This is a genomic window from Clostridioides sp. ES-S-0049-02, assembly GCF_020658465.1.
In the GTDB taxonomy this organism is placed as follows: Bacteria; Bacillota; Clostridia; order Peptostreptococcales; family Peptostreptococcaceae; genus Clostridioides.
The window spans coordinates 403,699-461,369 of the sequence record NZ_JACVWG010000002.1 but is presented as its reverse complement, the minus strand read 5'-3'; the positions used below and the strand labels follow the sequence as shown (position 1 = coordinate 461,369).

Here is a 57,671-nt window from a genome sequence, read left to right as displayed (position 1 = left end):
AATTCTTTTGATTCTATATCGCTGTAACGCTTTTCATATCCTTCAAAAGTACCTTCTTCTGATATTACTGGTTTTGCAAAGTCTAAATGTTGGTCTCCTACATTTACTGTTATTGTATTTTTTGAATCTTTCGCTCTTTTTACTTCAACTGTGCTAGTAGACTTTATAGTTGCTGTTAACTTGCTATCAGAATCTTCTGCTAAAGTTGCATTGAAAGCATTAACTGCATCTACTATTTCTTGAGCTGTTTTGTAGTTTTCAATTTTATAGTCAACTACTTTTCCACCTATAGTTTGATGGCCTTTATCTTGTATAGTAACTTTTAAACTTTGTCCTTCTACTAATGAGTTTATCTTGTTTTGTAATTGAGTTGCATTAGTTAAGTTTACATTATCTACTTTTATATCATAAACTCTATCATTTACATTTGCTCCTGCTTTTGTCTCTTCAAACTTAATCTCTAATGCTTTTCTAACCTCTTCGATTAGTTTAGTAGAATCTTTTGCACTTACTGTGTAATTTTTATCAACATTTTTTGACACAGTGTTGTCTGCGAATATTGGTGCTGCTGCACTCATAACTGTAGCTCCTGCCATTACTATTGCCATACTTCTCTTTTTGTTACTTAACATATTTATGTCCTCCGAATATTGTATTTAATTTTTTATATTCGTATTTCCCACATATAGATAATATTATATATAATATTATTTATCAATACATTTTATAAGTTTACATAATTTACTAATGCATATATTAGAAATATAAGAATAAAAAGTTAGATTTTGAATATATAAAAAATTAAACACTAACAAGTCAAACCTTATTTTTTATAAACATATTAAACATTTTATATGGAGACAAAAAATAAAAAAGGATACCTCATTAATGATAAAAGAACCATTTTGAGATACCCTCTTACAAACAACTAAATCAATAATTTTCTATCTTTCACACTCTTGATTTGCAACTGTACAAGAAGTTTTACAAGCTGATTGACAAGAAGTTTGACACTCTCCACATCCACCTTTTGCAGCACTTTGCTTTAAAGTAGCTTGAGATAAAGTTTTTACATGTTTATTTTCCATTTTCAACGCCTCCATTTCTAATTGTTTCCTATTGATTATATCACAAAACCACTTTAATATAAACTCTATTTAAAATTGACACCTAATACTCCTCCAATACCTCCTGCTGCTGATATAAGCAATAACTTATAAATCATTCCTACTTCAAATATGAAGCTCTCTTGTGCTAAAAACACAGTCAAAAAAATACACACTATGTACAAAAGTCCAACTAAAAGTCCATACATAAGTCCCTTTTCTTGCATGTGTTTTGAAGTGTAAAAACCGCCTATAGCTGCAGAAATAGTAGTTATAAATGATGCAACCATAGTTATATTATCTCCACCGATATCTGTAAATGTCAAAAATAAGTTATACACTAATAAAACAGCCAAAGTTATTATATATGCATATCCCAAACCTTTAAAAATATAATTAGATTTTCCCATAAAAAAACCTCCTCTCAAATTAATATATATTCGAGAAAAGGCTTTTAAATTACTATTTTACTGTTCTTCTATTTCTTCTTTTCTAGATTGAACTGTCCCTATAGCCCATTTTTCAAATGGAACTTTAGTTCTGTTTGGTCCTAATTCTAATATTACAACATCATCTTCAACTTTAGCTACATTAGCTACTATTCCACCTATTGTAATGACTTTGTCTCCTACACCTAGGCTACTTCTCATTTCTTTCAATTGTTTGTCTTTTTTCTTTTGAGGTCTAATCATTAGGAAATAAAAGATTGCAATTACTACTACCCATAGACCTATACTCATCATTATTTGTTGCTGTGGCATTAATTTTTCACTCCTTTGTAAATTATACTCTTTTGCAAATCGTAATAAATGTTTATACAACAATTTACTTTCTTTAGCTTTGAGTACTATTGAATATTATATATTAAAATGATTATAATTAATAGTGCAAAACCTATATTTCATATCCATATTTTGCAAAAAATTCATTTCTAAAATCAAGTAATCTATCTTCCATTATTGCTTGTCTTATTTGTTTCATTAAATTTAGTAAAAAGTGAAGATTATGAGTAGTTATCAATCTTGCACCCAGTATTTCATTTGCTTTTACAAGATGTCTTATATAGGCTCTTGAATAATTTTTACAAGCATAACAATCACATTCAGGGTCAAGTGGAGTAAAGTCTTCAGCATAAGTTGCATTTCTAACTACTACTTTACCTTGACTAGTCATTGCAGTTCCATTTCTAGCTATACGAGTAGGTAAAACACAGTCAAACATATCTACTCCTCTTATAACACCTTCCACTAAATCATCTGGACTACCAACTCCCATTAAGTATCTTGGTTTGTCCTTTGGCATAAATGGAGTTGTGTGTTCTAGTACATCGTACATAAGTGGCTTTGGTTCTCCAACACTAAGTCCACCAATCGCATATCCAGGTAAATCAATGCTTGTTATTTCTTTCGCTGATTGCTCTCTTAAATCTTTATACATTCCACCTTGTATTATACCAAATAAAGCTTGCTTGTCTGTATTATTATGGGCATCTTTACATCTTTTTAACCATCTTGTTGTTCTTTCTAATGAATTCTTTACATACTCTCTATCTGCTGGGTATGGCGCACACTCATCAAATGCCATCATTATGTCTGAACCTAACGCATTTTGTATTTCCATAGCTTTTTCTGGAGTTAAAAAATGTTTTGAACCGTCTAGGTGTGACCTAAATTCTACACCTTCTTCTTTTATCTTTCTCAAAGGCCCTAAGCTAAATACTTGAAATCCTCCACTATCTGTAAGTATTGGCTTATCCCAGTTCATAAACTCATGAAGTCCACCAGCTTTTTTTATAAGTTCATGTCCTGGTCTCATATATAGATGATAAGTGTTACTAAGTATTATTTGTGAGCCAATCTCTTTTAATTCTTCTGGTGTCATAGACTTTACTGTTGCTTGAGTCCCAACAGGCATAAATATTGGTGTTTCTATAATCCCATGTGGCGTGTGTAATCTTCCAAGCCTTGCACCACTTTGTTTACAAGTTTTTATCAGTTCGTATCTTACTGCGTACATAAATATCTCCTTAATAATTTTTATTTCTAGTTATTCATAACATATATTTTCACTAATCTAAATATCTAATATATTTTCTAAATAGATTTATCTTTATCCTCTTTACTTTGTTGTTCTTTGATTGCTTCTTCATCATGAATACTCGTTATATTAAGAGCACTCTTGTCTTTTGTTACTAAAAACTTTTTTATAGCAAATAGTCCTGCAATGGCTATAACTCCAATTAAAACATCTATCATTCCTTCATTTTTAGGAAGCAATAACATTTTTCTAGCTATAGCATATAGTAGTGCCTCAATAAATGCTCCTGGTATGTGAAGTGATAGCATTACTACAAGCTCAACACCTATCACCAAAAGTAATATTTGTGCTAAGAAATCATTAAGCTGACTGTATTGTACTGGGTTTTGAAAATCAACTATATATGCTCCCCACATAAGTCTTAATACATCTATTGTACCTAAAAATACTGCTATTAAAACTACTACTGCTAATACACGTTCAAATATAAAAGCAATCTTTAATATAGGGTTATTCTTTTTTTGTTTTTGTAAGCTATGCATCTATTCCCTCCCTACTTTATAATCATAGCATCTCCAAAACTGAAGAATCTATATCTTTCTTTTACTGCCTCATTATATGCATTTAAAACATTTTCTTTTCCACAGATAGCACTTACTAACATGATTAAGGTAGACTCTGGTAAATGGAAATTAGTTATAAGTCTATCCAAAACCTTAAATTTATAACTTGGATATATAAATATATCTGTCCATCCACTAGTTTCTTTCATCTTGCCATTTTCATCACAAGCTGATTCTATAGTCCTACAACTAGTAGTTCCAACACATACTACATTGTTCCCATCTTTTTTTGCTCTATTTATTTTGTCAGCTGCCTCTTGACTAACCATATAATATTCTGAATGCATCTTATGATTTAAAACATCATCTACTTTTACTGGCCTAAAAGTACCTAAACCAACGTGTAAAGTTATAAATGCTATATCTACACCTTTTTCTTTTATTTCATTTAATAATTCTTCTGTAAAGTGTAGACCTGCTGTAGGTGCCGCTGCTGAGCCATTATGTTTTGAGTAAACAGTTTGGTATCTTTCTTTTTCCTCTAATCTAGCAGTTATATATGGAGGAAGTGGCATATTTCCAAGCTCATCTAAAATCTCTTCGAAAATTCCATCATAATGAAACTTTATAATTCTTGAACCTTCATCTGATAAATCTACAACTTCTCCAATTAATTTCCCATTTCCAAAGGAAAACTTAGTTCCCACTTTTGCTCTTTTACCTGGCTTTACTAAAGCTTGCCAAGTATCTTCCTCTGTTCTTTTTAATAATAAAAATTCAATTTTTCCACCAGTCTCAAGTTTTTCCCCTATTAATCTAGCAGGTATAACTCTAGTATTATTTAAAACTAAACAATCTCCCGGATTTAAATATTCTATTATATCTCTAAATACTTTATGCTCAATTTCTCCTGTTTCTTTATCTAATACCATCAATCTTGAACTAGCTCTATCTTCTATAGGAACTTGAGCTATAAGTTCCTGTGGTAAATCAAATTTAAAATCACTTGTTTTCAATGTCAAACTTCCTCTCTTAAAATTTCTCTAGCTACAATAATATCAAAAAAACAACTTATTTTCTACAATATTACCATAATCTATCAATAAATCCCTATTTTTAACATACAGCATATACACAATATATAGATATTTTTCCACGTTATACACGTCTTATCCACAATATATAGATACAGTACACACATTTTCCCTTGTATTTATCCACAGTATCTACAGATATAATTACCATTTTGTGGATATGTTTGAATTTTTGCCCATTTTAGAAATATTTTAATTTAATGATTATTTTTCTAATTGATACCTCTTTCTTCTATTCTTATCTATCGCTAGGATAAGGTATTTTTAGATGTTCATAGGCTAATGGCATGGCTACTCTACCTCTAGGCCCTCTATTTATAAACCCTAGTTGAAGTAAATACGGCTCATACACATCTTCTATTGTATTCCTATCTTCACCAATTGAAGCTGCTAACGTATCAAGACCTACAGGACCACCCCTAAATTTTTCTATTATAGTTATAAGAAGCTTTTCATCCACAAAATCAAGACCTAAATTATCAACTCCTAAAAGTTCAAGAGCATCCTTTGCAACTTCATCAGTTATCCTTCCATCAGCCCTAACCTGTGCAAAATCTCTAACTCTTTTTAGCAATCTATTTGCTATTCTTGGAGTTCCTCTTGAGCGTTTTGCAAGCTCTAAAGCTCCTTGAGATTGTATTTCTGCATCTAAAATATTTGATGACCTAAGCACTATTTTTGAAAGTTCATCAACTGTATAATAATCTAATTTACAAATAACACCAAATCTATCTCTAAGTGGATTTGTAAGCATACCAGCTCTTGTAGTAGCTCCAATAAGTGTAAACTTAGGAAGGTCAAGCCTTATACTTCTCGCAGATGGTCCTTTTCCTATTATTATATCTAAACAAAAATCTTCCATTGCTGGATACAATACTTCTTCAACACTCCTATTGATTCTATGTATCTCATCTATAAATAAAACATCATTTTCATTCAAATTTGTAAGTATAGCTGCTAAGTCTCCAGCTCTTTCTATTGCAGGTCCTGATGTAATCCTCAAATTTACTCCCATCTCATTAGCTATTATACTTGCTAGTGTAGTTTTTCCAAGCCCTGGTGGTCCATATAAAAGTACATGGTCTAACTGCTCATTTCTTGATTTTGCTGCCTCTATAAATATACTAAGTTGCTCTTTGGATTTTTCTTGACCTAAATAATCTTCTAGTGTTTTTGGTCTTAAACTATTTTCTATATCTATATCTTCCACCTTCATAGTAGAAGTTATTATCCTATTTTCATCTTCAAAATCTTGCATTTATACCCCTCCTTCCGTAATTTTGCAAATCTACCTTATTTTAAATATTATTTTACATTCACAAATTAAATGCTACTTCATAGATTTACTCATTATATATGTAAGTGCTTTTTTTATAATGTCTTCTGTATTCATACCATCTTTTTTACATTTTTGAACTGCCTCTTTTGATTCTGCTAAGGTATACCCCAAAGCTACAAGTGCATCTATAGATTCATCTTGAGATATGAAAGTAGGTTTTTGTGATAATAATGTTGGTTCAAATTCTATATTATTTTTATCTACTTTATCTTTAAGTTCTAAAACGATTCTCTCTGCTGTCTTTTTACCAACGCCTGGAGCTTTAGATAGTTTCCCAACATCTTCGCTTAAAATATAAGCTCCTAGTTGCGCTGGTGATGCAAATGATAGTATTGAAAGCCCCACCTTAGGTCCTATTTTTGATACAGATGTAAGCAATTCAAACATCTTTAATTCTTCCCTGCTTGCAAAACCGCAAAGACTCATATCATCTTCTCTTACTATTAGTTTAGTATATATTTTTGCAGTATTCCCTATTTGCAAATTCATTATTGTATTGGATGACACATTTATCTTATATCCTATATCATTGTTTTCAACAACTATACTGTCTATATAAATTTCTTCTACTGTACCTTTTATATAACTATACATACTTCCCACCTATATTCTTTAAAGTTTTTTCAAGTTTATTTGAATGAGCATGGCAAATAGCCACAGCTAGAGCATCTGCAACATCATCTGGCTTTGGAACTTTTTTTAAACTTAAAAATGAGGTTACCATCTGTTGAACTTGTGCTTTGTCTGCTCTACCATATCCAACTACACCTTGTTTTACTTGAAGCGGAGTGTATTCATATATTGGTTTACCATTATGTGCACAAGCAAGCATAGTAACCCCTCTAGCCTGTGCTACTGTTATAGCAGTCTTTACATTCTTGTTAAAGAATAGTTCCTCCATTCCAACTTCATCTATATTGTAATTCTTTACTATTGTATCAATTCCTTTATATACAAGTTCTAACCTCTTAGAGATATTCATATGCGCAGGTGTTGTCACTGCTCCATAATCTATTACTTTAAATTTACTATTTTTATATTCAATTATACCATATCCAACTATGGCTATACCTGGGTCAATCCCCAATATCATCATTTTAAAAAATTCCTCCTAAAAATAAAAGAAATACCAAAATGTATTTCTCATAAAAACTTATGTTCTAAATTATTATACCCTGAACCTCCCACGACTAAAATCGCAGAGTTCGATTACGTTCAAAATAACCTAAGCTACTTTGATACGTACAGGCGTGTCCAGTTCGCCCCTACTGTATAGTCCATCTAAGAACACAACATTACTTTTTCTCAAAATATTTAATGCACCATTGACATCAGCATTTAAAATCATTCCTTTTTTAGTTTGATACAATCCTCTTTTAATTCTTTTTCCAGAGAAATCATACTCCTTTGGATTATCGTCATTATAAGCTGGTATAATATCTTTATCAAAAAAGCTAGCTTTGGAAGTATAACTTTCTTCTTGTTTTAAAAAAGTAATTCCATATAGTTTACATAGATATTCTAATTTATCACGTAATTTACCAAAAGGAATATGTACAAATGTTTGATTATTAACTTTCCCGATATTACTTCTGTATTGAAAAGTTTCATTATACCCACAAACTAAAATACCAATATCATTTTTTAAACAATAATTAATAATAATACGAGCTGTTTTAGCCATATAATCATTTACTTTATTGTTTCGATTGCGAGTATTCGATTTTTGTCGATTGGTATTTCGTTTTACATACCCCTGTAAATCTTTAATACTTTGAAGTCGTGCATTTTGTTTATTATACCATTGATTTATTGATTTTAAACGCTTTCCATCAACAATAAAACTTTCACCAGTAGAAGTAATACAAGTTGCTAAATTATTAATTCCAAAATCAATTGCTAGTACTTTGTTTTTATTTAATTTTCTTTGTTCTTCTTTCACTTCGTAAGTGTATTGAATTTCAAAGAACCTAGCTTTTGCTTTTGGTATAATACGAATTTCCTTAATTTTCTTATCTTTAAGAATTGGCGGAATCGTTATTATAACTTTTTTATGTTCTTTTCCAAATTGACGTGAATATGGAATTATTAATTGATTATTATTTAATCGAACAAAACCAATGACAAGTGTAGTAAATCCATCTTTTGGAAGATAATGTGGTAATTTTATATCTTTGAAAGAATATTTACCTTTTTTCACTAATTTAAGCAGTCCAAAAAAAGACTTAAATGAACCATCTACTTCCTTCAAAATTTGTTGAGCCATATTGGAATTTAAATTTTTGTAATTAGGACTATCTTTCAGAAGAACATAATTCTTTTCATAATTTAGATATTCGCCTTCTTGGAAGTAATATTGCCTAATATTATAGATTGCTTCATTAGCTAAATTTTTAGCTATACGAGAAAGCTCTTTAATATTCTTATAATCTTCCTTTGAAAGATGTTTTACCTGCTGTTTTACAGTTAAATACATGATATATATCACTTCGCTTTCTAAGATGATTATAACATATCTTTACTGTAAAGCCAATGTTTTGGTAAAAAACAATGACAGTAGAGAAAATTTAACCTGTAGCTAAATTCTACATTAATCGTATTAGAGGTTGTCGTTCACATAAGCTTTAGGGGTTTCCAGCAATTCAAGTGGTATATTGGATAGATTGTTTACTATCTCTACATACAAACTTCTCTATACGCTTACTATTTCCCTAATTCATCTCATGACTAAAGTCACGAGTATTCTTAGAGATTTAATAAAATCAAATAAAAAAGTTATATCAAAGCGAACTTCTCACTCCAATATAACTTTTATATTTAGTACAAATAAATTATTGTATTTTAATAGGCATTAAATATGTTTTGAATCTTAATATCAATTTGAAATATTAACTTGCAAAATCTTCTAATCTTGAATAGGCCTCTTCCTCTGTATCCATAACTACACCTTTTTTAAGTTCATCTTGAACAGTCTTAGGAAGTGAATCTACTCTTATTTTAGTTTTTTCTACTAATGTTTTATTTCCACTATCATCATATTTATACAATGCTATATTTCCATTATCATTTTCAATTGTATATTTACCTTTTATAGTAGTGTTCATTGCTTGTACATCTTTATTATCACTGTTTTTAGATTCTACTAATATGATTTCATTTTTATCCATACTCTTTATTGTTTTAGTTGGATATTCTTGCTTAAAATATGATACTATTTCTGATTTTGTCTTATCTAATAATGACTCTGGAACTACTCCAGCCATCGTAAGTACTCTCTTATAGTTAGTTTCATTCTCACCTTCGCTTTGAAGCCAAACTTCACAGTTTTTATTTAATCCAAAAGCTTCTTTTGATTCTTCATTCATATTCGCACTAGCACTTACAACTTTACCAGTTTGAACTCCATTATTTTTTAACTTTGTTCCTATATAAACTCCACTACTTAATACAAATACTCCTACTAGTACTAATGCAGATATTTTCCAAGGAAATAATTCTTTTTTCTTCTTTTCAAACATTGATTACGCCTCCTTTTTCTATTATTTTCTCCAAGCTGTAAGTTTTTATACAATTTAGGTAAATTTTAGAAGAAAATATATCTGTATTTCAAATTAATCTAAAAATAGATATCTTCTAAAAGGAAGTTTTCTCTTAAATGTTATATTCTTGCAATTATATGGACATAATTTATAATAAATAATAGTTTAGGAGGTAATAACTTTGGAAAGAATCAATTGTAATGTAACTAACTGCTCACATAATAACAGCCATATATGTTATGCAGATAAAATTTTTATAAATGGTGAACAAGCCCATAATGATAGACATACTTGCTGTAGTTCGTTTTTAGATGAATCTATTTATAGTAATCTATCTAATAATGTTAACAATAGAAATTGTGAAGAATTAGTTTGTAGTGTCAAGACTTGTAAGTATAATAAAGATGGTAGCTTATGTAATCTTGATAATATAGTAGTCGCTCCTGAAACTGATAGAGTAAATCTTTACACTGAAACATGTTGTTCTAGTTTTAAATGTAAATAAACAAAATATAAATAATATAAGGGTGTCAAAGGTAATCAAAACAATATACTGTAGAGTATCTACAGATATTGATTTGATTATACTTGACACCCTTATTTATTTTAAATAAAATCTCATTATTATAGTTTTGCATATAATATTATAATTGCAATTAAATTTGATAAATTTCTATAAATTGGTATAATCAATATGTAAATTAAATTTAAAGTAATATAGTTAATTGTGAAAGAAAACACCAGATATATAGTATTATATAATGTTATATTAACTAGAAATGAGGTGCTTATGAGTACATTTTATATCCAATTTCTTTATTTTGTAATTTATAGTTTTATAGGGTGGTGTTGTGAGACTACATATTGTTCTGTTTTACAAAAACAATTTGTAAATAGAGGTTTTTTAAATGGGCCATTTTGTCCTATATATGGATTTGGAGCACTAGCAATAGTAGCTACATTAACTCCTTTTGTTCATAATATTCCCTTATTATTTGTGTTTAGTATAATTATCACCAGCATAATGGAGTATTTTACAAGTTTTGTATTAGAAAAAATATTTAATATGAAGTGGTGGGATTATTCCAATCACAAGTTCAACATTCATGGAAGAGTGTGCCTAGAAAATTCACTTATGTTTGGTGTGTTGTCATTAATTGTAATGCTGATAATACATCCTATTGTAGTTGATTTCATAGATTATATTCCTAAAAATATACTATTTATTCTTGGTATATCCATAGAAATTTATTTTGTTTTAGATTTAATAATTACAGTACACACAATTTTACAATTAAATGGTAAATTAAAACAAATCAACCTTATAATCAAGGAATTAAAAGATAAAAAGGAATACTACAAAATTATTACACAAGAAACCATTGAGAATAAACTTGAGACTTTGGTTGAAAATAGACTTGAGACTTTAGAGGATAGATTTGAAATATTAAAAGAAAGAGAAAATTATCGTTATGCTAAAAATAGAATTGAAGAACTTAAAAACAAGCTTAATACTCTACTATCTAGTCACAAATTACTTCATAGACGTATTATTAAGGCGTTCCCTAATATAAGCTCTAATAAGCATAAAGATATTTTAAATAAAATCAAAGAAGATATTAAATCAATCAAAAAAAATAAATAATCTAAATTATATGCCATATTATAATATAAATATTTATAAATACAAATAAGGTTTAGAATATTATTGATAATATTCTAAACCTTATTTAATATATTCTAAAACTTACTATTGACTTATCCTTATTTTTAAATCAAATCTTCTAGCCCATTAATACTTCAACAGCTTCTCTAAGTGTACTAACTTCTCCAACATTGCCAGGGAAAATTATATATGGCATATTAGGAAATTTACTTTCTTCTCCTGTCATCCATACTGGTATACCAGGTTTTATTTGACCCATTACAGTAGCCTTTTTTACTTTTAGTGCCTTAGTTCCAACATCACTAGATGTAATTCCGCCTTTTGCTATAATAAAATTTGGTCTTACATTAAGCATACCAACTATACTAGTTACAGCATCCGAAATTTCTACAGAAACCATAAGTTGTTTATCTTTATCATTCGTATCTAAATCAAAACGCTCACGTCTAGTATACACAGCAACAGTCTTTCCATTAGTTATTTTCTCTTCTACAACTTGTATAACTCTTTTTACTTCATTTTTTAATCCATCTTCTCTCAAAACTAAATGTTGATTAAACTCTATAAATTCTATAGGATGTTTACAATTTTTAAGTTCTTCTAGTTGTTGAGTAGTTTTATTTACATGTGAACCAACAAGTATAATACCTCCATTAGTATTATCTTTTGATACTAATTCCTCTTTAGTAAGTAATTCCTTATCACTTACACCTCCAAGTATCTTTGTTATAGCAGCAGCGCTTCTAAATATAAATTCTTTGCCACTGTTTACTGCACGTATAAACGCAATTGTAAATACCTTTACATCTACATAATCTATTGCATTTACAATGATTTTGTTGAAATTCTTTGCCATTTTAAGCTTTTCTGTTATCCTATCAATATTTAAACTTCTAAGTTCCTCTAATGAAACGTATGTCATATCACTAGATTTATATTCTCCATTTGTTTTTTCTTCACACCATTCTCCTATATCAGAAGATTTATATCCAAAAGATTTATCTTTTGCAAATTCAGTCATTCCCGCTGGTACAAGCATTTCTCCTTCTTTTACATAATGCACATTGTCTATCGTAAATCTTCCACCTTCTTTGAAAAATGGCATTATTATTTCACCATCAAATATTTTCCCTGATAATTTTTCCACCTCATTTTTCAACAGATTAGTTTCAAGAGGATAATGCCCCCTCATTGTTGAATCACTTCGGCTTATAATAATAAAATCCTTATTAACTTTTTGAGAAATATCCACAATATTTTTTGAAATTTTCTTATGCACTTCTGTTGTTTGAGAAACTGTAAATCCCCTTGAGTTAGTAAGTATAAAAAACATACTATTTTCTTCATCAAAACCTTGTTCTATGCTATTCTTATCCCAATCAGTATATACAGAAACATCATGAACTGTTTGTACTCCAGTTGGGTCATCATCTAATACAATAATTTTTCTATTTAAATTTTTAAGTTCATTTACAAGTAATTTATTTAATTTATCTTCATCTACGTTCTTAAAAGTATCGAGTATATCTATGTTAATTGAATTGACTTCTCTCACTAAAAATCCCCCTTTATGCAATTTATTACAGTATGCATATGTTTAATATTTATATTTTTTATAAGCCTGGAAGTGGTATAATACCATTTATAACACTAAGTAATAAAACCATTGCAAATGCTGTAATACCAGCTATTGTACCTCCTATTGTCCATGAATTTAAAGTATCTTTAACTGACAATCCACTAAATCTTGAAAGTACCCAGAATCCAGAATCGTTTGGAAGAGAAAAACCAACACCACCAGCACATATAGCAAGCCCTACTAAAACTGGTGACATCCCAGTTGCTAAAATTGTCGGTCCTAAAATTGATGAGGTAGTCACTAGTGCTACAGTAGCAGAACCCTGAGAAATTCTAAGTAATGCACTTAATAAGAATCCAAGTACTACAACTGATATACTAAGTCCAGACATAGTGTCAACTAAGAAGTTTCCTATTCCACTAGCATTTATAACACTACCAAATGCTCCCCCTGAACCTGTTATTAATAGTATCAATCCTGCTGAATCGGCAGCTTCAATAACAACATCTCCCATAGGTTTACTTATGTACTTCTTTAAAAATACTATTGCTACCAATATTCCAAGTAATATTGCTATATTCTTATCGCCTATAAAAGCAAGTATTCCACTCATTTTAGAACATTTTTCTAAAAACATACTAAATACATTTGATACAAGTATAAGAAGTATTGGGAATAATAAAGAAAACATAGAAACTCCAAAACCAGGGACTTTATTAGAGTTATCATCTTCAAGTTCAATACTCTCTTTTTCTTGTTCTAAATTTTTTTCTCTATTATTTTCGTCAATTGCATAAGCTGGATATTTTTCAAAACGTTTTCCATAAATCCATCCTCCTGCAAGAGCTGCTGGAAATGCAACAATTATAGAATAAAGTATAAAACTACCTACATTTGCATTTACATTTGCTGCAACAGCTAAAGGCCCTGGTGTTGGTATTACAAGTGCATGACCTACTATTGTACCAACGCCTAATGCACATACAAAAACCATAAGAGACTTCTTAGTTACTCTCGAAACATATTTAACTATAGGCATCATTATAACAAATGCAGCATCCATAAACACTGGAATTGAAATTAAAAATCCTGCTGTAGTTATAGCTAACGCACTATTTTTTTCTCCAGTTCTAGCCAACAATCCCTTTGCAATAGATTCTGTTGCTCTTGATTCTGAAAGTATATTTCCAAATATTATTCCAAGTCCAATTACAATACCAATACTACCTAATGTATTTCCAAATCCAGTTGATATTGTAGTTGAAATTTCATTTATAGGCATTTTAACCATAAATCCTGTAATTATTGATGTTATAAGTAATGCCAAAAATGGGTTTACTTTAAACTTGATAATTGACACAAGCAAAATTCCTATAGATATAATAAATGCTATCAAAAGTCCATATCCTGTAATCATAATCTTTTCCCCTTTATAATTTACTTTATTATCTCTTGACCTTATTTTTTCTTTTATTATGATACTGTAACTCTATCATCTCTGTATAATATAATCTAAATCTAATTTTTATAATACATATCTACTATATCATCAATATCTTTGCCATTAGTTATTGTGTTTTTTTATTTCAACACCTGCTAATTTTTCAAAATATTGAGCTATTCCACCATGGTCATCTTCTAAGTGTCCATGTACTTTTAATGTTTGCATAATTTCTAATAGCTGACTTGTCATAGGTAGTGGCACATCCAAATTATGTGCTGTCTGCATTACATTTTTTATATCTTTTAGATTGATAGATATTTTCCCACCTGGTTTAAAATCACGATTCATAATCATTGGTATTTTTGCATCCAATATTGTACTGCCAGCTAAACCTCCCCTTATCGCTTTGTACACTTTTTCTGGGTCTGCTCCTGCTTTGGCTGCAAGTACAAATGCTTCAGATACTGCTGCTATTGTAAGATTAACTATTACTTGATTTGTAAGTTTTGTAACACTTCCACTACCATTATCTCCAATTAAGATAGCTGAGCTTCCCATTATATTAAAGAATGGCTCTACTTTTTTATATACCTCTTCTTTACCACCAGCCATAAAAGCAAGTGTTCCATCAATTGCTTTTGGTTCACCTCCACTTACTGGCGAATCTATAAATTCTAAGTTCATTTGCTTTAATTTTTCTGCACATAACATAGATTCTGTAGGTGTAACTGAACTCATATCTACAATTATACTTCCCTCTCTTAAAGTATTTGTTAAACCATTAGCTCCAAATAATATATCTTGAACAATAGCTCCATTTGGAAGTATTGTAAATACAATCTCACACTCTTCACCTATTTCTGAAAGACTTGCATATTTTGCACCATACGATACAAGCTCATCTACAGCACATTTATTAATGTCATATACTAAAAGATTACATCCATCTTTTAGTAAGTTTTTGGCCATTGGTTTTCCCATTATTCCTAATCCGATAAATCCTAATTTCATTATATACCCCTCCATATTTTCATATTTTTGAAAACGTTTTTTATGATTTAAAGTATACTACACACCAGTATACCGGTCAATATAAAATATAAAAGTATTTATTTTAACAATAAAACACGATTTTTAGATTTATATAATAGATTTTACCTATAAGCATCATATTTAACGCATACTATTTATGTTAAATAAACCACACTATTTTTATATTATATTTAATCATACTTTATACTAATTATTTTTCTTTATATCAACTATTTTTATCAATAATTAAGTATCATTCAACTAAACCTTTATTTATATCGCCATATCATCCAATATATAATTTAAATTTCAAAGGATTGACCTTAATTTTACTATGTTGTATTCTTAACATTATATAAGTTTTTGTATTTTTACATTGTTTAGGAGGGGTAAAATATGGCTACATTTAAAAGATTACAAGAACAAGCATATGACTATTTAAAAGAATTAATACTATCTGGTGAAATAATAGAAAATGAAATATATTCTGAAACAAAGCTTGCAAGTGAAATAGGAATCTCAAGAACTCCTATAAGAGATGCTCTTCAAAGACTCAGTCAAGATGGTTTTATAGATATCATTCCAAGTAAGGGTTTTAAAATTCATCAAATCACAGCCAATGAAATTGTAGAGATATTTCAAATACGTTCTGCAATAGAAGGATTTTGTACTTTTTTGATTACAAGCCAATACAAAGAGCCTAGAGCAATTCAAACTATAGATAAATTAAAGTATCTTTTAGATAAACAAAAAGAGATTGTATCAAGTGATAAGAATTTAAACACATTTGCAGAATATGATACTTTATTTCACACAACAATCGTCTCATATGCTCAAAATACTGAATTTGATAAGATGTTCAACAGCTATATGTACAGAATAAAAAAATTAGCTCTTGATTCATTATCACATGAGGGAAGACTAGAAACAACATTAAAAGAGCATACAGATATTTTTAATAATATATCTAATGGATGTACTGAAGATATTTACAAAACAACACTTATTCATATGGAGACTCCTAAATACATCAATTTAGAAGATTTTTGTAATAATAAATTATTTTAATAATCTATTTACATTTACTAAAATGTTATTTATCTCAAATCAATTTCTTATTTATAAAAAATACTCTATAATTATAATGTAACTACTATTATTTTAAGGAGTGATTTTTTTGAACAAAGATACTGTAACTAATGAAACTATTGACAAAGATTATGCTATTGAAGAAGTTCGTGTGGCTTGTAAACATTTTGGTGATTTATATTTTTATTTTACCAAAGTATTAGTTGAGGAATTTGGAAATGAAAAAACTGCTGAAATATTAAAAAAAGTTTTGTTTGAAAGATCAGAAGAAAGAGCTATTTCTATGAGAGAAAGAGCCAATGAAAATGGAGATGAATTGATTGCTGACAATATTGCTAGTATAACTGATGTTCCATTTTTAGGTTGGGTTCCTGAATTTGAAGAGTTACACTGTCCTTATGGAGCTTCCTGGCTTTCACGCTTTGAAGAAAATCCTTGGTTTAAGCAGTTTGCATCCCTTTATTGTGATGTTACTGATACCACTGTTGCTGAGGTATTTACAGGAGATACATCACATAAAATAACAAAAAATATTCTATGGGGTGATAAAGTTTGTGAGAGAATATATTTTCATGATGATAATATATCTCAAGGTAAATATACTTACGGAACTAGAAACTGCAAGTAAATAATTTAATTTTTCTATATTTTTATACTATATTTTGTACTTTTTCATATAAATATTATAACTAGTCTTTTATTTTACTTTTGTTTAACTTAAAGATAATTTACTTTTAACTTCTATGAATTAACATATAAGTAATAAAAAATTTATCTTTATAAAATTATAGCCTTTAGGTCTATAATTTACATAATATTTATACTCTTTATAAAATTTTTTAGAAGCTTCTATTGTTATACTATAAAACTATCTTGAGAAAGGCTGATTAAATGTTTAATAAAATATATGAAAAAAAAGAATTTATAGTTTTTCAAGTTAAAAAAGGTTATGTAGTTTATAATACTAGAAAGAATTTTGAAGAAGGTCATACACACTTAAAACATTTTGAGGCAGCAAAGACAGCTATTGACTTAGCTATAAACAAAAAAATTCCTCGAAGTAAAGACGGATATTATCTAACTAGTTTAATTCGCATAAGTGATGATTGTTATTACATTGATAAGTTAAGTGAGTTATTATATGTCAGAGAACAAAAAGGTAAAAAAGAAAAATACTGCAATTCTAGCTATCAGATATAACAAGATTAATTGTCAAATATAAATATTTTTAAGCTTAAATATAAAGAGTATCAGTAAGTTTATTAAAAAATAACTTTGCTGATACTCTTTTCAATTCTAACATTATCAATTTAAATTTTAGCTATTATTCATGCAGATATTTTACTATTCAGATTCTGTATCTGCAAATTGGCTATTATAAAGCTTCTCATAAAATCCGCCTTTTTCCATTAGTTCATCATGATTACCTTGCTCTATAATACTTCCATTATTCATAACCAAAATCAAATCAGCATTACGAATTGTAGAAAGTCTATGTGCTATAACAAAACTAGTTCTACCATTCATAAGATTTCTCATTGCCTTTTGAAGCATCAATTCTAATCTAGTATCAACAGAGCTAGTAGCCTCATCTAATATCAATATTGAAGGGTCTGATATAAAAGCTCTAGCTATAGTTAAAAGTTGTTTTTCTCCCAACGATATATTAGATGCTTCTTCATTTAAAAACATATTGTAGCCATCTGGAAGTGTAGTTATAAAGTGATGTACATTTGCTACTTTCGCTGCTTGTATAATTTCTTCCTTAGTAGCTCCAAATCTACCATATTCTATATTTTCAAAAATAGTACCATTAAATAGCCATGTATCTTGAAGTACCATTCCAAACATTGAACGTAAATCTTCACGTCTCATATTTCTGATATCTACTCCATCTACTTTAATAGCTCCTCCCTTTACATCATAAAACCTCATCAATAAGTTTATTAATGTTGTTTTACCTGCTCCAGTAGGACCAACAATAGCTACCATTTGACCACTTTTTATTTCTACATTTAAATCTTCTATTAAAGTCTCACTTTCTCCATATCCAAAATTCACATGTTCAAATGTAACATTTCCTTGTACATTTTCTATCTTAACTGGATTTTCAACATCAGGAGTTTCCTCTTCTTCATCCAAAATTTCAAATACACGCTCTATTGCTGCAAAAGAAGATTGTATTACAGTTGATAATTGTGTCATCTGTGAAAGAGGCTGATTTATTTGCCATATGTAACGTACAAATGCTTGTAAATTTCCAACTGTTATCCCTCCACTCACTGCATATATAGAACCAACTACTGCTACTGCTGCAATTCCAAAATAAGTTACTAATGAAACCATTGGATTCATCATACTTGATATAAATTGTGCCTTAAATCCATTTTCACAAAGTTCTTGATTTACTTTTTTAAATTCTTCTATAGAGTCTTCTTCTTTACCATATAATTTTATTTCATTAAATCCAGTATACATCTCTTGTACTTTTCCATTTAATTTTCCAAGAGCATTTTGTTGTAATGAAAATCGCTTTTGTGATTTTTTTACTATAAACTTAGATACAAAATAACTAATTGGAATTATAAAAAGAGCTATAAATGCCATATATACATTAATTGTAAACATCATAGAAATTGCCAAAATTATTACTAAAATTGAGTTAATAATTTGCATAAAACTCTGTTGTAAGGCATTTGATATTGTATCTACATCATTTGATATACGGCTTAGTACATCTCCAAAACTATTGCTGTCAAAGTAACTAATAGGCAGTTTTCTTATCTTATTTTCTACTTCATTTCTTAAGTCTCTCATAGTATTTTGAATAGCATTTGTAAGTAAAAAACTTGAAGCATACGTAAAAATTGCATTAGCAACATATATACATGCTAAGAGTGCCAAAATTTTTACTACATAGTTAAAATTCACAGATGCTCCTGGTATTCCTTTTGCTATACGAATTACATCTTTAGTTAATTGTGTTATTATTAATCCCTCTGTTTTAGGAGCAATTGCATTCATAGTAGCTGCTAAAATTATACATATAATAGCTATAATAAATGAAAATTTATATTGCTTTACAAATGGAAGAAGTCTACCAATTGTTTTTTTAAAACCTTTAGACTTTTTCATTATTCCAATTCCTCCTTTTTCAACTGAGATGTTGCAATTTCATAGTATATTTCACAATTTTTCAATAATTCCTTATGAGTTCCCATTCCAACAACTTGTCCTTCATTTAGTACTACAATTTTATCAGCATCAATAATTGAGCTGATTCTCTGTGCAACAATCAATACAATTGCATCTTTTGTTTCTTTTTTTAGCTTAGAACGAAGTATTGCATCAGTCTTAAAATCTAATGCAGAGAAGCTATCATCAAATATATATATTTCAGGTTTTCTTATAATAGCTCTGGCAATAGAAAGTCTTTGCTTTTGACCTCCAGATACATTAGCTCCACCTTCACTAATTAATTCATCAAATTTTCTAGGTTTTTTTGATATAAACTCATATGCCTGTGCAACTTTGGCTGAATGTTCTAATTCTGATGTTCCTGCTTTATTTTTACCAAATCTAATATTATTTGCTATACTACCAGTAAAAAGCAATGCCTTCTGAGGTATAAACCCTATCTTTTTTCTTAAAGCCTTTAAGTCATATTCCCTTATATCTACTCCATTTATCTTAATACTACCTTCTGTTACATCATAAAATCTAGGTATCAAGTTAATTAAGGTACTTTTTCCACTACCAGTACTACCTATAAAGGCAACTGTTTCACCAGTCTTTGCAGTAAACGAAATATCTTTAAGCACAGAAGCTTCTCCATCTGGATAAGTAAATGTTACATTGTCAAATTCTATAAGTCCTTTATTTTCAGTATCTTTTACTCCATTTTTAGGATTTTTTATAAGTGGTTCTTCTTCTAAAATTTCCTTTATTCTATTTGCTGAAACTTCTGCTCTTGGATACATGATAAATACCATTGAAAAAAGCATAATTGAAAACATAGCATGGAAAAGATATTCCAAAAATGCAACCAATTGTCCAACTTGAATTTCTCCAATATTTATTTTTTCACTTGAAATCCAAAACACAGCCAAAACAGCTATATTTAATAATAAAAAGAATGCGGGTTGAGTAATTGACATAAGCTTAAACAATTTTTTAGAAACATTAGCATAATATGTATTTGTTTCTTCAAATCTTTTTGTCTCATAGTCATCATTCCCAAATGCTCTGATTACTCTTATTCCCGTTAAATTTTCTCTTGATATAAGGTTTAGTTTATCCAGTCCTTTTTGTTGTTTAGACGATATTGATTGAGAAATTTTTGCTATTACTGCTACTCCAATAATTATAAAAGGAACTGATATAGCTAATACCAAAGAAAGCTCTACACTTGTTCTAATTGTCATGATTATACTTATAATAAACATGACTGGAGTTAATAAAGCTGTTCTAAGAAGTATATTTACAAATTGTTGAATTTGAAATGCATCATTTGTAGTTCTTGTAATCATTGAAGAAATCCCAAATTTATTGTATTCAGTGTGTGAAAATTCTTGAGATTTTTTAAATATATCATTTCTTATATCTCTAGTTACTCCTGTTGATATTTTTACAGAACAATAACCCAATAATACACTACCTACAACTCCTATAATAGAAATAACAACTATTACTATTCCCATTTGTTTTATGTAAGTTGTGTTTTGATTTGCAATACCATTATCAATTATTTTAGCTATTATTGTTGGTATACCTAATTCAACTAATGCAAAACTAAATATAGCCAGTATATTTAATGCTATTAATAACTTATAATTTTTTAAATAATTTAAAATTAATTTCATATTCTACTCCTTTCTTAATTTTTGAGACAGTGTAATTATTATGTAGTAATGCCAAGCTTATGAATACTTGCTTTTATAAAAAAAGGAGAAAAGAGTTAGTGCACTCTCTTCTCCAGCATATTCTTTTTAATACACCCTCCGATAAGTCGCTTCTATGTTACCATATTTGACAAGTAATGTCAATTTATATATAATTTAAGCTTTTAAATACTTTATTTTATAAAATGATAACAAGCCAGCACATACTTTATACTTGTTTTTTACTATATTCTAATTTTACAAGTTGTTCTATATTACTAACCTTTTTAAGATTTAAGTTTGTTCTCTGTATTCCAGCTTTAAATAATGGAATTCCTCTACCTAATATTATTGGCAATACATATACAAAATAATCATCAATTAGATTATCTTTTGTAAATAATTCTACTATTTCACTTCCTCCAATTATCCAGATATCTTTCCCATTTTTCTCTGCTCTAATTTGCTCAATTAGTTTTTTAGGTTCCAAATTGGTATAATTTACATTTTCATTAACTCCACTAGTAGTCTTTGAATACACATAACATTCTTTCCCTTTATAAAACCATTCATTTGGGCTTAGTTCATTTATTATTTGTGTATATGTTGAATTTCCCATAATAACTGTATCAATTGTATCGTAAAAAGTATTATAATCTTCCTGTTGAGAATCTGAAGCTACTTCATCTAAAAAAGCTACACTACCATCTTCTTCTGCTATATAACCATCTAAACTCATTGCAATATAAAGTACCACTTTTCTCATATTTGCTACCTCCAAAATTTATAATATAAGTTTTTTATGCTGAAATAAAATTTTTACTTATTTAAAATACCCTATTAAATAAAACTCAAACAGTTTTAAGTAAAACCACAAAAATAAAACATTATTATATATACAGTTTAATAGTTACATAATTTGATAACCAATAAATATATTGAAAATTCTAATTAATCTAAATAAATATTGCTCTAACCTCATACTGGTTCTATAATATAATTAGAAGATATTTATATTATAAAATTAATCTTATCATAATATTTATTAATATCGTAAAATTAAGACCTGTGATTGATTTTATTTTTATTGAAAGGTGGTAAACAATATGAAAATTTCAGAAATTGCTACACCAAGCTTTTTACTAGATTTAGACCAGTTAGAAGAAAATATAAATACAATACAAGAAATTTGTACAAAGAATAACAAACAGCTTTGGCCTATGCTTAAAACTCATAAAAGTACATATATTGCAAAACTTCAAAAAGATACAGGTGCTACTGGATTTCTTGTTGGAACTCTTGATGAAGCTGAAGCTTTGATAAATGCTGGCTTTAAAGATATTATGTTGGCTTACCCTTACATGGGAGATGCAAATATAAATAGGGTAGTAACCATGGCTTCAAAAATAAATTTAATATGTGCTACAGATAATATAGAATGTGCAAGAGCTTACAGCAAGGCTTTTTCTCTAGCTAAAATTGAATGTAAACTACTTCTTATTGTAGATTGCGGATTACACCGTTTTGGTGTTAAACCAGAAAAAGTAGTAGAACTTGCTATTGAAATTTCAAAACTAGAAAGTATAAAAATTGTTGGAATAAGCTCACATCCAGGTCAAGTATACGGTTGCAGTTCTCCAGAAGGTGTACCAGATGTTTGTGTTCAAGAAAATTCTGCTATGGAAAAAGCATCTAAATTATTAACTGATAATGGATTTAATATAGATATTGTAGCTTCTGGAAGCACTCCAACAGTTGAAACTGAAGCTACTTCTAAAACTATCACTGCTGTAAGACCTGGAAACTATGTATATTATGATGCTATACAAATAGCTTTAGGATGTGCTACTGAAAAGATGTGTGCTCTTACTGTTGTATGTACTGTAATATCAAAAAATAGTGATGGATATTATTTAGTTGATTGTGGAAGTAAATGCCTTGGACTAGATAAGGGTGCTCATGGAAATAGTAGTATTGTTGGCTATGGTATAGTTTGTGGACATCCAGAACTTATTATTGATTCACTTTCAGAAGAAGTTGGCAAAATTAAAGTAAATGGAAAAACTAATATAAAAATAGGTGATAGGATAAGAATCATACCTAACCACTCTTGTTCTACTGCAAACTTAACAAGTAATTTACTAGGCTTTAGAGGAGATACAATAGAAAAAGTCATTGAAGTAGATATACGTGAAAATTCAAAACATATTGTACTTTAAAAATAAAATCATAATAAATTTATATTGATATTAACTAAAAATGAATTTAATTTATTGTTGATTTAAAGATATTAAAACAAAACATAGAAAGTTTTAAAAAAAAACTCTAAAAACATAGAAAATCTAAAAGAAGTTTACTACTATACTAGTAAACTTCTTTTTTAATTAACATATCATTTTTTAATTAGTACATCATCATGACATTATTATGTTAGTTTTATTTAATTTTTACATTAATCCCATAAAAGTAAGTAAAACTCTAACTATCAACATACCTACCACTGCATCAAATATAGGAACTGCTAATAGTAACATTCTATACTTAGTGCTAGTATTAGCTACAAGAACTATTCTAGCGTAATGACCAACTAGAGTACCCATTAACATACATGGCATAATCAAAATAGTTGCTTGTGATGCTGCAATTATACCTTGCGCAAATAAATTTGCGGCTGTAGCTGCTCCTGCTGCCTTAGCAAAGAAAGCCGCTATCAAAACTACGACTGATTCTCCAGGTAGTCCAAAAATCCCCATTACTGGACCAAAAACATTTCCTAAAATATCAACTATACCAGTCAATTGTAGAAATTGTACTATTACATACCCCATTATCATGGCTGGCAATATTTGTTCAACACCTATGTAAAAACCTTTTTTTGCGCCTCCCATAAATGTTTCAACAACAGTTTTTTTTGGTTTACTATTTACAATTGTACTTCCAGTATTTTGTTGACTCATATTACGCAGCCTCCTTATTTTTATTCTTTTTATTTTTTATATTTATAATTAGTCTAACTAGATTGGCACCAAGTATCTTACAGAATATCTCTATAAGTATTATTGGACCTAATGCCAATAATGCTATTGGCAAAAGTGGAGCTTGAGTATTTATTGTATTTAATATAACTGCTGAACCAGCATATTGATAAGCTACAAATATAGTTCTTTCATCATCCGTTATTTCTCCGCTTTCACATAATTCTTTTGTCATTATTGAGGCTACATCTGAACTAGTAAATGAAGATACAAATGCTATACCCGCTATTCCAGGTATCCCAAGTAAAGGTTTAAGTAATGGATTAAATATTTTTGATGCAGCTTTCATCCCTCCCATAGATTCAACTACATCAATAAGTCCTACAGCAAAACACACAGTTGGTATTAAAGTAAGTGCAAATAAAAAACCATCCTTTGCACCAGTTCCACCCTTTCCCATAAAGTCTACGCCATCTGAAATAGTACCAAATGAGCCAGTTAAGTTAGCAAAGTCTAAAGCTTTTAGAAATCCTTGACTCTCCTTAAAAATACCAGAAAATAGTATTATCAATACAAATAAAGACATATATCCTTTCCATGTTACCTTATTATCTCCAGCTGTTGTATCCATATAAAATCCCCCTTTTATATATCAAATTTATCTAAATTTAAAACAATTGTAGAAATCAATTTTACCCTTTCAAACATAGAATCTACTAATGCATATTCTCTTGAGGTATGATTCCATTCTCCTTTTACTCCAAAAGAACATATCGCAGGAACGTTTGCAATAGTTAAATAGCTAGCATCTGAACTTCCTCCAAGTCTCTTAGAATTTATTTCACCAAACCCATTTTCTTTTGATACTGTATTTACAAATTTGTGAAACTTCATAACATCCTCTGTAGTTTCAAATGGCATCATTTCACTTACAAAATCAACATGTGTAGAGGTTCCTTCTATGTAAGTATCTTCACATATTTCTTGAATTCTTTTTTTAACATTCTCCATTTCTTCTACTTTTTCAAATCTAAGGTCTACTTCTATACTACAATCTTCAGGAATAGAATTTGATACTCTTCCTCCTTTAATTATACTTACACTTGCTGTAGTCCCAACTTCAAGATTAGTCAATTTTTGTATTTGTAATATCTTATTAGCCATTTCTTCTATTGCATTTCTTCCACCTTCAAAATCATTTCCTGCATGTGTTTCTACACCTTTTACATTTATATTACACCCGATTCTTCCTTTTCTACCTACACATAAGCTATTATCTACCAACCCAGTTTCCATATTAAATGCACATAGACCACCTTTTGCTTCTTTTAATATAATGTCTCCTCCGTTTGAATCCTTATGTCCTATCTCTTCATCACCTGAAAAGACTATTTTTATTGGTCTATCTTTGTATCCTATCTTATTTAAAGCCTTGATAACGTATAAAGAAATTACTATTCCACCTTTCATATCTAACACACCTGGCCCATATGCTTTTCCTTCCATTATTTTAAATGGATTTTCTCCAAATGTACCTATTTCAAAGACAGTATCCATATGCCCTGAAAAAATTATTGGTTTCTTATTTCTGTTAGAACCAAGTGTACCTATTAATGTACTGCCATTATTTCCAGCATCTATTAAATCACAATCTAATCCTTCTTTTTCAAACTCACATTTTAATCTATCAGCCAATTTATTTACACTCTCTTTACAGTTTGTATAGCTTTCAATATTAACAATCTCTTTCCACAGTGAAATGATTTCTTCTCTATTCTCGTCAACAAATTTAGAAATCTCCTTTAAATATGTAATCATAATAATCTCCTTTATTTTTGAATAAAATTTTTTTCCTAAAAGCTGAGTTTATACTTTAGGAAATTTTAAAAGACTAGTCCTTAATTACAAAATAACACAATTATTTTCATCAGTCAACATTTTTTCAGTATATTTTTTATTTTCTGATTTTTCTTTTAATTTTTACTTTGTAAAATAAATTGACGCTTTTTATCTACTATTATAAAATGAGGTTATAAATTGATAATTAGTTACAATACTTTCGAAATTTTAAAGGAGGTTTTATGAAATATAAGATTGGCTTTTTAACAACATCTTATTTTATGTCAGATAACTTTAAACAAGCTCTCGAAGAATTAAAAGATATTTGCGAAATTACATACATTGAACTAAAAGGTGAAAATCCTTTTAGTAATTTGCCAAATATATATAATGAACAAGTAGATAATTTTGATGGATTTGTTTGTAGTGGTCTAATTCCATATAGTGAGCTTATAATAAATATAGAGGATATAAAGGTCCCATTAAGTTTCTTAAAGCTTGATGAAAGAGATTTTTATAAATACTTATTTAAACTATTAAATAGTAAAAGAGAGATTGATTTTACAAAATCATTTATTGATTTTTTAAGAGAAGATAATAACTATTATGACATCTATTCATTGATAGATTCTAAAAACTGTCCATATACAATTAGAGATTTCAATATTCCTCAACCTGTATATGACTTTAAAAAATTAAATGATAAATTATTGGAGATACACTTAGATTTATTAAAAAATAATAAGATTAACCTTTCTATTACTAGAAATTATATAATTAATTGTGAATTAAATAGACTTGGATATGATTGTATTTATATGGTGCCATCTACTGAATCAATCTTAAACACATTTAAATCTGTAATAAACGAAATAACATTAAAAAATTTAGATAAAAATAAATCTGCAACTTGTATAGTCACAATAAATAGCTCAGAGTATATAAATGATGACCTAATATTTAAAAATGATGAGATACAAAATCAAATATACAATACTATCTTAAATTCTTTATCAAGAAATGGGTTCTATGGAGTTCAAGTCAAAAAAAATGACATGAAAATAGAAATACATACTACTAAAGAAATGCTAAATAATATGACTAAGGATTATACAGAATTTTTTATTTCAGAAGACTTAAAAGAAATCAAGTATAGCTTAAATATTGGTTGGGGAATTGGCAACACAAATATTCATGCAGAACAGAACGCTCGTCAGGCAAATAGTAAATCAGCTTCTCTAGGTGGAAATTGTACGTTTATAGTAAATGACACTAATAATATAATAGGACCTTTATATTCAAATAAAAATTCTAATGACCTGGAAGAAAGTTCAATAGCTAATAAAGTTGCTTCTTTCATTCCTTTATCTAATGTAAATGTATCTAAAATTATGAGTATGATTAATGATAGAAATTCAAATAATGTATCAGCAGAAATATTATCAGACTATATGAATATAACTCTTAGAAGTGCAAATAGAATCCTAAGTATCTTATATAAGGCTGGTATTGCAACTATTGTAAACACAAAACTGGATAATCAAAGAGGTAGACCACGAAAAATATACAAAGTTGATTTCTTAGCTTTTTTAGATAATATGTAGAGAGATAACATGTAGAGATTGAAGTCTGAATTATTAGCTTTTCCAATAAAAATAATAATTTTCCACTGATTTTCAATAAGCAAAGTTTTTAAATATGAATATACAAAATGCCAGAATCCTCATAAACACTATATTTTTATCAACTCTGGCATTCTTTTTTATTTCGCTATCAAAATTTAAACAAATGATGCTAAAGTAAGCTTTTACTTTTATCTTACTTCATCAACATGGAAAATGTACCTTAGCACGTACCCTAAATTCTTTATGGAAAGTAAGTTCACTCCTTACTCATTTTTTGAGAGTTGCTTGTTTTTTGGTATATTTTATTCCATCCTACTAGTAATAAAATCATAAATACACAGGTATCTACAAAAAGAATAACTGTAACGTTCTTGACAATATTGTAGACAAAAAATATTGAGAATACTTCTACGGATAAAGCTACAAAACATAAAAAGTTCGTCAAATAATCTGCAATAGTATCACTATAGAAAGCTCGTATTTGTAACCATCTACATGTAAATGGACGTAAAATAAATCTGAATACAACACAAATAATTGGATAAGCATAAATAAATTTTTTATCTACACTATTGGCTACACCATTATTCCATTGCATAGGAATTTGAGTTGGCAGTTTTGGAAATGCTATGATTGCAATCAGTAAACAAGCAATGGTTATAATTCCCCATGTAATATTTCCTCCCCACATATATAAGAAACTTACAGAGTCCAGTTTTAAAGTATGTTTATTTTCATTCCAATATTCTGGTATCTCAGTTATATATTCTTCTACTTTTAAATTTAGATAACTTAGTTCATTAAATTTAAGCATTTTTTCACACATAGTTTTTGCATTTTCCAAATCATATATTTGAGTTTTGAGAACTTGTTCCTGTTTTTCAACAATCTCATATAAAGATATTTGCTGAAGTATAATATTACGAATATCATCAATAGAAATCCCTAATGTACGTAAATATGCAATTTTTTTGATGTCCTCTATATTTTCATCTGAATACTCTCTATAACCATTACTCTCATTACGAATGGGCTGAATTAGCATTTCTTTCTCATAAAATCGAATATTAGAACGTATTAGTCCAGTTTTTTCTTCAACTTCTTTAATTGTCATTTTTAAACACCACCTTTCGATTTATTGAATTACCTAATATCTTTCTTTTTTATTACTCTAAGTCTTCTTTAATGTTTTATTTCATTATTTGATTCGCCAATATTCCATTCTCAATAATACCACACTTTGTAATAATCTCCTCCTTGTGTGTATCTAAAACTGCTTGATTATTATATAAGATACAGTATAAACATGGTTTACAGTCAAGTATTTTTATCATTTTTTTGATTCTATTAAAAAAGGCATCGCAAATAAATGCCATGCCTTTCTATTAATTTAGTCTTTTCATATCTTTCTCAGTCCAAAAGTCAAATTAGCCTGTCTTATATTAAAATTGATAAAAGATATAACAAGTCGTATAAGATTTTCTATCATATTAAATAATTAATTGCCCACTTCTCACAATCCCAAATTTTATTAACTATATCATTATAAAACTCTGGCTCATGGCAGACTAAAATTATACTGCCTTCATATGATATTAAAGCTTTTTTTAGTTCTTCCTTTGCTTCAGAATCTAAGTGGTTTGTTGGCTCATCTAGTATTAATATATTACTAGGATTATTTATAAGTTTACATAACCTTACTTTAGCTTGTTCTCCACCACTTAATATAGAAAGCTTGCTTTCTATATGTTGATTAGTCAAACCACATCTTGATAGCATTTTTCTTATTTCATATCTTGTGTATGTTGGAAATTCATACCACACCTCATCAATAAGTTTTTTATCACTTATTTCTTTAACTTCCTGTTCAAAATATCCAACATTTTGTTCTTCTCCTACTTCAATACTTCCACTTATTGGTTTATTTATTCCAATCAAGCTTTTTAATAAGGTTGATTTTCCTATACCATTTGCACCTATTAAAGCTATCTTTTCTCCTCTTTCCATAATTAAATTTATAGGTTTACTTAATGCTGTTTCATATCCTATAACTAAGTTCTTAGCTTCAAATATCATTTTCCCAGATTTTTTGGATATTTTAAAGTCAAAGTGAGGTCTTACTTTTTCCTTTGATATACTTATTCTTTCTATTTTATCTAATTTTTTCTGTCTTGATTTTGCCATCTTACTGGTTGATGCTCTAACTTTATTTTTTGCAATATATTCTTCTAGCTTTGATATTTCTCTAATTTGTTTTTCTTGAGCTATTCTTAAATTTCTCTTGTTTTCTTTATACATCTTTTGAAAATTTTCATAATTACCAATATATCTTGTCAATGTCATATTTTCAAGATGACACACCACATTCACAACACTATTTAAAAACTCCAAATCATGTGATATCAATATGAATGCATTTTCATAATTTTGAAGATATTTTCTTAACCATTCTATATGTTCTTCATCCAAATAGTTTGTAGGTTCATCTAAAAGCAATATATCTGGTTCATCTAATAATAATTTGCCTAATAATACCTTTGTTCTTTGACCTCCACTCAATTCTGAAACATCTCTATCAAGTCCAATATGTCTAAACCCAAGACCTAGGGCAATTGAATCTATCTTTGAATCAATATTGTAAAATTCATTGTTATTTAAAAATTCTTGTATATTTGCAACTTTTTCAAGAGACTTATTTATCTCATGTTCATTCATTTCTCCCATTTTACTGTATATGCTATTCATTTCACTTTCCATATAAAAAAGTTCCTTAAAAGATTCTCTTAAAATATCTTTTATTGTATTACCTTTTTCTAGTTTAGTGTGTTGATCCATATATCCAACTCTTACTTTACTACTCCATTGTATATCACCACTATCTGGAATTAGCTGACCTGTTATTATATTCATAAATGTAGATTTTCCCTCGCCATTTTTTCCAACAAGACCTACATGCTCTCCTCTTAACAATCTAAAAGATATGTCTTTAAATAATGTTCTATCTCCAAATCCATAACTTATATTATTTACATTTAAAATACTCATTGTTCTATTCCTCTTCTTAAAATTTAGAAATTCCTCAATAAAATCATACCATTTAAATAGATTATCCCTCAAGTTCATAAACAAACCTGTACTAATTTTGTACGAAAAAAGAGACTTTGTTAAAAAGTCTCTTCTTAATTTTTTGTTATATAAATCTATCTTTAGAACATTAATATTCTATTTTCAATCACTTTTTTCTTCTCTGATTATTCGTCTTATACTATGCTCCGTTAAATAGTAGTCTTTTGTAAGTTCTTTAACAGAAATACCTTTATTGTACTTATCAAGTATTTCCCTATTTCTTTCTTTCAAGATATTTCTTGAACCACTATTTTCGCCCCAAGCTTTTTTATTTTCAGACTTTCGTGGTATATATAAATAACTACCATCTGTATATTCTTGAATTAATTCAAGTATCTCTTCTGGCAATATATTTTGTGCTTTTTCATACTTCATAATACTCTGCTCCCATCTACATTTTTAATTGTAAATAAAAGCAAAGACTGCACAAAAACAATTTAGCCTAAATATTATCTTTATCTATTAGGCTCTAAACAAAGTTTTATTGCAATTGTATTTTGCAGTCTTTGCTTAGAGCCAACTGAAATTATAATATCGTTACTCTCTTTCATATTGCAAACTCCCTTTCTATCTAATTTAAACTATTACATATCACTAACTTTAGCCATTATATCTTTTGTAAATCTAACAGCTTCGGATACATCTTGCTCATCTGGATGACTTTGAGACTCTTCATGACCTTTTAATTGCTCACGAATATGTTCATTTTCAGGATGAAGCTTTAGCATTTCTTCATATTTTACCTTTAAACCTTCTGCAATCTTTCCTTGGCATATAAATGACCCAACTATTTCATTATCTTTCGAAAAGACATCTTTCACTTTGTCCATAATGTTAATTCCATAGTTACCCTTTGTATTTGCTCCCATTGTTCCAAATAAAGCTAGCTTTTTGTTGTGAATATTTTCAAAGACTAGTTTTGAATTTTTATCACAAATACCCTTATCTACCCAATATCCCAAGAATATTATATCATATTTTTCATAGTCAACATTATTATCAGTTACTTCACTGATATTTTTAATTTCTTTTTCGCCTTGCATTGCATCATATATAGATTGAGCAATTTTTTTAGTATTTCCAGTTAAACTTGAATATAAAATTAAACTTTTCATGATATATCCTCCTATATGTTAAGTATTTATCTAAAATTTCTTAATACCATTAAGTTTTCAATTACTATAAGATTTTATTAATCTAATATACAACCAAATTGAGAATGTGTCTGTAATGCATCTGCACATTTTTTATTGCAGTAGCAACACTTCTTGATATCATCTACTCTTTCCTCTCTTACTTTCTGCAACCAATCACTGTCTGCCAATAGTTGTCTCGACATAGCAACCATATCTACTCTGTTATTTGATATAATACTTTCTATGAAATCTGGACTAGATAGCTTGCCAACACCACAAACTGGAAGGTTTGTGTGTTTTTTAACTTCATCAGCTAAATACAAAAAGCATCCTTCATCTTTAAAATAAGGATGATTATTAACTGGTATGGTGTCTTCTAATTTGGAATGATTTGCTAATGTTACATGAAAACTATTTACTCCAAGTGATTCAAATTTTTTTACAAAATTCTCTACTTCAGAAAATAAAACTCCTGCATTGCCATAATGAGGATTTTCTTGTCTAATTGCAAGTTTATAGTCTATTGGAACATCCTTTATATTATTACGAATACTACTAATTATTTCACTTGCAAATCTACTTCTATTATCATAACTTCCACCATATTCATCAGTTCTACTGTTGTATATACTGGATGAAAAGCTTCCTATAAGTCTATCTCCATGAATTTGAATCATATCAAATCCTGCTTTTTTTGCATTTAATGCTGTTACTCTAAACAACTCTATAATATTTTTTATTTCTTCTTTTGTCATATTTGTTACATAATCCTTTACTCCATCATCCATAATTTTTTTTATTTCATCATGTGAAGTAATTCCCGATTTCATAGTATTTCTGATTAAATTTATGTCATAATCTGAACAAAATATTTGTGCTGAAACTTTCGCCCCTGAATCATGTATTGCATTTACAATTTTTTTATACTCTCTAATTCCATCTTCATTGGATAAGCTTAGAGCCATTTTATGAAAACTAGGTCTAACTGATACATCTCCTATAGTAATTAAAGCTACTCCTGATTTAGCAATTTTACAAAGCTTGTTAATTCGTTCTTCCAGATTAAGACCCATACTTGTAGGTGCAAAAGATACTCTATTTTTTAATTCTAAGTTTCCAATTTTAATTGACTTTAATAAGTTGCTATACATCCTATTCTTCCTCCACTGTTGCCTTTATATCTTTTACTGTATGTAATTTCTTTACTAATTCTTTGTATTCTTCATCCAAAAACTCTTTTTTTATATTACTATCCCACTTTGAAAATATGTTTTTTATATCTCCCAGTACTTCTTCACCCTTATCTGTTACTCTCAATTGAAAAGCTCTACTATCATTAGGGTTTTGAATCTTTTCTATGTAACCATCTTGTTCTAATCTAGAGATAGTTCTTGTAGTATGAGCTTTATCCACCTCGAATTCCGTCGAAATATCATTCAAAGAACAATTCCTATTCTTATTGATATAAATTAAATAAAAATATAGACCATTCGTAAGCTTATATGGCTTTAGACATTTTTCACAATAAAGTTTAAAGTTCCTTTGTAAATAACAAATAATATACGATAAACTCTCATTCTGTAAATTTTTAAAATCCATTTTTAATTTCCCCTCTATAATTCTAATATAATATATTTGACTATATCAACTATATTATATTAAATACTTGATACAGTCAAGAATATTTTGCCTTATAACTGTATATTTTTATACTACCTTATAAAATTATCATAAAATATAATTCTTCTTTAGTTAGAATTTGTAATTTTTTATATACATCATACATAAATATATTTTATATAAAAGTTTATATTTTCAAGCAAATAATTTTTCGAAAATTGTCTAAATTCAGTAAAAATATGGTAATATATACATAAGCAATATAAATCTATAAAAGGGAGTGTTACATATGATATCTAATAAAATGCAAACTTTAGTTGCAAACAGCTCTGTTATAAGAGCCATGTTTGAAGAGGGAAAAAAACTTTCCGATATCTACGGAGAAGAAAATGTTTTTGATTTTAGTATAGGAAATCCAAGTGTTGAGCCTCCAGAAACTATTAAAGCAGTTATAAGCGATATTTTAAATGAAGAATCTCCAAATCTAGTTCATGGATATATGAACAACTCAGGATATGAAGATGTAAGAGATGCTATTGCCAGCCACATAAATAAAAAAAATGGATTAAACCTTACAAAAGATAACTTAATTATGACTTGTGGGGCTGCTGGTGGTCTAAATATCATTTTAAAAACTCTTTTAAATCCTGACGATGAAGTTATTGCTTTTGCACCATATTTTGGTGAATATAAAAATTATACAGAAAACTATGATGGAAAACTAATCGAAGTCCCTACAAACATAGAAACTTTTGAACCAGATTTATATGCTCTAAAAAATGCTATTACTCCAAAGACAAGAGCTCTAATAATAAACACTCCAAACAATCCTACTGGTGTTATTTATTCTGAAGAATTGCTAAAAAACCTTGGAGAATTACTAGATACAAAACAAAAAGAATTTAATACAAATATATATTTAATTTCTGATGAACCATATAGAGAAATAATTTATGATGATGCTAAAGTTCCTTGTATATTAAAATACTATAAAAATTCATTTATAGGATACTCTTATAGTAAATCATTGTCTCTACCTGGTGAACGTATAGGATATATTGTGGCTAATGGAGAAATGGATGATTTTGATGATGTTATGTCTTCATTAAATGTTGCAAATAGAATACTTGGATTTGTAAATGCTCCTTCTCTTTTCCAAAGAGTTATTGCAAGAAGCTTAGATGCAGAAGTTGATGTAAATATTTACAAAAAGAACTTTGACCTTTTATATAATAGCTTAATAGAAATGGGATTTTCTTGTGTTAAACCTAGTGGTACATTCTATTTATTCCCAAAAGCTCCAATTGAAGATGATAAAAAATTCTGTGCTGATGCTAAACAATTTAATTTACTATTGGTTCCAGGTTCTTCTTTTGGTTGCCCAGGACACTTTAGAGTATCATACTGTGTATCTTACGATAAAGTTAAGAGTTCTCTACCAGCATTTGAAAAATTATCTAAATTGTACAATTTAAAATAATTAAATAAATCTAATTACAAATAATTAGCTACCTTAGTGTAGAATTTTATATTCTATATTAAGGTAGCTTATAATTTTATAGCTTATATTTATATACCATTTTATACCAATGTACTTGAATATTGTAGCTTATAGTACTAGTATAAATTACAAGGAGGTGTTTGATTTGAAAAAAGGTTATGTTTATATAATACTAACTACCCTATTTTTTAGTTCAATGGAAATTAGTTTAAAGACAGTTACTAATGACTTTAATCCCATACAAATAACCTTATCAAGATTTTTTGTTGGTGGCTTAGTCTTATTACCTTTTGCTATAAAAAGATTAAAATCCCTTAGTCTTTCTATTACAAAATCAGATTTAAAATACTTTGCTTTTTTAGGTTTTATGTGTGTTGTAGTAAGTATGTCATTGTACCAGTTAGCTGTACTAAACACAAAAGCATCTGTAGTTGCTGTCTTATTTAGTTGTAACCCAGTATTTGTTATGCTTCTAGCTTATTTGATTCTAAAGGAAAAAATCTATAGGCACAATATAATTTCACTTATATTAGAAGTCATTGGAATTATAGTTATTATAAATCCACTGCACACAAAATTAACTTTTAGTGGTATATTCTTAACACTATCTTCTGCCATTATTTTTTCAATGTACACTGTTTTTGGTAAAAGAAAAACGTTAAAATTTGGTGGAATAGTTGTGACTTGTTTCAGCTTTATATTTGGTAGTTTAGAAATGCTTGTATTGGTTCTACTTACTAGGATTAATTTTATATCAAATATATTAAATAAAAAAGGACTACATGTATTTGCAAATATACCTATTTTTAGTGGTTATACCTTACACAACATACCTACTATGATTTACGTATTTGTATTTGTTACAGGTGTTGGTTATGCACTTTATTTTATGGCAATGGAAGCTACATCTACTAGCCTTACATCTTTAGTATTTTTCTTTAAGCCAGTAATATCTCCAATACTGGCATTACTAATTCTTAAAGAATTTATTCCTATTAATATGATTATAGGAATTCTATTGATAGTGATTGGTTCAATAGTTTCTATTATACCTACAATAATAACTCAATCTCATAATAAACATATTGAGTCATTATATAAAAGTCAGTAATAAATATATACATAAGATTAAATTAATTAGTTTTTCACGCAATATAAAAGAGATGCTAGCATACTAGCATCTCTTAATTTTTTTATATAAATTTTCTATTTTGCTAAGTTTTGTAAAAAGCTATAAGTTTGTGGACAAGCTGCTTTTAATTTACTATTTGTGTCTTGATTTAAGTAGTAATATGCAAATGCCTCAGCAAAGAATTCTTCTGGATATACACCTAAATAATTTACATTTCCTAAAGAACGCCCTTCTTTAGCAAATATTTGTTTAAATTGTGCTGATTTAGAAATATCATTTAATGCAAGATGGTCTACTGCGTGTGCTGTTTCATGTAATTCTAAGTTTATTGCATCATGACCTTTACCTTTGTTACTAAATCCTATTCTAAGAGCTACTGTACTTCCACCTAAACCAGGAACATCATCCCAAGTTTTACCAGTATTTTCCCATCCCTTAGGAACTACACCTTTTAAATAAGCATATTCTTTTTCATCTGTTAATTTTCCACTTAATAATTTTATTTTTAAGTTATCTTGTTTTAATACATTTAAATATTTTCCATCTATATTAGCAAGTCTATTTATCATAGCATTAGCTTCTTTTTTATCGTAATTTCCATTTGGAAGAACCACTATTTCACTAAGTGTTTCTTTATTGTTTTTTAAAGTTGCACTATCTGCATGTGCACTTACTGGAACTGAACTTATTAAAAATATTGATATTATAGCGATTAATAATTTTTTACTTGGTTTCATATTATTCCCTCCTTTGAGTTAGGCCGGGAGTAATAAATTTCAAAATAAAAAAGATACCCAAGAGTATCTTTGTATATACAAAAAGAAATTTTTACTCTTTTCGGCAACTGGCTGGCGTAGTTTATTTAAACTTTAGCCCCTATAGCTTTGCGTGACTAGGTTTCCCTAGTTTTGCCTCGTTTAATTTTATATTTATATTATATCTTATATCTGTCTCTTTGTCTATAGTTTTTTGGATTTTTCTTCTAAAAAACGATTGTTTTTTTACATAATACTCCAAAAAAAAATATCTTCTAACAATATTCTCACTTGAAAATATTGTTTTAGAAGATATTTTTTAATATTACTTATATTTTTATAATGTTAGGGTCTAATTGATGTTTTTCTTTCTTCTCAATATAATAAGTCCTACAATAGCTCCTAATCCTAAAAGTATTTCTACAGTAATTGTAGTACTATCACCTGTCTTTGGTGGCACTGGTGGATTTACTACAGTATTATCTTTTCCTGTATTATTCTTTTCCTGTGGCACTGGTGGGTTTACTACTTCTGGTATTGGAACAATTTGTTTAACAGGCTTTTCTATTACATCTTCTGACGGTGGTATTGGTGGATTTACTACCTCTGGTATAGGAGGATTTACCACGTTTTCTGATTGTGGTATTGGTGGATTTATTGTTGCTTCCTCTGTATCAGATGGTCTTGATGGTTTACTTGGCTTATCTGTACTTGGTGGCACTGGTGGATTCACTGTTGGTTCATCTGTACCTGGTGGTACTGATGGATTTACTGGAATATTTTCTTGTTTTACATTTTCTATATTCCCAATATCCACAATTTTACCAATATTTTTTCTATCAATTTCCACCTTTATTTTACCCTTTAATTTTTCATATCCACTTGGAGCCATTGTCTCCACTAAATAATATGTTCCTGGATTTTTGACACTAGATTCAATTATACCATCTTCATTACTAACTAAATCCTTAACTACTACTATTCCAAATGTATTTTCCAAATTAAATTTTGCACCTTCAAGAGCACTTTTATCTGAACTATCTACCTTTTTAGCTTCAAAAGCATATCCTTGTTTAGTAGTTTCTACACCAGGAGGACTTGAACCATTAATCTGAGCTACATTTTGTATGGTCTCCCCTACTTTTACATCTGTAAAATCTGCATCAAATGTAACCCAACCTTGTACAGGTTCACCTTCTTTTATTTGCTTAAATTCATATTTATTTACTAATCTTATAGTATTTTTTCCATCTTCAGCTTCTTTTTTAAGTTCAAGATTATCAGAGTATTTTATATTAGATATTTTTAATGTTGGATTTACTTCATCTAAAATATTTACTTGCCCTGCATCATAAACACCATAAGTTGACATGTTTATTTTATACTTAACTATTTGGTTATCATTTCCATCTAATACCTTTTTATCAACCTCTTTTTTGGCACTTATTAATCCAGAGTTCTTCTTAAAACTTATCTCATCTCTTTTATCTACTTGACTATTATTCGCATCAAGAACAGCTCTATTTGTATAACTATCTTCAATACTAATAACTTTTAATGTATATGCTATAAAGAACTTTGATTCTACTTCTTCTTCACTAAGATTAATTGTAAATCCAGTTATAACTTTTTCTACTTGCCCACTTTCATTTCTTTTTTCTTCTGTTTTATATGAAATATTATTTGCAATTTTTTCTTTACTCCAAGGAGTCCAGTCACCATTCATTGGAACTTCTACAACTCTAAAATCATGCCCAGCTTCTCCAGCAGTAGTTAATCTCATACCTTCTGGTATATTATCTGTTATAACCACATTACTTACTGGTGATTTATCATCATTTATTGAAATCTGATAGTTGATTACTTGACCTACTTGAGTAATATTTGTTGCTCCTGAATGCCCCTTAGTCAAAAGATAATCATTTCCTCTATCAAATATACTTACAATAGCATCATCTTCTTGAACTTTATTACCTGCAGATTCTAATCTAGCTATATTCTTATATTTGTTACCATGTTTTGCATTTTCATCACTAATTCTAGCCTTATACTTAACAGTATACGCTTTATCTATATCTCCAAAAGTAACTGAAATAGAATTTTCACCTTGTTCAATATTAAAATCACTTACTTCTTTTCCATTGCTTGCTACTATACTTACAGAATCTTTTATTAATGTCATTCCTTCAGGGAGTTCGTCATATAAAGTAATATCTTTTAATTCTTCTTCTTTTTCATTTACTTGTATAGTATAATTTACATCTTTATTTTTAACTGGCATAAATACAGTAGTTGACTCTCTTCCTTCAACAAGCTTCTTAAGTGTTCCTTTAGCTTCTTCAATGTCTTCTTTATCGCCAGGTTTTATTTCTATATCCACATCTCCATTTCCACTTTCTATCTTTCCAGTAGTTTCAATATGAATTTTGGCACTTGTTTCTTCATTAACTTTATTCACATATGCTTCTAATCCAATTTTTCCTTGCATTACACTTTGACCATTAGGTAATTCTCTAAATGTAAGCGTATACTCTCCATTACTCTCTGTTTTATCAAAACATTCACTTGTATAATCTAAATTAACTTTATTAAATACATCTGGAACCTTAAAAGTTATTGAGTCACCTGCTTTTATCCCTTTTGATGTTGGAGTATAAGTTAAATTAAATGTAATTTTTTTCATTGACTCTGTTTCTATTGCATCATTATTAATTTTTACGATAAATCCGTGGTCTTCATTATCTTCATTAAGTTCTTCTTCTAAAGTCTTAAGTAAATTTTCATCCTCTATCGAAGTTTGTTCTGGTTTCTTGTTTTCTTCTGGTTTCTCTCCTTCTGGAGTTTGCTCTGGCTTCTTACTTTCTTCTTGCTTATCTCCTTCTGGAGTCTGTTCTGGCTTCTTATTTTCCTCTTGTTTATCCCCTTCTGGCGTTTGCTCTGGCTTCTTATTTTCTTCTTGCTTATCTCCTTCTGGCGTTTGCTCTGGCTTCTTATTTTCTTCTTGTTTATCCCCTTCTGGAGTCTGTTCTGGTTTCTTATTTTCTTCTTGCTTATCTCCCTCTGGAGTCTGTTCTGGTTTCTTATTTTCTTCTTGTTTTCCATCTCCAGTTGGTAAATTATTTGAATTGCTTTGTATAGACCCACTGCCTTCTAATTCTGATGCATAAGATACAGATGGATATATTGTAGTAACTATCATACTTAAAATCATAATTAAACTGATTAATAATGCCTTTTTATTTCCTTTCTTCATATAGATTGCTCCCCTCTAATCTATTTACACTCTTGTAAAATTCCATAAATACCCAATATAATTTAACTTTTTTTATCAAAAAACTATACAAAAAAAGCTATGAAATAAATAAAATTTATATTCATAGCCGGTTGCACCATTGACTCTGTATACCCATAAGGTGCCCAGTAATAGGATATACTTCAACGTCTCTATAATTTTTTTATAAAAATAATTAAAAATTATTATATTCAAATTAAATACAGTTATATATCCATTATATTATGTCTATGTTTTATTGTCTATATTTTTTACATTTTTTTCCTTTATTTTTTTATCATCATTAAATAAAATCCTTGTCTACAACAATTACACAATTATAATCAGGATTCATCTCCTTAACTAGTTTTGTTATATCTGCTTTTAGATCTTCTTCTGACATACCTTTAGAAAATTCAGAAGGATTAACTACTATATCAAAGACTAAATTCTTCTTACTTCCTTCTCCAACTATCCTAAAATCATGCATAGATTTTATAAGGCTGTTTTTCTTAAGTATTTCTTCAAGTTCTCTTTTTGATGATATAACCTCTTCATCATCAAGGCATATAGGGTCCATATGAATTACCAAATATATATCCAACTTTTCAGATATTTCTCTCTCAGCAGTATCTATAATTTCATGAATTTCCATTATATCTATATTCGCTGGAATTTCTGCATGTATAGATGCAATGCATCTTCCAACTCCATAATTATGGATTATTAAATCATGTGTACCTATTATATGTTCATAAGATAATAATAATTCTAAAATAGATTTGACCATTTCTTCATCTGGAGCTTCCCCAAGAAGAGGATTTATAGTATCTTTTACAAGAGAAAATCCTGCATAAAGTATTACTAATGATACTACAATACCTACATATCCATCTATAGGTAAATCAGTAAATCTAGCCAAAATAAAAGATATAACTACACAACTTGATGTAAATACATCTCCCAAAGCATCCAATGACACTGCTTTTAATGCTGATGAATTAATTTTATTTCCCATAAATTTATTAAAGCGACTCAACCATATTTTAACCATTATAGATGCAATTAAAAGTATCAGTGGTACTAATTCAAACTTTATAGGAACTGGATTTGTTATTCTTTCTATAGACGATTTCACAAATTGAAGTCCAACCAACATAACCATAAAAGCTACTATTAATGCTGATAGATATTCTATTCTACCATGCCCAAAAGGATGTTCTTTGTCAGCTGGTTTACTTGCTAGTTTAAACCCTATCATAGTTATTGCTGAAGATGCCATATCAGAAAGATTATTAAACGCATCAGCCATTATAGCTATACTTGATGTAAGTACACCTATAGAAACCTTTACTATAAATAAAACTAGATTAGATATTATGCCTACTATTCCTGCTACATAACCATACTTATTTCTAACAACTTTATCTTGAACATTCTCACTATCTTTGATAAATGTTTTGACTAGGATTTTTGAGAACATGAAACTTACCTCCCTGTCTTTTATTTTATTAATAAACTCGAAACTTGATATCTTTACTCATGATAACACAATTTAGATATAAAATTCTTTAAACTTGTTCTATGTCAGTAAAATATTCTTAATTTTCTTTTCTTATAGTTAATATGAAGTAGTTTTATATCTCTGACTAAAATTAATAATGTCTAATAAAATTGGTTCTAGATACTTTATACTTTTATCTAGAACCACTTTTATTATTTTATACCAACTATTTTATTTAACATAATTGAACCAGTTTCTGGACTTTCAAATTCAATTGTAACATTCTTTATATTAGATAAATTTATATTTCTAAATTTTTCAAGTGGTATTACTGTATCACTTATTGGAGTATATCTTGACCAGAATTCCATAAACTTCCCTTCTACATATTCATCTTTTATAACTTCTCCTTCAAAATACTTCATAGCAGATACTTTATCATTTTCTACAATGATACTGCTTTCTTTTCCCTTAGAATCAACTAAGCTAAGTTTGAAAGAAACTACATTATCTTTATTATTTAATTTACTAGGAGAGTTTAATGCCCATCTAAACTTTAGTGCAGAATAAGCTCCTAAGTTATTATTATTTAAAGGTAGTTCTATTTTTCCACTTTCAGATTTCCAATCAACTTGTAACAAGTCTAAATCTTCGTTCACTCCAGTATTGATAAATATTTTTGCAGTATCTTTATTCAATCTCTCTGATTCAACCAATTCTTTTATATCAACATTACTTGAACTTATATTTTTAAATGTCTTTTTATTGAATAATTCTACAGATTCACTATATTTAACTTTATTTAAAGTCTGATATCCATACATTTTATAAGGCAATCCTTTTTTATTGAAGATAGGTGATTCACTACTATCAAACTCAAAAATAGATTTCATATAGTCAACTGCATAATTAGAGAAAAAATCTCTATGTTCTTCTTGTCCTAATTTCTCAGGATAAGTTCCATTAGTAGTCTGTGGCTTAGAAAACTCTTTTTCTCCTAAAACTGAGTTGTATGCATTATGATTTCCTCCCACTAGATAAGTTAGACCCAATGGGCTTTTTCTATTTTTATCTAAAGATATATCATAAAAAATATCATCTCCACTATGAACAACATCTCCATCATACTCTGAAACTATTATTGCTGTTGGTATATCAGGAAACTTTTCTATCGGACTATTATACGCTGGTGTAAGTGATATAATTCCTTTTATCCCTTTGAATCCTTTTTGTATTTGGTCTTCTGCTATTTTAATTACCCCTGAACCTGCTACAGAATGTCCTATAAGACCAATTCTATTTAAATCAACTTTATCTTTGAGGTATAACCCAAATCCATTTTTCTTACCTTCGTTTATGTCTTTAAAAATTTGTATATATGTTTGAGCTAAATAAGTTATTCTTTCATTTTCCACTGGTTCTCCATACTTAAAAGTATAATTTACTGAGGTATCAATAGATACTCCTATTATACCATTTTTTGCCAAAGCCTCAGTAAGATATTTAAATCCATCTTCAAAATCATTTTCTCCATCTCCATGTTGTCCATGAAAGATTAATACTACAGGTGCTTTTTCTTTTATATTTTCAGGTACTGATATTATTCCTTCCATATTAAATGGTATAGATTTACCTCTTATAACCATTTCTGATGTTCCTAAATTAAATTTATTAGTTTCAACCTTATTATTGCTATTTTTTGTTGAATTTATTTCATATGATATTTTTTCATTTGATACTGTATCCGAATTAGATTTATTTGTGCAACCCACAAGAAGAGAACTTATAACTATTATAGATAAAATTATACTGACCCACCTTTTAAACTTCATAAATATTTTCCTTTCTATATATCCCTTTAGATAAAATTTTTAAATTTTTATTAATTGCATTTATTCCTTAACATTCACTTATTAAGCTTTCTACTATTATAACCTATAGTCACTTTCTACTCATATAAATATAAAATAATATCACAAACAAATTCTCTATTATATTTTTCATAATACTAGTTATTTATATGCATCTTAATTGACAACTTTTATTTATTAAGTAGCATAGAAATATCTTATTTATAATCAAACCAACATATTTATAGCAGATTTTTTATATTAATTTATATCTAAGTAAAATAAAAAATTCTTTATTAACAACATTTTTAAATCAATAAAAAATACTCTATTTTCTACATATCAAAATTAATTCACATAATTTTTACTCAAATATCTATTCAAAACATAAAAAAATGACTTTTAAATATACTCATGGTAGAATAAAACAAATAAGTCAATAAATTAAAATTTGGAGAAAAATTATGTTAGGAATATATTTCAGTGGAACAGGCAATTCAAAATATTGTATAGAAAAGTTTTTGCAGGAATATGATATGACATCAAAAGCATTTTCTATTGAAGATAAGCAATTGTTACATCAAATTAGTCAGCATAAAGATATTGTATTTAGCTATCCTACACAATACAGCAACATACCTAAAATATTAAAGGACTTTATAATCAATCATCAAAATTTATGGAAAGACAAGCGAGTTTTTATTATTACAACAATGGGGTTATTCAGTGGAGATGGAGCAGGTATCTTAGCTCGTTTGCTTAAAAAATATGGTGCCGTCACTATTGGAGGTTTACATTTAAAAATGCCTGATAGCATTGCTGATGAAAAGGCATTAAAAAAGACTTTAGAAAGCAACAAGAAACTCATAACAAATGCAGAACAAAAAATAAAGCATGCTGTAAGAAAAATACAAGATGGAACTCCACCACAAGATGGAATCGGAATTTTTCATCATATAGCAGGTTTATTTGGACAAAGGTTATATTTTATTAATAAAACAAAATACTATTCAGACAAATTAAAAATAAGTGCTGATAAATGTATTGGCTGTGGAAAATGTGTAAGCCTATGTTGCTTGAAAAATATTGTTGTGAAAAATGGTGTTGCTATACCAGGAAATCAATGTACTATGTGTTATCGCTGTGTTAATAATTGCCCAAAACAGGCAATTACCTTATTAGGTAAACGTGTAATTGAACAAAGTAAAATTGAAAAATATCTATAATACAAGTTTCATTATAATTTAATTATGATGACTAATTAATTTAATTGATTAAAAAAAGACAGCTGACTATTTATCAACTGTCTTTTAAATTAATACTCCATTAAATAAAATCTATGTTATATAATGATTGCTTTTAAAGCACCCTCATCAAAATACATCAGGATTAATTTAAGTCATTTATTTTTAGATTTCCTTTGGGCAAATATAACGTGCCATCCCCTTGCTATGTTCGCCATATTCAATAGCTTCTTTTGGACATCGACATATACAAGCCATGCAATGAGTGCAATGATTTCCCCAGTTTGGCTTTCCATCATTAAGGTGTATATTTCCAAGTGGACATACATTTTCACATTTCTTGCAAGAAACACAAGCATCTGTCACATAAAATTTTTTAGAATGAACAAATACTGGATAAAATATATTATTGACCAATCCACTACTGAATTTAGCCTTAAATGTTGCTTTCGATTCTGGGAATGCTATATCAGTTCTAATACAGTGTATTGTAGATGATATTTTCTGCTCAGCTTGTTCAATCGTTACTAGAGCTTCTTCTTTACTTGGTGTACTAAAAAGCGCAATATAGTTTTCTGGCATGACTACAGAAGCACATCCTCTGTAATTCATCCCTTTTGCTTTACACAATTTCTTCAAGTATGTGCCTGAATTGCCAATATCAGCCCCACAGGTCATTACAAAATAAATATTCTTATTTCCACTAAGTTCTGTTTTCATCAACCATTCATGCACAATACGTGGAATACGCCATGCATAAGTTGGTACAACGATAACCCATGGTCTTTCAGATGCTAAATGAGAATAATCCCTAGTTCGAATTTTTTCAAATATATTCAATACTTCATTCTGAAGCTCTTTACCCATTCTTTTTGCTACATATTCACTATTACCAGTCCCAGAAAAATATACAATCATAATTTTAGCAACTCCTTTATAAAATTCCTATTTTTAAACCCATACATATTTTTAACTTACTTAAATACTCAGATATACTTTTTATTTGTATTTTTACTCTTTTAGTTCTCCTCAATATGTTTCGTTAATGTTCTTTAACCATTATATCAGACAAAATAAATATTGCGACATTGGTAAAGAAACTCTTTACCATTAAAAGATTATATATCATTATTTCATATCAAATACTTTTAAAATTATGTTGTTTATCAGTTTATATCTTCAAGACTCTTTACATCATATCAGGACTCATTTAATGGCAGTAAATTAGTAGCAATAATAATCTTTAAATCTCACGAATATTTTGCTAAATACCATATTTTAATGGTCAATCATCTTTTTAAGTATAATAATGTACCATACAAAAAAGTGATAAATAGTATTTTGAAATCACTTACACAAAAACAAATAAAACCGCAAAAGCGTAGTATTAATACGATTTTGCGAAATTTTATAATCTAATTTTTATTATTAAGATTTACTTTCTTACTATTTTTTACTGTTCTAAGAAGTAATTTTACAAATTCATTTGACAATAGAATAGTCGATGCGAATAATATTATCTTTATCCACATATCAAACCCTAGTGACACTGAATTGAAGAAACTTTGGAATACTTGGGTAAATATTATTTGAATCACCCCTGTCACAACTATTACTTGTAATGCTAATTTATTTTTAAATAGATTTGGTATTGTACTGTTTAATCCAAATTCTCTACAATTTAATGCATTAAAAAGAGCACTGAATGCAAATAATGAAAATATAACTGTACCTTGTTCTTCTGGAGTTGCTCCCAATATATTAAAAGCTGATTGTGTAAATACAATTGTAATCATAAGTATAGCATTTATAATAATATTAACAGACATAGACCTAGCTATTATTCCAGAATGTCTATTTATTGGCTTTCTTTTCAATACATAATCTCTAACAGGTTCTAATCCTAATGCAAGAGCTGGAGGACCATCCATTATTATATTTACCCATAATAATTGTATCGTAGTAAATGGCATATCTTTACCAGTAAGTTGAGATATTATAGCAATTATAAATGCTACTATATTTACAGTAAGCTGGAACTGTATAAATCTTTGGAAGTTTTCATAAATACCTCTTCCCCATTTTATTCCCTCTACTATTGTACTAAAACTATCATCAGTCAATATTATATCTGCTGCATTTTTAGATACTTCTGTACCTGAGATTCCCATAGCGATACCAACATCTGCTTGACTAAGAGCTGGAGCATCATTTATACCATCACCTGTTACGGCTACAACCTCACCACTTTTTTGAAGTGCAGAAACTATTCTCATCTTTGTATCTGGTTTACTTCTTGCGACAATAGATATTCCTTTTATTTCTTCTCTTAACTCTTCATCTGTCAGTACATCTATATAGGTTGCTTCAACTGCCTTTTTACCATCATTTAATAATCCTAATTCATCTCCAATAGCAGTTGCTGTATTGATATTATCCCCTGTAAGCATTTTTACATCTACACCTGCATTAAATGCCTTATCAATAGACTCTTTAACACCTGCTCTCAATGGGTCTACTATTCCTACAAAGCCACTAAATACTAAATTTTCTTCCTTCTCATACCCTCTTGGATTTCCGATTAAATTCAATTCTCCTTCTGAAGTTATTGCAACTTCTGTTCTAGATTTAGTCATCTTTTTATAAGCAAACCCCAATGTTCTCATAGATTTAATTTGTAGTTTTTTAATTTCATCGAGAATACCTTTTTCTATTTTAGGAGTTATTGGGACAATACTTTTTCCTTGTTGTACATAAGAACATTTCTTTAATAATACTTCTGGAGCTCCTTTTGAAAGTAGTATATCTGAATCCTCTTGACGAATTAATGTTGACATTTTCTTTTCTTCTGAACTAAAGGGGATTTGTGATATTAAATAAGTTTGTTTTCTCATTTCATTATAATTTTTATCGTTATGATATAAAAGTAATGCACACTCTGTTGCACTTCCAATATATTTAAATGAATTGTCTTCCTTTTCTATATCAGCTGTTGAATTCACTATACAGTTTTGTTCAAAATAACTATTACTTTGATATTCTCCACTACTTATATACTTACCATCAACATATGCTACTTCTACCATCATCTTATTTTGTGTCAAAGTACCTGTCTTATCAGAACATATTACAGAGACAGAACCTATAGTTTCACAGGCTTCTTTCTTTGTTACTAATGCATTTATCTTTGCCATCTTTTGCATTGTTATGGCTAAAGTAATATTTATCATAGTTGGTAAACCTTCTGGTACTGTTGCAACTATTAAAGCAATACAAACCATATATGCATTTTTAGCAGGCTCTAATGATTGTAAAAAAGATAAAATACTGCTTGTATCCAAAATTAGCATACCTCTTCTTTGCATTTGTATAATCATAAACATACATAATAATGTAGCTATTACACCTGATATACCTGCTATTTTAGCACCTAACTTACCTAATTTAATTTGAAGTGGAGTTTGCTGGTCATCATTTGATAAGTTCTGTGCTATCTTACCCATCTCTGTCTTATCACCAATATGAGTAACAACCATTATCCCTCTACCATATGCTACAAGAGTTCCCCCAAATACCATATTGATTTGTTTTGCGGGTATTGTATCTTGTTCAATTATTTCTGTTTTAGAATAAACTACCTCCATATCTAATATAGCATCAGCATTTTTAGCTACATCATCAGATTCGCCTGTTAACATATCTTCTCTAAGCTTTAGATTTATAGATTGTATAAGCCTTCCATCTGCTGGTATCATATCTCCTGTTTCTATATATACAATATCTCCTGGTACTAAATCATTTTTTGATATTTTAACTATCTTTCCATTTCTAAGTACCTTTACCTCTATATTCTCTGTTAATTTTGATAGAGCATGAGCAGCTTTTTTAGATTTCCCTTCAGTTATTATACCTATGGAAATACCAATAAAGATAGCTCCTAAAATACCTAATGCATCATGCAATTCTCCCACAAATGAGCTTATTACTGCTGCTCCTATAAGAATTAATATCATAGGTTCTGTCAGACTTTCCCCCAACTCGTCCCAAAATGTTCGTCCTTCTTTTATCGTAAATTCATTTAATCCATATCTAAGCTTCCTCTCTTCTACCTCATTATCAGCAAGTCCAACTTCTGGATTTGTCTTTAAGTATTTTAAGACTTCTTTGGTAGGTTTATTATAATACCTCATAACTTTATCCCCCTTGTTAATTATCTATAGAGAATTATATGCTTATGATAGCTTGTATATTACTTTTCAAAAAAAATAAGGAGTTGTCTCAAAATTGATTTTTTTCTAATCAAATTTTAAGTTCAACTCCTCTGTTGAATTTTTATAAGCTATTTTTTACTACTTCTTTTTTAATTAATATTCTAGATTTTAATATTTAAGAAATTTGAGTACAAGAGGTAAAGCATATGTATTTTAAATAAAATTAATTTATCATTACACTAAAAAATTACTTTTTATAATAGCTAAATCCTTCACTTGCCATATAGCAAGCAACTAGATGATTCTGTTTATGTTCAAATAATTCAGGCATTTCTTTTCTACAATATTCTGCTGATACTGGACAACGCTCCACAAAAGGACATCCTTTTTCAGAATTCGAAAAAATTTTGACTTCGTCTTGTACATCTACTTCTTCATGTAGTATATTTCTGCTATTCGGATTTGGAGTCAAAACTGCACGCAAAAGCATCTGTGTATATGGATGTAAAGGTGTATTGTAAACCGCCTCAGCATTTCCAATTTCCACGATTCTACCAGCATACATCACAGCAATCCTATCAGAAATATAACGTACCATGCTTAAGTCATGTGAAATAAATAGATAAGTAAGACCAAGCTCCATCTTTAACTTATATAAAAGATTTATAATCTGACTCTGAATAGAATTATCCAGTGCTGACACTGGTTCATCACATATAATAAAATCTGGCTGAACCACGAGTGCACGTGCAATACTAATTCTTTGTCTTTGCCCTCCTGAAAACTCATGTGGGAAACGTCCTGCGTGTTCTCTCAAAAGCCCAGTCATTTCTAACAATTCATATACTTTTTGTGTTCTTGTATTTTTATCCAACATCCCATGAACCTTCAAATTTTCTGCAATAATAGATTCTACTGTCATATGTGGGTCTAAAGACATATATGGGTCCTGAAATATCATTTGTGTATGTTGTGCAAATGCCTTTCTTCTACTTTGTCTATGTAGTTCTAACTTTTTGCCTTGAAATAATATTTCACCTTCGCTTGATGGATATACACCCATAATAACGCTTGCAAGAGTTGATTTTCCACAACCAGATTCTCCAACAAGCCCTAGAGTTTCACCTTTATAAATAGTTAGGTTCACATGATTGACAGCAATATTTTTGCGCTTTCTTCCTAGAGGGAAGCTCTTGGATACATTATTTAATTCAAGTAATTTTTCCATCATCCAATTCCTCCTTTGGAAAACTTTCATGCAGACGCCAACAAGAAGCACTGTGACTATTTGAAACCTCAAATAAAGGTGGCTCTTCTCTCAAACAAATCTTCATACAATATGGACACCTCTTTGAAAAAGAACAACCGACTGGCAAATCAGATAAGTTTGGTGGACTTCCCAATATAGATATGCGTTCCCCTATACCACCTGATGTAGGAAGTGTTCTTAACAGTGCCTGTGTATATGGGTGTGTTGCTCTATTAAAAAGTTCTTTCACACCACTTTCTTCCACAATTTTTCCAGCATACATCACTGCTACACGGTCTGCCAAGTTTGCTACAACACCAAAATCATGAGTAATCAAAAGTACAGCTGTTCCCATCTCTTTTCTAATTTTAGCAATCAATTTCAAGATTTGCAGTTGTGTAGTAACATCAAGAGCTGTTGTTGGTTCGTCTGCAATAAGTAGTTTAGGATTGCATGCCAAAGCCATAGCAATCATTACACGTTGTTGCATACCTCCTGAAAATTGATGAGGGTACTGTTCTGCTTGTAGTTCAGCATTTGGTATCTGCACCATTTCAAGTAATCTAACTGCCTCTTTCTTACAATCAGATGATGACATTTTCTCTTTTCTATATAGTGACTCTGTAATCTGCTTACCTATTTTCATTGTAGGATTCAAACAGGTCAAAGGGTCTTGAAAAATCATACTTGCTAAAGTACCTCTTATTCGTTCCATCTCTTTTTCTGATGCATTCAAAATATCAAAATTGAGAAGTTTCAATTCCTCAGCCATAATTTTAGCTGGTGGTGAAGGATTTAGTTGCAAAATTGACTGTGCCATTACACTTTTACCACAACCACTTTCACCCACTAACGCAAGAATCTCGCCACTGTTCATGGAAAGCGATACACCTCGAACTGCATTTACTGTTCCTTCGTACATATCAAAAGATACATTTAATTCCTTAATTCTTAGAATGTCGTCCATAATAAGCAGACCTCCTTAATCTAGGATTTAGAGCATCTTGAAGTTGGTCTCCCAAGAGATTGAAAGAAAGCATTATCAGACAAATAAATAATCCTGGCACTACAAGCCTTGCTGGATAAGTCTGAAAAACAGCAACACCTTCATTTGCCATAATTCCCAATGATGGATATGGTGGTGGAACTCCCATTCCCAACATTGATAAGAATGCTTCTGTAAATATAATTCCTGGAATGCTCAATGTCATGTGTACAATTATAATACCTAACATATTAGGAATTAAGTGGAAGAAAATAATCCGTCCCATACTTGCTCCCATAATTTTTGCAGCAATTATAAATTCTCTCCCCATAAGAGAAACCACCTGTCCTCTTACCAATCGTGCCATACTAGTCCATCCTACAAGGGTATAGGCAATAATCAAAGTTCCAATTCCCTGTGGAAGCACTGCCATAAGTAAAAGAACAACAACAAGGTATGGAATTCCACTAATGATTTCCAATGTACGCATCATTACATTGTCAACCATACCACCTATATATCCAGAAATACTACCATATACTACTCCTACTATGCAGTCTATGATAGCTACCACCCCTGCTACTAGAAGTGATACTCGTGTCCCATACCAGATACGTACAAAAATATCACGCCCAAGATTATCTGTACCAAAGATATGAGTAAAACCACTACTTATATCTTTACTAAAAAAGGAGTTATTTGCATATGCCACATTCTGAGATGAAAAATCAAAATTACAAAATATTGGAAAAAATACTGAACCTATCATAAGAATAAGTATCATTATAAATGATACTACTGCAATTTTATTGTGGCGTAGTATGGATATGGTCTCCCTTGCAAAACTCATAGAGGGATACACCTGTTCGTTATTAGTCATATCTGAATTACAGCCATCAATAGATGAAAAATCTTCATGAACAAGTACTCTTTTACTACTATCTATTTTCCTCACCTCCTAATCTCACGCGAGGGTCTATACAGCTGTTCAAAATATCCACGATTAGATTACACAACACAAGAAACATACCAAAAAATAATGTTGTTCCTATAATCACTGGATAGTCATTGGCCTGTACTGAGTCCACAAAGTATTTTCCAAGACCTGGAATAGAAAATACATATTCTACAGCAAATGTCCCAGTCAACAGAACTGCTGTCATAGGACCAAGAACTGTTATCACTGGCATTAATGCATTGCGTAGACAATGATGAAGGATAATATCTTTTTTCTTGATTCCTTTCACTTTTGCGGTACGAATATAATCCTGCCCAAGTACATCAAGCATACTAGAACGCATTAATCTTCCAATACTTGCCATAGAGCCAAAAGCTAGCGCAAATGCAGGTAAAATCTTGCTATTTTCACTCCCCCATCCTATAATTGCAAAAAAATGGATACCAGTAAATTGAAACAACACAATTCCAAAAAAATACTGCAACAAAGCACCAATAATAAATGATGGAACAGACACCCCAAGAAGCACCAAAATCATCATCAATGTGTCCCACTTTGTCCTATGCTTCAAAGCAGCTGTAATACCTGACAAAAATCCCAAAATGATTGCAAAAATCAAAGCCCGTATTCCCAGTTCTAAAGAAACTGGGAATGCCTGGGCTATAATATCTGTGACTTGACGACCAGAAACAATTGAAGAACCAAAATCTCCATGTATCAAATTATTCACATATATTCCGTACTGCTCTAATACAGGTTTATCTAGACCATATTTTGTGGCTAAAGAAGCTTTTATCTCAGGATTAATTACCTTAAGTCCAGAAAAAGGGTCTCCTGGAAGCATCTGCATCAGTAAAAATGTAATGGAAATCAAAACCCATACAGTAAGTACCGCATAAATAAGTCGCTTAGCGATATACCTCATTTGTAAAGACATATTGTCTGCTCCTGTCATGTTTTTTATTTACTTAATATGTGCATTTAAAACGTTAAAGAATTGAAATGGTGTACGTACTAGACCAACTAGTTTGTCAGAAACTGCATAAGTAGTACATGTAAAATACATCGGTCCTATAACCATATCATCCATTAGAATTTTTTCTGCCTGTATCAGTATCTCTTGACGCTTTTTAGAATCACTCTCATGAGTTGAATCCTCAATCAACTTATCATACTTTGGATTGGAATACTTTCCATAATTGTTCATATTTTCTGTTGTATAGTTCTCCAAAAATGTAATTGCATCATTCTCAGAAGGACCCCAAGCATCCACTGCAAAACTATAATCACCATTTCTTTTTGCTTCAGACAAAGCTTTGACTGCTGTAGATTTCAGTTCTACATCCAGTCCAAGATTTTCTTTCCATTGTTGTTGCAAGTAGGCAGCCTGATTCTGATTATATGTTGTATCTGATGTCCAAAATACAAGTTTAATATCTTTCTTTTCTATCCCAAGTTCTTGAAGTGCCTTGTCAAGGAATTCCCTTGACTTATCTTTGTCATACTTAAATAAGCTACCACGTTTTTCTGCATAACTTTTACCATCAACACCTTTTATAACACCTGGTACAAGACCATTGGCTGCTATAGAACCATCATTAATTACATTATTAAGTAGACTTTGTACATCAATAGAATAGGCAAGTGCTTTTCTTAGGTTTATGTTAGAAAGATACTCATTTTGTGTATTAAAGCTTAAATACCAAGATCCTCCATCTATATAGGATTGAATAGTATCTTTACTTTTGTCTCTCACGAGTTTAATTTGTTCGTTATATAGGTTACAAAGGTCAATTTCTCCAGCAGTAAATGCATTCAAACTTGTATTTGCATCTCCTATCATAACCAACTTAACTTTAGGAATATTAATTTCTGATGCATTATAATATTCTTCAGCCTTCTCCATTGTAATATGGTCATCATGAACCCATTCTGTTATTTTATATGCACCATTTGTTACCATTTTATCGGCCTCTTTAGCGTACTGTTTATCACCAATTGCCTTATAAGCCTTTTTATTTATTGGCAAAAAATATGGCTGTGACAAATAAAACAAGCCATTAGTCATTGGATGAGACCATTGAATTTCTAATGTATAATCATCTAATACTTTTAACCCAAGCTGTGATTCGTCAATCTCACCCTTATAAAATGCTTCTCCATTTTTAATATTCTTGTATATATACGAAGCAAATATACTTCCAGTAGAAGGCGTCATCTGTGTCACCCAGGAATAGTAAAAATCATTCGCGGTTACTGGGTCTCCATTTGACCATTTTGCATCTTTTCTTAGATGCATTGTATAAATAGTGTTCGCATCATTTATATCCCAACGTTCTGCTAAATCAGCCACTGGCTCATCCTTCTCATTCAACTTTGTGAATCCAGCCATGCAATGATAGAGAATACTTTGTGCAATAGTATCACTCATTCTCATTGGATTCAATTCTGTTGGCTCAGATGTAACATTTAACGTTACCATTTCTTTTCCTTGAGTCCCCTGAAAAACTGAGCCTTTTATTGCATCTCCTTGAGTAGGTGTGGAACATGCCACCAAATTTAGTGCAAGTATAGCTACTACTAATAATGTTATAATTTTTTTGTATCTCATATTTTTCTCCCTCTAAATAATTAATTCATATAATTCCTAACAATCATCCTGCACATCCAATATCATATTAAATGAATCAATTGACATAGGTTTATAATAATAATAACCTTGAACCATATCACATCTATACTCTTTTAAAGACTCTATATGTTCTTTAGATTCTACACCTTCAGCAATCACTTTCATATTTAAAGAATGAATTAAATCTATAATAGTCTTTATTACTAAACTACTATTGCCATTTAAGTTATTTAAAAAAAACTGACGGTCCATTTTGATAATATCAAAATGAGCATTAAGTAATACATTAAAAGAAGAATAACCATCTCCAAAATCATCTAGTGAACATGTAAACCCATATTCTTTGAAATCAGATACTACTTTTTTTAAACGTTCAGTATCATTTAAAGAAATTGATTCCATAAATTCAATTTCAATATAGTGCTTTGGAATATCATATTTTTCAAACACATCAATGTAATTTTGAACAATCCCTGGGTCATAAAAATGTGACTTTGAAATATTAAAACTAATTGGCACAACTTTCTGATTGTTTTTTATTCTTGTATCCAAGTACTGACACATTTGTTCAAAAGTATCAATATCAATTAATTTAATGTAGCCATTTTGGTTTAAAATAGGCAGAAATTTATATAATGGGATGCTGTTTCCATCTTTATCAAACCAACGAAGTAATGCCTCTGCACCTATAACCTTTCCATTTATTAGACTGATTTTGGGCTGTAAGTACGTGACAAATTCATAACCTTTATATGCATCTGCTGTCTCTATTTCCAGTTTCATACGGTCCATATAACTATTATAAAAAGAATCACCATAAAGTTCTATACAAGAACTTCTATTAAGTAAAGCTTCACTTTCTTTCCTACACAAATTCGCATAATTTAGTGCATCATAAAATGAGACTTCTGGGTTAATAATCACATAAATACCCATAGACATAAAAAGATTTCTATAAATCCGCTCATCATCTATACGATATAATATGTCAATTAGTGGTATCAATCGTTCATATATAAGATAGTTAGAATCATCACACCTTACTAAAAAAGCAAAGTTATCCGCATATAAATATGCAGCGTACTCCTTTTCTTCTAAAAATGTGGTTATTTTTTGAAAAACCAATGTCAGAATTTCATCACCTGCTTTACTTCCATACTTTGTATTAAAATAGCGAAAATTTTTAATGTTCAAGTGTATTAAAGCATATCTTTCATCACTACCTTTTATCTTACAATATTTTTCCAAAATATATGAAGTATCATACATATCACGCTTTAAGGTGCTATTATTTTCCGTTTCCATTACGATTGGCTCCTTTGTTTATAAATTGTATATACATTTCTTCCCTTATTTTTGGATTGGTATAAGGCTAAATCAGCATTTTTAATAAGAGTTAATTCATCACAACCATGCATATGTATCTCATTATATATCCCAAAAGATAAAGTGAGCTGTTTGGAATTTTTACTTTTTAAATGTACAATATTTTTGTCTCTCAGCTCTTTTTGAACTGATTCAACAAATGTAATAATTTCATCATCACTTCTATCAACAAATATACAGGTGAATTCATCTCCTCCATATCGTGCAGCAAAAGCATTGTTTGGTAAGTTCTTCTTTAATAAAGTAGTAACTTCTTTTATTGCCTCATCACCTTTTAAATGACCATAGTAATCATTATATTCTTTGAAAAAATCGATATCAACCATAACATATCCAATGGATAAAACCTCATCATCTTGGATTAATTTACTTATAAGTTTACTACAGTATCTTCGATTATAAATTTTTGTAAGTTCATCTATATCTGCTACTGTTTGTAGACTAACTTGCTTTTCCAACATAAGATTCTGTTCTTTTTCTCTTTCATAGAGAGAAAGAAGACTTTTGAAGCTTTCGCCCATTGATATCTTACTGTCCATTTCTCCTTTTAATATGGTTTCATAAAAAGTTTCATAAAGTTCATCAGTTTCATGCCCAAATAGAATTGAATATTGAACATGTAATTTTTGAATTTGTATCATTATATTTTGATTCGTATTTTTATACAATGTGTCTAATTGGTTTAAGCACCATGCTGCATCTTCTTCTCTTTTCAACAAAAGCAAAAATTCCATTAAATATAAATAAATGGATTTCAGTAAAAACGCTTCTTCCTTATTTTTAATCAACTTATTTATCAAACTATCTATTTTATGTAACGCTTCTGTTTCCTTATTTTCTAATAATAAAAGACGTATTTCTCCTTCCATAAATAATAAAGGTAAAATGCCAACTTCACATTTTACGCTTAAACATTTTTCATGATACTTCAGGGCTTTATCTAATTCTCCTTGAACACAAGAAAGGTGTAATAGATTCACAAGTATAGACTTGTAATAAAAAAGCACACTTTTTATAGGAATATCTTTTATAACATCTAATGCTTTTGTATAGAATTGCTCTGCAATTTTATATACACCACTTGTGTAAAATATATCAGCAATATTGTTATAGAAAATAGCACATGATTTTTTATCTTTAATTTTATAAGCAATTTGGATTCCTTCTAAATATATAGTAAGAGCTGCTATTTCGTCACAAATAGTAACATTTCGCAAGCCCTCTATTTTAAAATATTCAATTAAAACATCAAAATAATTTTTATTCTCAGCAATTTCTCTTGCCTTCTCTGAATGAAAATTATA

49 protein-coding genes, 1 pseudogene and 2 riboswitches (2 of these 52 only partly in view) are annotated in these 57,671 nt (G+C 29.2%); of the genes and pseudogenes, 10 read left to right on the top strand and 40 right to left on the bottom strand.

Annotated features, from left to right (window positions below):
* From IC213_RS08280 to IC213_RS08225, 12 genes are all read right to left on the bottom strand, one after another.
* On the bottom strand, positions 1 to 632 hold the 5' end (the start) of the coding sequence (locus IC213_RS08280; protein WP_227862978.1) for a cell wall-binding protein Cwp8. The gene continues 1,258 nt to the left of window position 1, outside the view; the window shows 632 of its 1,890 coding nt (coding positions 1–632); the start codon lies at positions 630 to 632; its stop codon lies off the left edge, out of view.
* A gap of 312 nt (positions 633 to 944) precedes the next feature.
* A complete protein-coding gene (gene scfA / locus IC213_RS08275) occupies positions 945 to 1,088 on the bottom strand; it encodes a six-cysteine ranthipeptide SCIFF (RefSeq protein ID WP_009891067.1) in 144 nt (47 codons plus the stop codon).
* 65 nt (positions 1,089 to 1,153) lie between these two features.
* The gene (locus IC213_RS08270; protein WP_227434434.1) at positions 1,154 to 1,516 is read right to left on the bottom strand and encodes a TIGR04086 family membrane protein; all 363 of its coding nucleotides are present in this window, start codon (positions 1,514 to 1,516) and stop codon (positions 1,154 to 1,156) included.
* Positions 1,517 to 1,573: 57 nt separating this feature from the next.
* On the bottom strand, positions 1,574 to 1,867 hold the full coding sequence (yajC, locus tag IC213_RS08265) for a preprotein translocase subunit YajC (RefSeq protein ID WP_227434433.1): 294 nt from the start codon (positions 1,865 to 1,867) through the stop codon (positions 1,574 to 1,576).
* 133 nt (positions 1,868 to 2,000) lie between these two features.
* On the bottom strand, positions 2,001 to 3,122 hold the full coding sequence (tgt, locus tag IC213_RS08260; RefSeq protein ID WP_227434432.1) for a tRNA guanosine(34) transglycosylase Tgt: 1,122 nt from the start codon (positions 3,120 to 3,122) through the stop codon (positions 2,001 to 2,003).
* Positions 3,123 to 3,199: 77 nt separating this feature from the next.
* Positions 3,200 to 3,685 (bottom strand): phosphate-starvation-inducible PsiE family protein, encoded by a 486-nt coding sequence (locus IC213_RS08255; RefSeq protein ID WP_227482100.1) that lies wholly within the window; start codon positions 3,683 to 3,685, stop codon positions 3,200 to 3,202.
* A gap of 11 nt (positions 3,686 to 3,696) precedes the next feature.
* A complete protein-coding gene (gene queA, locus IC213_RS08250) occupies positions 3,697 to 4,722 on the bottom strand; it encodes a tRNA preQ1(34) S-adenosylmethionine ribosyltransferase-isomerase QueA (protein ID WP_227434430.1) in 1,026 nt (341 codons plus the stop codon).
* Between the two features lie 316 nt (positions 4,723 to 5,038).
* Positions 5,039 to 6,058 (bottom strand): Holliday junction branch migration DNA helicase RuvB, encoded by a 1,020-nt coding sequence (gene ruvB / locus IC213_RS08245; protein WP_227434429.1) that lies wholly within the window; start codon positions 6,056 to 6,058, stop codon positions 5,039 to 5,041.
* 72 nt (positions 6,059 to 6,130) lie between these two features.
* Positions 6,131 to 6,733 (bottom strand): Holliday junction branch migration protein RuvA, encoded by a 603-nt coding sequence (gene ruvA, locus IC213_RS08240; protein WP_227434428.1) that lies wholly within the window; start codon positions 6,731 to 6,733, stop codon positions 6,131 to 6,133.
* On the bottom strand, positions 6,726 to 7,235 hold the full coding sequence (ruvC, locus tag IC213_RS08235; protein ID WP_227434427.1) for a crossover junction endodeoxyribonuclease RuvC: 510 nt from the start codon (positions 7,233 to 7,235) through the stop codon (positions 6,726 to 6,728). Before ruvC ends, ruvA begins: the two co-directional genes overlap by 8 nt.
* Before the next feature lie 129 nt (positions 7,236 to 7,364).
* Complete coding sequence (locus IC213_RS08230; protein WP_227862977.1) at positions 7,365 to 8,615, bottom strand: transposase; 1,251 nt, start codon at positions 8,613 to 8,615, stop codon at positions 7,365 to 7,367.
* A 412-nt stretch (positions 8,616 to 9,027) separates the two neighbouring features.
* Positions 9,028 to 9,657 (bottom strand): BofC C-terminal domain-containing protein, encoded by a 630-nt coding sequence (locus IC213_RS08225; protein WP_227434425.1) that lies wholly within the window; start codon positions 9,655 to 9,657, stop codon positions 9,028 to 9,030.
* A gap of 202 nt (positions 9,658 to 9,859) precedes the next feature.
* On the opposite strand from IC213_RS08225, the gene IC213_RS08220 reads away from it, so the two are divergent.
* Together IC213_RS08220 and IC213_RS08215 are read left to right on the top strand one after the other, a co-directional pair.
* Complete coding sequence (locus tag IC213_RS08220; protein WP_227434424.1) at positions 9,860 to 10,183, top strand: DUF1540 domain-containing protein; 324 nt, start codon at positions 9,860 to 9,862, stop codon at positions 10,181 to 10,183.
* A gap of 285 nt (positions 10,184 to 10,468) precedes the next feature.
* Positions 10,469 to 11,323 carry a putative ABC transporter permease gene (locus IC213_RS08215; RefSeq protein ID WP_227482098.1) on the top strand — a complete coding sequence of 285 codons (855 nt, stop codon included), beginning with the start codon at positions 10,469 to 10,471 and terminating at the stop codon, positions 11,321 to 11,323.
* A 139-nt stretch (positions 11,324 to 11,462) separates the two neighbouring features.
* Here IC213_RS08215 and IC213_RS08210 read toward each other — a convergent pair whose 3' ends face one another.
* The 3 genes and pseudogenes from IC213_RS08210 to garR all read right to left on the bottom strand — a co-directional run.
* Entirely contained in the window at positions 11,463 to 12,899 is a 1,437-nt protein-coding gene (locus IC213_RS08210) for a four-carbon acid sugar kinase family protein (protein ID WP_227846052.1), read from the bottom strand.
* Between the two features lie 58 nt (positions 12,900 to 12,957).
* The gene (locus IC213_RS08205) at positions 12,958 to 14,340 is read right to left on the bottom strand and encodes a gluconate:H+ symporter (protein WP_227862976.1); all 1,383 of its coding nucleotides are present in this window, start codon (positions 14,338 to 14,340) and stop codon (positions 12,958 to 12,960) included.
* A gap of 147 nt (positions 14,341 to 14,487) precedes the next feature.
* Positions 14,488 to 15,396, bottom strand: a pseudogene (gene garR / locus IC213_RS08200) (2-hydroxy-3-oxopropionate reductase); the annotation flags it as partial.
* A gap of 399 nt (positions 15,397 to 15,795) precedes the next feature.
* On the opposite strand from garR, the gene IC213_RS08195 reads away from it, so the two are divergent.
* From IC213_RS08195 to IC213_RS08185, 3 genes are all read left to right on the top strand, one after another.
* Positions 15,796 to 16,467: a GntR family transcriptional regulator gene (locus IC213_RS08195; protein ID WP_227434419.1), complete on the top strand. Its 672-nt coding sequence runs from the start codon at positions 15,796 to 15,798 to the stop codon at positions 16,465 to 16,467.
* 100 nt (positions 16,468 to 16,567) lie between these two features.
* Positions 16,568 to 17,116 (top strand): L-2-amino-thiazoline-4-carboxylic acid hydrolase, encoded by a 549-nt coding sequence (locus IC213_RS08190; protein WP_227862975.1) that lies wholly within the window; start codon positions 16,568 to 16,570, stop codon positions 17,114 to 17,116.
* A gap of 263 nt (positions 17,117 to 17,379) precedes the next feature.
* Positions 17,380 to 17,688 carry a hypothetical protein gene (locus IC213_RS08185; protein WP_227434417.1) on the top strand — a complete coding sequence of 103 codons (309 nt, stop codon included), beginning with the start codon at positions 17,380 to 17,382 and terminating at the stop codon, positions 17,686 to 17,688.
* A 144-nt stretch (positions 17,689 to 17,832) separates the two neighbouring features.
* On the opposite strand, the gene IC213_RS08180 is transcribed toward IC213_RS08185, so the two are convergent.
* The 3 genes from IC213_RS08180 to IC213_RS08170 all read right to left on the bottom strand — a co-directional run bounded on the left by IC213_RS08180 (position 17,833) and on the right by IC213_RS08170 (position 22,134).
* Positions 17,833 to 19,623, bottom strand: a complete 1,791-nt coding sequence (locus IC213_RS08180) for an ABC transporter ATP-binding protein (protein WP_227434416.1) — start codon at positions 19,621 to 19,623, stop codon at positions 17,833 to 17,835.
* Complete coding sequence (locus IC213_RS08175; RefSeq protein WP_227855214.1) at positions 19,623 to 21,350, bottom strand: ABC transporter ATP-binding protein; 1,728 nt, start codon at positions 21,348 to 21,350, stop codon at positions 19,623 to 19,625. Before IC213_RS08175 ends, IC213_RS08180 begins: the two co-directional genes overlap by 1 nt.
* Before the next feature lie 247 nt (positions 21,351 to 21,597).
* The gene (locus tag IC213_RS08170) at positions 21,598 to 22,134 is read right to left on the bottom strand and encodes a dihydrofolate reductase family protein (protein ID WP_227855213.1); all 537 of its coding nucleotides are present in this window, start codon (positions 22,132 to 22,134) and stop codon (positions 21,598 to 21,600) included.
* Between the two features lie 340 nt (positions 22,135 to 22,474).
* Between IC213_RS08170 and IC213_RS08165 the strand changes: the two genes are divergently transcribed.
* The gene (locus IC213_RS08165; RefSeq protein WP_227434413.1) at positions 22,475 to 23,587 is read left to right on the top strand and encodes an alanine racemase; all 1,113 of its coding nucleotides are present in this window, start codon (positions 22,475 to 22,477) and stop codon (positions 23,585 to 23,587) included.
* Positions 23,588 to 23,815: 228 nt separating this feature from the next.
* Here the strand turns inward: IC213_RS08165 and IC213_RS08160 are convergent, their stop codons facing one another.
* Genes IC213_RS08160 through IC213_RS08150 form a run of 3 tightly spaced genes read right to left on the bottom strand, consistent with a single transcriptional unit; the run spans position 23,816 to position 26,161 of the window.
* A complete protein-coding gene (locus tag IC213_RS08160; RefSeq protein ID WP_227434412.1) occupies positions 23,816 to 24,325 on the bottom strand; it encodes a nucleoside recognition domain-containing protein in 510 nt (169 codons plus the stop codon).
* 1 nt (position 24,326) lies between these two features.
* Entirely contained in the window at positions 24,327 to 24,974 is a 648-nt protein-coding gene (locus IC213_RS08155) for a nucleoside recognition domain-containing protein (RefSeq protein WP_227434411.1), read from the bottom strand.
* 14 nt (positions 24,975 to 24,988) lie between these two features.
* Positions 24,989 to 26,161: a M20 family metallopeptidase gene (locus IC213_RS08150; protein WP_227824315.1), complete on the bottom strand. Its 1,173-nt coding sequence runs from the start codon at positions 26,159 to 26,161 to the stop codon at positions 24,989 to 24,991.
* Positions 26,162 to 26,424: 263 nt separating this feature from the next.
* Between IC213_RS08150 and IC213_RS08145 the strand changes: the two genes are divergently transcribed.
* Positions 26,425 to 27,786 (top strand): hypothetical protein, encoded by a 1,362-nt coding sequence (locus IC213_RS08145; RefSeq protein ID WP_227862974.1) that lies wholly within the window; start codon positions 26,425 to 26,427, stop codon positions 27,784 to 27,786.
* 277 nt (positions 27,787 to 28,063) lie between these two features.
* Here the strand turns inward: IC213_RS08145 and IC213_RS08140 are convergent, their stop codons facing one another.
* From IC213_RS08140 to bilQ, 6 genes are all read right to left on the bottom strand, one after another.
* Positions 28,064 to 28,921: a MerR family transcriptional regulator gene (locus IC213_RS08140; RefSeq protein WP_227862973.1), complete on the bottom strand. Its 858-nt coding sequence runs from the start codon at positions 28,919 to 28,921 to the stop codon at positions 28,064 to 28,066.
* Between the two features lie 371 nt (positions 28,922 to 29,292).
* Positions 29,293 to 30,852, bottom strand: a complete 1,560-nt coding sequence (locus IC213_RS08135; protein ID WP_227482088.1) for an ABC-F family ATP-binding cassette domain-containing protein — start codon at positions 30,850 to 30,852, stop codon at positions 29,293 to 29,295.
* Positions 30,853 to 31,035: 183 nt separating this feature from the next.
* On the bottom strand, positions 31,036 to 31,308 hold the full coding sequence (locus IC213_RS08130; protein WP_227434406.1) for a CD3324 family protein: 273 nt from the start codon (positions 31,306 to 31,308) through the stop codon (positions 31,036 to 31,038).
* Positions 31,309 to 31,517: 209 nt separating this feature from the next.
* The gene (gene bilS, locus IC213_RS08125; RefSeq protein WP_227434405.1) at positions 31,518 to 32,048 is read right to left on the bottom strand and encodes a flavodoxin family protein BilS; all 531 of its coding nucleotides are present in this window, start codon (positions 32,046 to 32,048) and stop codon (positions 31,518 to 31,520) included.
* Positions 32,049 to 32,125: 77 nt separating this feature from the next.
* On the bottom strand, positions 32,126 to 33,220 hold the full coding sequence (gene bilR, locus IC213_RS08120; RefSeq protein WP_227855211.1) for a bilirubin reductase: 1,095 nt from the start codon (positions 33,218 to 33,220) through the stop codon (positions 32,126 to 32,128).
* Between the two features lies 1 nt (position 33,221).
* On the bottom strand, positions 33,222 to 33,668 hold the full coding sequence (gene bilQ / locus IC213_RS08115) for a bilirubin utilization transcriptional regulator BilQ (protein ID WP_227434403.1): 447 nt from the start codon (positions 33,666 to 33,668) through the stop codon (positions 33,222 to 33,224).
* Between the two features lie 310 nt (positions 33,669 to 33,978).
* Here bilQ and IC213_RS08110 point away from each other — a divergent pair, with 310 nt between their 5' ends.
* Entirely contained in the window at positions 33,979 to 35,169 is a 1,191-nt protein-coding gene (locus tag IC213_RS08110; RefSeq protein ID WP_227434402.1) for a pyridoxal phosphate-dependent aminotransferase, read from the top strand.
* A 166-nt stretch (positions 35,170 to 35,335) separates the two neighbouring features.
* Positions 35,336 to 36,301 (top strand): DMT family transporter, encoded by a 966-nt coding sequence (locus IC213_RS08105; RefSeq protein ID WP_227862972.1) that lies wholly within the window; start codon positions 35,336 to 35,338, stop codon positions 36,299 to 36,301.
* A gap of 95 nt (positions 36,302 to 36,396) precedes the next feature.
* Here IC213_RS08105 and IC213_RS08100 read toward each other — a convergent pair whose 3' ends face one another.
* The 4 genes from IC213_RS08100 to IC213_RS08085 form a co-directional block, all read right to left on the bottom strand.
* Positions 36,397 to 37,059 carry an anthrax toxin lethal factor-related metalloendopeptidase gene (locus IC213_RS08100; RefSeq protein WP_227434400.1) on the bottom strand — a complete coding sequence of 221 codons (663 nt, stop codon included), beginning with the start codon at positions 37,057 to 37,059 and terminating at the stop codon, positions 36,397 to 36,399.
* A gap of 99 nt (positions 37,060 to 37,158) precedes the next feature.
* Positions 37,159 to 37,245: riboswitch (cyclic di-GMP riboswitch) on the bottom strand.
* A 184-nt stretch (positions 37,246 to 37,429) separates the two neighbouring features.
* A complete protein-coding gene (locus IC213_RS08095) occupies positions 37,430 to 40,330 on the bottom strand; it encodes an SrtB-anchored collagen-binding adhesin (RefSeq protein ID WP_227862971.1) in 2,901 nt (966 codons plus the stop codon).
* A gap of 116 nt (positions 40,331 to 40,446) precedes the next feature.
* A riboswitch (cyclic di-GMP riboswitch) is annotated at positions 40,447 to 40,532 on the bottom strand.
* Between the two features lie 120 nt (positions 40,533 to 40,652).
* Positions 40,653 to 41,831 carry a cation diffusion facilitator family transporter gene (locus IC213_RS08090; protein WP_227862970.1) on the bottom strand — a complete coding sequence of 393 codons (1,179 nt, stop codon included), beginning with the start codon at positions 41,829 to 41,831 and terminating at the stop codon, positions 40,653 to 40,655.
* 233 nt (positions 41,832 to 42,064) lie between these two features.
* Positions 42,065 to 43,684, bottom strand: coding sequence for a hypothetical protein (locus IC213_RS08085; protein WP_227862969.1), 1,620 nt, complete (start codon positions 43,682 to 43,684; stop codon positions 42,065 to 42,067).
* Positions 43,685 to 44,166: 482 nt separating this feature from the next.
* On the opposite strand from IC213_RS08085, the gene IC213_RS08080 reads away from it, so the two are divergent.
* On the top strand, positions 44,167 to 44,928 hold the full coding sequence (locus IC213_RS08080) for an EFR1 family ferrodoxin (protein WP_227824323.1): 762 nt from the start codon (positions 44,167 to 44,169) through the stop codon (positions 44,926 to 44,928).
* Between the two features lie 183 nt (positions 44,929 to 45,111).
* On the opposite strand, the gene IC213_RS08075 is transcribed toward IC213_RS08080, so the two are convergent.
* The 9 genes from IC213_RS08075 to IC213_RS08035 form a co-directional block, all read right to left on the bottom strand.
* Positions 45,112 to 45,864 carry an EFR1 family ferrodoxin gene (locus tag IC213_RS08075; RefSeq protein WP_227824324.1) on the bottom strand — a complete coding sequence of 251 codons (753 nt, stop codon included), beginning with the start codon at positions 45,862 to 45,864 and terminating at the stop codon, positions 45,112 to 45,114.
* A gap of 497 nt (positions 45,865 to 46,361) precedes the next feature.
* A complete protein-coding gene (locus IC213_RS08070; protein WP_227835224.1) occupies positions 46,362 to 49,136 on the bottom strand; it encodes a calcium-translocating P-type ATPase, PMCA-type in 2,775 nt (924 codons plus the stop codon).
* A 268-nt stretch (positions 49,137 to 49,404) separates the two neighbouring features.
* Entirely contained in the window at positions 49,405 to 50,385 is a 981-nt protein-coding gene (locus IC213_RS08065; RefSeq protein ID WP_227862968.1) for an ABC transporter ATP-binding protein, read from the bottom strand.
* Positions 50,369 to 51,373, bottom strand: coding sequence for an ABC transporter ATP-binding protein (locus tag IC213_RS08060; protein WP_227434392.1), 1,005 nt, complete (start codon positions 51,371 to 51,373; stop codon positions 50,369 to 50,371). Before IC213_RS08060 ends, IC213_RS08065 begins: the two co-directional genes overlap by 17 nt.
* Positions 51,351 to 52,346: an ABC transporter permease gene (locus tag IC213_RS08055; RefSeq protein ID WP_227862967.1), complete on the bottom strand. Its 996-nt coding sequence runs from the start codon at positions 52,344 to 52,346 to the stop codon at positions 51,351 to 51,353. Before IC213_RS08055 ends, IC213_RS08060 begins: the two co-directional genes overlap by 23 nt.
* The gene (locus tag IC213_RS08050; protein WP_227830862.1) at positions 52,330 to 53,286 is read right to left on the bottom strand and encodes an ABC transporter permease; all 957 of its coding nucleotides are present in this window, start codon (positions 53,284 to 53,286) and stop codon (positions 52,330 to 52,332) included. Before IC213_RS08050 ends, IC213_RS08055 begins: the two co-directional genes overlap by 17 nt.
* 27 nt (positions 53,287 to 53,313) lie before the next feature.
* Positions 53,314 to 54,960, bottom strand: a complete 1,647-nt coding sequence (locus IC213_RS08045) for a peptide ABC transporter substrate-binding protein (RefSeq protein ID WP_227862966.1) — start codon at positions 54,958 to 54,960, stop codon at positions 53,314 to 53,316.
* A gap of 36 nt (positions 54,961 to 54,996) precedes the next feature.
* A complete protein-coding gene (locus IC213_RS08040) occupies positions 54,997 to 56,286 on the bottom strand; it encodes an EAL domain-containing protein (RefSeq protein ID WP_227824329.1) in 1,290 nt (429 codons plus the stop codon).
* On the bottom strand, positions 56,286 to 57,671 hold the 3' portion of the coding sequence (locus IC213_RS08035) for a GGDEF domain-containing protein (protein WP_227824330.1). Its footprint extends 204 nt past the window's final position; 1,386 of the gene's 1,590 nt are visible here — the last part of the coding sequence; its start codon lies beyond the right edge, outside the window; the stop codon is at positions 56,286 to 56,288. Before IC213_RS08035 ends, IC213_RS08040 begins: the two co-directional genes overlap by 1 nt.

Excerpts from the sequence above, each read along its gene's own strand:
- IC213_RS08100 (WP_227434400.1), bottom strand. The coding sequence starts at position 37,059 with ATGAAACCAAGTAAAAAATTATTAATCGCTATAATATCAATATTTTTA.
- IC213_RS08135 (WP_227482088.1), bottom strand. The coding sequence starts at position 30,852 with ATGAGTATTTTAAATGTAAATAATATAAGTTATGGATTTGGAGATAGA.
- IC213_RS08080 (WP_227824323.1), top strand. The coding sequence starts at position 44,167 with ATGTTAGGAATATATTTCAGTGGAACAGGCAATTCAAAATATTGTATA.
- ruvA (WP_227434428.1), bottom strand. The coding sequence starts at position 6,733 with ATGTATAGTTATATAAAAGGTACAGTAGAAGAAATTTATATAGACAGT.
- IC213_RS08165 (WP_227434413.1), top strand. The coding sequence starts at position 22,475 with ATGAAAATTTCAGAAATTGCTACACCAAGCTTTTTACTAGATTTAGAC.
- ruvC (WP_227434427.1), bottom strand. The coding sequence starts at position 7,235 with ATGATGATATTGGGGATTGACCCAGGTATAGCCATAGTTGGATATGGT.
- ruvB (WP_227434429.1), bottom strand. The coding sequence starts at position 6,058 with ATGCAAGATTTTGAAGATGAAAATAGGATAATAACTTCTACTATGAAG.
- IC213_RS08085 (WP_227862969.1), bottom strand. The coding sequence starts at position 43,684 with ATGAAGTTTAAAAGGTGGGTCAGTATAATTTTATCTATAATAGTTATA.
- IC213_RS08090 (WP_227862970.1), bottom strand. The coding sequence starts at position 41,831 with ATGTTCTCAAAAATCCTAGTCAAAACATTTATCAAAGATAGTGAGAAT.
- IC213_RS08155 (WP_227434411.1), bottom strand. The coding sequence starts at position 24,974 with ATGGATACAACAGCTGGAGATAATAAGGTAACATGGAAAGGATATATG.
- IC213_RS08150 (WP_227824315.1), bottom strand. The coding sequence starts at position 26,161 with ATGATTACATATTTAAAGGAGATTTCTAAATTTGTTGACGAGAATAGA.
- IC213_RS08050 (WP_227830862.1), bottom strand. The coding sequence starts at position 53,286 with ATGTCTTTACAAATGAGGTATATCGCTAAGCGACTTATTTATGCGGTA.
- IC213_RS08170 (WP_227855213.1), bottom strand. The coding sequence starts at position 22,134 with ATGAGAAAAGTGGTACTTTATATTGCAATGAGTTTAGATGGTTATATA.
- IC213_RS08225 (WP_227434425.1), bottom strand. The coding sequence starts at position 9,657 with ATGTTTGAAAAGAAGAAAAAAGAATTATTTCCTTGGAAAATATCTGCA.
- IC213_RS08160 (WP_227434412.1), bottom strand. The coding sequence starts at position 24,325 with ATGAGTCAACAAAATACTGGAAGTACAATTGTAAATAGTAAACCAAAA.
- IC213_RS08270 (WP_227434434.1), bottom strand. The coding sequence starts at position 1,516 with ATGGGAAAATCTAATTATATTTTTAAAGGTTTGGGATATGCATATATA.
- yajC (WP_227434433.1), bottom strand. The coding sequence starts at position 1,867 with ATGCCACAGCAACAAATAATGATGAGTATAGGTCTATGGGTAGTAGTA.
- IC213_RS08255 (WP_227482100.1), bottom strand. The coding sequence starts at position 3,685 with ATGCATAGCTTACAAAAACAAAAAAAGAATAACCCTATATTAAAGATT.
- IC213_RS08185 (WP_227434417.1), top strand. The coding sequence starts at position 17,380 with ATGTTTAATAAAATATATGAAAAAAAAGAATTTATAGTTTTTCAAGTT.
- IC213_RS08215 (WP_227482098.1), top strand. The coding sequence starts at position 10,469 with ATGAGTACATTTTATATCCAATTTCTTTATTTTGTAATTTATAGTTTT.
- IC213_RS08070 (WP_227835224.1), bottom strand. The coding sequence starts at position 49,136 with ATGAGGTATTATAATAAACCTACCAAAGAAGTCTTAAAATACTTAAAG.
- IC213_RS08110 (WP_227434402.1), top strand. The coding sequence starts at position 33,979 with ATGATATCTAATAAAATGCAAACTTTAGTTGCAAACAGCTCTGTTATA.
- tgt (WP_227434432.1), bottom strand. The coding sequence starts at position 3,122 with ATGTACGCAGTAAGATACGAACTGATAAAAACTTGTAAACAAAGTGGT.
- IC213_RS08140 (WP_227862973.1), bottom strand. The coding sequence starts at position 28,921 with ATGACAATTAAAGAAGTTGAAGAAAAAACTGGACTAATACGTTCTAAT.
- IC213_RS08130 (WP_227434406.1), bottom strand. The coding sequence starts at position 31,308 with ATGAAGTATGAAAAAGCACAAAATATATTGCCAGAAGAGATACTTGAA.
- IC213_RS08205 (WP_227862976.1), bottom strand. The coding sequence starts at position 14,340 with ATGATTACAGGATATGGACTTTTGATAGCATTTATTATATCTATAGGA.
- IC213_RS08175 (WP_227855214.1), bottom strand. The coding sequence starts at position 21,350 with ATGAAATTAATTTTAAATTATTTAAAAAATTATAAGTTATTAATAGCA.
- bilR (WP_227855211.1), bottom strand. The coding sequence starts at position 33,220 with ATGTATAGCAACTTATTAAAGTCAATTAAAATTGGAAACTTAGAATTA.
- IC213_RS08145 (WP_227862974.1), top strand. The coding sequence starts at position 26,425 with ATGAAATATAAGATTGGCTTTTTAACAACATCTTATTTTATGTCAGAT.
- IC213_RS08075 (WP_227824324.1), bottom strand. The coding sequence starts at position 45,864 with ATGATTGTATATTTTTCTGGGACTGGTAATAGTGAATATGTAGCAAAA.
- IC213_RS08065 (WP_227862968.1), bottom strand. The coding sequence starts at position 50,385 with ATGGAAAAATTACTTGAATTAAATAATGTATCCAAGAGCTTCCCTCTA.
- IC213_RS08040 (WP_227824329.1), bottom strand. The coding sequence starts at position 56,286 with ATGGAAACGGAAAATAATAGCACCTTAAAGCGTGATATGTATGATACT.
- IC213_RS08180 (WP_227434416.1), bottom strand. The coding sequence starts at position 19,623 with ATGAAAAAGTCTAAAGGTTTTAAAAAAACAATTGGTAGACTTCTTCCA.
- IC213_RS08060 (WP_227434392.1), bottom strand. The coding sequence starts at position 51,373 with ATGGACGACATTCTAAGAATTAAGGAATTAAATGTATCTTTTGATATG.
- bilQ (WP_227434403.1), bottom strand. The coding sequence starts at position 33,668 with ATGGATTTTAAAAATTTACAGAATGAGAGTTTATCGTATATTATTTGT.
- bilS (WP_227434405.1), bottom strand. The coding sequence starts at position 32,048 with ATGAAAAGTTTAATTTTATATTCAAGTTTAACTGGAAATACTAAAAAA.
- scfA (WP_009891067.1), bottom strand. The coding sequence starts at position 1,088 with ATGGAAAATAAACATGTAAAAACTTTATCTCAAGCTACTTTAAAGCAA.
- IC213_RS08045 (WP_227862966.1), bottom strand. The coding sequence starts at position 54,960 with ATGAGATACAAAAAAATTATAACATTATTAGTAGTAGCTATACTTGCA.
- IC213_RS08195 (WP_227434419.1), top strand. The coding sequence starts at position 15,796 with ATGGCTACATTTAAAAGATTACAAGAACAAGCATATGACTATTTAAAA.
- IC213_RS08230 (WP_227862977.1), bottom strand. The coding sequence starts at position 8,615 with ATGTATTTAACTGTAAAACAGCAGGTAAAACATCTTTCAAAGGAAGAT.
- IC213_RS08095 (WP_227862971.1), bottom strand. The coding sequence starts at position 40,330 with ATGAAGAAAGGAAATAAAAAGGCATTATTAATCAGTTTAATTATGATT.